At 37.3% G+C, this 57,671-nt stretch carries 57 protein-coding genes, 1 tRNA gene and 1 pseudogene (2 of these 59 running past the window's edge); 34 read left to right on the forward strand and 25 right to left on the reverse strand.

Annotated elements, in window-relative coordinates; all coding sequences use genetic code 11:
• Positions 1–176: the end of a copper homeostasis protein CutC gene (locus tag SOM16_RS08030; protein ID WP_320463478.1), read on the forward strand. 565 nt of this gene lie to the left of the window's left edge; the window shows 176 of its 741 coding nt (coding positions 566–741); the start codon falls outside the window, past its left edge; it ends in the stop codon at positions 174–176.
• Between the two features lie 462 nt (positions 177–638).
• Here SOM16_RS08030 and SOM16_RS08035 read toward each other — a convergent pair whose 3' ends face one another.
• From SOM16_RS08035 to SOM16_RS08045, 3 genes are all read right to left on the reverse strand, one after another.
• Entirely contained in the window at positions 639–1,046 is a 408-nt protein-coding gene (locus SOM16_RS08035; protein WP_320463479.1) for a DUF983 domain-containing protein, read from the reverse strand.
• Between the two features lie 98 nt (positions 1,047–1,144).
• Positions 1,145–1,729 carry a Crp/Fnr family transcriptional regulator gene (locus tag SOM16_RS08040; protein WP_320463480.1) on the reverse strand — a complete coding sequence of 195 codons (585 nt, stop codon included), beginning with the start codon at positions 1,727–1,729 and terminating at the stop codon, positions 1,145–1,147.
• 26 nt (positions 1,730–1,755) lie between these two features.
• Entirely contained in the window at positions 1,756–2,742 is a 987-nt protein-coding gene (locus SOM16_RS08045; RefSeq protein ID WP_320463481.1) for a D-alanine--D-alanine ligase, read from the reverse strand.
• Between the two features lie 213 nt (positions 2,743–2,955).
• Here SOM16_RS08045 and SOM16_RS08050 point away from each other — a divergent pair, with 213 nt between their 5' ends.
• From SOM16_RS08050 to SOM16_RS08070, 5 genes are all read left to right on the forward strand, one after another.
• Entirely contained in the window at positions 2,956–3,726 is a 771-nt protein-coding gene (locus SOM16_RS08050) for a PASTA domain-containing protein (RefSeq protein ID WP_320463482.1), read from the forward strand.
• A gap of 15 nt (positions 3,727–3,741) precedes the next feature.
• Complete coding sequence (gene mltG, locus SOM16_RS08055; protein ID WP_320463483.1) at positions 3,742–4,797, forward strand: endolytic transglycosylase MltG; 1,056 nt, start codon at positions 3,742–3,744, stop codon at positions 4,795–4,797.
• Positions 4,797–5,210, forward strand: a complete 414-nt coding sequence (locus tag SOM16_RS08060; RefSeq protein WP_320463484.1) for a thioesterase family protein — start codon at positions 4,797–4,799, stop codon at positions 5,208–5,210. The genes mltG and SOM16_RS08060 overlap by 1 nt, the downstream gene beginning before the upstream one ends.
• A gap of 3 nt (positions 5,211–5,213) precedes the next feature.
• Complete coding sequence (locus tag SOM16_RS08065) at positions 5,214–6,203, forward strand: YihY/virulence factor BrkB family protein (protein ID WP_320463485.1); 990 nt, start codon at positions 5,214–5,216, stop codon at positions 6,201–6,203.
• Between the two features lie 94 nt (positions 6,204–6,297).
• Positions 6,298–6,384: transfer RNA gene (locus tag SOM16_RS08070), tRNA-Ser, on the forward strand.
• A gap of 722 nt (positions 6,385–7,106) precedes the next feature.
• On the opposite strand, the pseudogene SOM16_RS23225 reads toward SOM16_RS08070, so the two are convergent.
• Positions 7,107–7,490: pseudogene (locus SOM16_RS23225) on the reverse strand (recombinase family protein); the annotation flags it as partial.
• 852 nt (positions 7,491–8,342) lie between these two features.
• On the opposite strand from SOM16_RS23225, the gene SOM16_RS08075 reads away from it, so the two are divergent.
• The 5 genes from SOM16_RS08075 to SOM16_RS08095 all read left to right on the forward strand — a co-directional run bounded on the left by SOM16_RS08075 (position 8,343) and on the right by SOM16_RS08095 (position 12,221).
• Positions 8,343–8,870, forward strand: a complete 528-nt coding sequence (locus tag SOM16_RS08075) for a hypothetical protein (protein ID WP_320463486.1) — start codon at positions 8,343–8,345, stop codon at positions 8,868–8,870.
• Between the two features lie 378 nt (positions 8,871–9,248).
• Positions 9,249–9,563: a hypothetical protein gene (locus SOM16_RS08080; RefSeq protein ID WP_320463487.1), complete on the forward strand. Its 315-nt coding sequence runs from the start codon at positions 9,249–9,251 to the stop codon at positions 9,561–9,563.
• Positions 9,553–10,506, forward strand: coding sequence for an MvdC/MvdD family ATP grasp protein (locus SOM16_RS08085; RefSeq protein ID WP_320463488.1), 954 nt, complete (start codon positions 9,553–9,555; stop codon positions 10,504–10,506). Before SOM16_RS08080 ends, SOM16_RS08085 begins: the two co-directional genes overlap by 11 nt.
• Complete coding sequence (locus SOM16_RS08090) at positions 10,481–11,233, forward strand: hypothetical protein (RefSeq protein ID WP_320463489.1); 753 nt, start codon at positions 10,481–10,483, stop codon at positions 11,231–11,233. The genes SOM16_RS08085 and SOM16_RS08090 overlap by 26 nt, the downstream gene beginning before the upstream one ends.
• Positions 11,234–11,249: 16 nt before the next feature.
• Positions 11,250–12,221 carry a DUF4365 domain-containing protein gene (locus SOM16_RS08095; RefSeq protein ID WP_320463490.1) on the forward strand — a complete coding sequence of 324 codons (972 nt, stop codon included), beginning with the start codon at positions 11,250–11,252 and terminating at the stop codon, positions 12,219–12,221.
• Between the two features lie 1,147 nt (positions 12,222–13,368).
• Here SOM16_RS08095 and SOM16_RS08100 read toward each other — a convergent pair.
• The gene (locus SOM16_RS08100; RefSeq protein WP_320463491.1) at positions 13,369–15,546 is read right to left on the reverse strand and encodes a hypothetical protein; all 2,178 of its coding nucleotides are present in this window, start codon (positions 15,544–15,546) and stop codon (positions 13,369–13,371) included.
• Between the two features lie 464 nt (positions 15,547–16,010).
• Here SOM16_RS08100 and SOM16_RS08105 point away from each other — a divergent pair, with 464 nt between their 5' ends.
• A complete protein-coding gene (locus SOM16_RS08105) occupies positions 16,011–16,193 on the forward strand; it encodes a hypothetical protein (RefSeq protein WP_320463492.1) in 183 nt (60 codons plus the stop codon).
• Positions 16,194–16,632: 439 nt separating this feature from the next.
• Here SOM16_RS08105 and SOM16_RS08110 read toward each other — a convergent pair whose 3' ends face one another.
• Positions 16,633–17,703: a hypothetical protein gene (locus tag SOM16_RS08110; RefSeq protein ID WP_320463493.1), complete on the reverse strand. Its 1,071-nt coding sequence runs from the start codon at positions 17,701–17,703 to the stop codon at positions 16,633–16,635.
• Positions 17,704–18,056: 353 nt separating this feature from the next.
• Entirely contained in the window at positions 18,057–18,968 is a 912-nt protein-coding gene (locus SOM16_RS08115; protein WP_320463494.1) for an alpha/beta hydrolase family protein, read from the reverse strand.
• Positions 18,969–19,191: 223 nt separating this feature from the next.
• On the opposite strand from SOM16_RS08115, the gene SOM16_RS08120 reads away from it, so the two are divergent.
• The 3 genes from SOM16_RS08120 to SOM16_RS08130 all read left to right on the forward strand — a co-directional run bounded on the left by SOM16_RS08120 (position 19,192) and on the right by SOM16_RS08130 (position 22,351).
• Positions 19,192–19,545 carry a response regulator transcription factor gene (locus SOM16_RS08120; RefSeq protein ID WP_320463495.1) on the forward strand — a complete coding sequence of 118 codons (354 nt, stop codon included), beginning with the start codon at positions 19,192–19,194 and terminating at the stop codon, positions 19,543–19,545.
• A gap of 82 nt (positions 19,546–19,627) precedes the next feature.
• Positions 19,628–21,787: an FUSC family protein gene (locus SOM16_RS08125; protein WP_320463496.1), complete on the forward strand. Its 2,160-nt coding sequence runs from the start codon at positions 19,628–19,630 to the stop codon at positions 21,785–21,787.
• A 153-nt stretch (positions 21,788–21,940) separates the two neighbouring features.
• Positions 21,941–22,351 (forward strand): organic hydroperoxide resistance protein, encoded by a 411-nt coding sequence (locus SOM16_RS08130; RefSeq protein ID WP_320463497.1) that lies wholly within the window; start codon positions 21,941–21,943, stop codon positions 22,349–22,351.
• Between the two features lie 90 nt (positions 22,352–22,441).
• Here SOM16_RS08130 and bioB read toward each other — a convergent pair whose 3' ends face one another.
• From bioB to SOM16_RS08150, 4 genes are all read right to left on the reverse strand, one after another.
• Complete coding sequence (gene bioB, locus SOM16_RS08135; protein WP_320463498.1) at positions 22,442–23,443, reverse strand: biotin synthase BioB; 1,002 nt, start codon at positions 23,441–23,443, stop codon at positions 22,442–22,444.
• Positions 23,444–23,466: 23 nt separating this feature from the next.
• Positions 23,467–24,816 (reverse strand): magnesium transporter, encoded by a 1,350-nt coding sequence (gene mgtE / locus SOM16_RS08140; RefSeq protein ID WP_320463499.1) that lies wholly within the window; start codon positions 24,814–24,816, stop codon positions 23,467–23,469.
• A gap of 69 nt (positions 24,817–24,885) precedes the next feature.
• Entirely contained in the window at positions 24,886–26,007 is a 1,122-nt protein-coding gene (gene corA / locus SOM16_RS08145; protein ID WP_320463500.1) for a magnesium/cobalt transporter CorA, read from the reverse strand.
• Complete coding sequence (locus tag SOM16_RS08150) at positions 26,007–26,618, reverse strand: WbqC family protein (protein WP_320463501.1); 612 nt, start codon at positions 26,616–26,618, stop codon at positions 26,007–26,009. The genes corA and SOM16_RS08150 overlap by 1 nt, the downstream gene beginning before the upstream one ends.
• Positions 26,619–26,657: 39 nt before the next feature.
• Here SOM16_RS08150 and SOM16_RS08155 point away from each other — a divergent pair, with 39 nt between their 5' ends.
• Together SOM16_RS08155 and SOM16_RS08160 are read left to right on the forward strand one after the other, a co-directional pair.
• The gene (locus SOM16_RS08155; protein ID WP_320463502.1) at positions 26,658–27,539 is read left to right on the forward strand and encodes a lysophospholipid acyltransferase family protein; all 882 of its coding nucleotides are present in this window, start codon (positions 26,658–26,660) and stop codon (positions 27,537–27,539) included.
• On the forward strand, positions 27,536–28,555 hold the full coding sequence (locus tag SOM16_RS08160) for a glycosyltransferase family 2 protein (RefSeq protein ID WP_320463503.1): 1,020 nt from the start codon (positions 27,536–27,538) through the stop codon (positions 28,553–28,555). The genes SOM16_RS08155 and SOM16_RS08160 overlap by 4 nt, the downstream gene beginning before the upstream one ends.
• On the opposite strand, the gene SOM16_RS08165 is transcribed toward SOM16_RS08160, so the two are convergent.
• On the reverse strand, positions 28,541–29,230 hold the full coding sequence (locus tag SOM16_RS08165; RefSeq protein WP_320463504.1) for a TlpA disulfide reductase family protein: 690 nt from the start codon (positions 29,228–29,230) through the stop codon (positions 28,541–28,543). The genes SOM16_RS08160 and SOM16_RS08165 overlap by 15 nt on opposite strands.
• Positions 29,231–29,267: 37 nt before the next feature.
• Positions 29,268–29,690, reverse strand: coding sequence for a type II 3-dehydroquinate dehydratase (aroQ, locus tag SOM16_RS08170; RefSeq protein ID WP_320463505.1), 423 nt, complete (start codon positions 29,688–29,690; stop codon positions 29,268–29,270).
• Positions 29,691–29,878: 188 nt separating this feature from the next.
• On the opposite strand from aroQ, the gene xerD reads away from it, so the two are divergent.
• Positions 29,879–30,775: a site-specific tyrosine recombinase XerD gene (gene xerD / locus SOM16_RS08175; RefSeq protein ID WP_320463506.1), complete on the forward strand. Its 897-nt coding sequence runs from the start codon at positions 29,879–29,881 to the stop codon at positions 30,773–30,775.
• On the opposite strand, the gene prmC is transcribed toward xerD, so the two are convergent.
• Positions 30,750–31,613: a peptide chain release factor N(5)-glutamine methyltransferase gene (prmC, locus tag SOM16_RS08180; protein WP_320463507.1), complete on the reverse strand. Its 864-nt coding sequence runs from the start codon at positions 31,611–31,613 to the stop codon at positions 30,750–30,752. The genes xerD and prmC overlap by 26 nt on opposite strands.
• A gap of 80 nt (positions 31,614–31,693) precedes the next feature.
• Between prmC and ribD the strand changes: the two genes are divergently transcribed.
• The 4 genes from ribD to SOM16_RS08200 are packed head-to-tail and all read left to right on the forward strand — an operon-like array spanning position 31,694 to position 35,098.
• Entirely contained in the window at positions 31,694–32,749 is a 1,056-nt protein-coding gene (gene ribD / locus SOM16_RS08185; protein ID WP_320463508.1) for a bifunctional diaminohydroxyphosphoribosylaminopyrimidine deaminase/5-amino-6-(5-phosphoribosylamino)uracil reductase RibD, read from the forward strand.
• Entirely contained in the window at positions 32,746–33,612 is an 867-nt protein-coding gene (locus tag SOM16_RS08190; RefSeq protein ID WP_320463509.1) for a DMT family transporter, read from the forward strand. The genes ribD and SOM16_RS08190 overlap by 4 nt, the downstream gene beginning before the upstream one ends.
• Positions 33,599–34,213 (forward strand): YigZ family protein, encoded by a 615-nt coding sequence (locus SOM16_RS08195; RefSeq protein WP_320463510.1) that lies wholly within the window; start codon positions 33,599–33,601, stop codon positions 34,211–34,213. The genes SOM16_RS08190 and SOM16_RS08195 overlap by 14 nt, the downstream gene beginning before the upstream one ends.
• Before the next feature lie 24 nt (positions 34,214–34,237).
• On the forward strand, positions 34,238–35,098 hold the full coding sequence (locus tag SOM16_RS08200; RefSeq protein WP_320463511.1) for a nucleoside phosphorylase: 861 nt from the start codon (positions 34,238–34,240) through the stop codon (positions 35,096–35,098).
• Between the two features lie 45 nt (positions 35,099–35,143).
• Here SOM16_RS08200 and SOM16_RS08205 read toward each other — a convergent pair whose 3' ends face one another.
• On the reverse strand, positions 35,144–35,539 hold the full coding sequence (locus SOM16_RS08205) for a DUF1398 domain-containing protein (RefSeq protein ID WP_320463512.1): 396 nt from the start codon (positions 35,537–35,539) through the stop codon (positions 35,144–35,146).
• A 3-nt stretch (positions 35,540–35,542) separates the two neighbouring features.
• Positions 35,543–36,586 carry an aldose epimerase family protein gene (locus SOM16_RS08210; RefSeq protein ID WP_320463513.1) on the reverse strand — a complete coding sequence of 348 codons (1,044 nt, stop codon included), beginning with the start codon at positions 36,584–36,586 and terminating at the stop codon, positions 35,543–35,545.
• A gap of 74 nt (positions 36,587–36,660) precedes the next feature.
• Here SOM16_RS08210 and SOM16_RS08215 point away from each other — a divergent pair, with 74 nt between their 5' ends.
• The 3 genes from SOM16_RS08215 to SOM16_RS08225 all read left to right on the forward strand — a co-directional run bounded on the left by SOM16_RS08215 (position 36,661) and on the right by SOM16_RS08225 (position 40,072).
• Positions 36,661–37,812 (forward strand): galactokinase, encoded by a 1,152-nt coding sequence (locus tag SOM16_RS08215; protein WP_320463514.1) that lies wholly within the window; start codon positions 36,661–36,663, stop codon positions 37,810–37,812.
• A 64-nt stretch (positions 37,813–37,876) separates the two neighbouring features.
• Positions 37,877–38,407 (forward strand): RNA methyltransferase, encoded by a 531-nt coding sequence (locus SOM16_RS08220; protein ID WP_320463515.1) that lies wholly within the window; start codon positions 37,877–37,879, stop codon positions 38,405–38,407.
• Between the two features lie 411 nt (positions 38,408–38,818).
• Positions 38,819–40,072: an OmpA family protein gene (locus SOM16_RS08225; protein ID WP_320463516.1), complete on the forward strand. Its 1,254-nt coding sequence runs from the start codon at positions 38,819–38,821 to the stop codon at positions 40,070–40,072.
• Positions 40,073–40,753: 681 nt separating this feature from the next.
• On the opposite strand, the gene SOM16_RS08230 is transcribed toward SOM16_RS08225, so the two are convergent.
• A complete protein-coding gene (locus SOM16_RS08230) occupies positions 40,754–42,049 on the reverse strand; it encodes a DEAD/DEAH box helicase (protein ID WP_320463517.1) in 1,296 nt (431 codons plus the stop codon).
• A 348-nt stretch (positions 42,050–42,397) separates the two neighbouring features.
• On the opposite strand from SOM16_RS08230, the gene SOM16_RS08235 reads away from it, so the two are divergent.
• The 4 genes from SOM16_RS08235 (at position 42,398) to SOM16_RS08250 (ending at position 44,634) form a co-directional block, all read left to right on the forward strand.
• Entirely contained in the window at positions 42,398–42,568 is a 171-nt protein-coding gene (locus tag SOM16_RS08235) for a hypothetical protein (RefSeq protein ID WP_320463518.1), read from the forward strand.
• A 480-nt stretch (positions 42,569–43,048) separates the two neighbouring features.
• The gene (locus tag SOM16_RS08240) at positions 43,049–44,074 is read left to right on the forward strand and encodes an LD-carboxypeptidase (protein ID WP_320463519.1); all 1,026 of its coding nucleotides are present in this window, start codon (positions 43,049–43,051) and stop codon (positions 44,072–44,074) included.
• 87 nt (positions 44,075–44,161) lie between these two features.
• Positions 44,162–44,371: a DUF2683 family protein gene (locus SOM16_RS08245; protein ID WP_320463520.1), complete on the forward strand. Its 210-nt coding sequence runs from the start codon at positions 44,162–44,164 to the stop codon at positions 44,369–44,371.
• Positions 44,353–44,634: a Txe/YoeB family addiction module toxin gene (locus SOM16_RS08250; protein ID WP_320463521.1), complete on the forward strand. Its 282-nt coding sequence runs from the start codon at positions 44,353–44,355 to the stop codon at positions 44,632–44,634. The genes SOM16_RS08245 and SOM16_RS08250 overlap by 19 nt, the downstream gene beginning before the upstream one ends.
• A gap of 2 nt (positions 44,635–44,636) precedes the next feature.
• On the opposite strand, the gene SOM16_RS08255 is transcribed toward SOM16_RS08250, so the two are convergent.
• Both SOM16_RS08255 and SOM16_RS08260 read right to left on the reverse strand, forming a co-directional pair.
• Positions 44,637–45,953, reverse strand: coding sequence for a nicotinamide mononucleotide adenylyltransferase (locus SOM16_RS08255; RefSeq protein WP_320463522.1), 1,317 nt, complete (start codon positions 45,951–45,953; stop codon positions 44,637–44,639).
• 174 nt (positions 45,954–46,127) lie between these two features.
• Positions 46,128–46,562 carry an Hsp20/alpha crystallin family protein gene (locus tag SOM16_RS08260; RefSeq protein ID WP_320463523.1) on the reverse strand — a complete coding sequence of 145 codons (435 nt, stop codon included), beginning with the start codon at positions 46,560–46,562 and terminating at the stop codon, positions 46,128–46,130.
• A gap of 67 nt (positions 46,563–46,629) precedes the next feature.
• Here SOM16_RS08260 and SOM16_RS08265 point away from each other — a divergent pair, with 67 nt between their 5' ends.
• Positions 46,630–47,124, forward strand: a complete 495-nt coding sequence (locus tag SOM16_RS08265; RefSeq protein WP_320463524.1) for a thioesterase family protein — start codon at positions 46,630–46,632, stop codon at positions 47,122–47,124.
• 147 nt (positions 47,125–47,271) lie between these two features.
• On the opposite strand, the gene SOM16_RS08270 is transcribed toward SOM16_RS08265, so the two are convergent.
• Positions 47,272–48,687: an FAD-binding oxidoreductase gene (locus SOM16_RS08270; protein ID WP_320463525.1), complete on the reverse strand. Its 1,416-nt coding sequence runs from the start codon at positions 48,685–48,687 to the stop codon at positions 47,272–47,274.
• A gap of 1 nt (position 48,688) precedes the next feature.
• Positions 48,689–49,063: a dihydroneopterin aldolase gene (locus SOM16_RS08275; protein ID WP_320463526.1), complete on the reverse strand. Its 375-nt coding sequence runs from the start codon at positions 49,061–49,063 to the stop codon at positions 48,689–48,691.
• Between the two features lie 112 nt (positions 49,064–49,175).
• Here SOM16_RS08275 and SOM16_RS08280 point away from each other — a divergent pair, with 112 nt between their 5' ends.
• The 4 genes from SOM16_RS08280 to SOM16_RS08295 all read left to right on the forward strand — a co-directional run bounded on the left by SOM16_RS08280 (position 49,176) and on the right by SOM16_RS08295 (position 51,452).
• Positions 49,176–50,366, forward strand: a complete 1,191-nt coding sequence (locus SOM16_RS08280) for an acyl-CoA dehydrogenase family protein (RefSeq protein WP_320463527.1) — start codon at positions 49,176–49,178, stop codon at positions 50,364–50,366.
• Positions 50,367–50,392: 26 nt separating this feature from the next.
• Entirely contained in the window at positions 50,393–50,773 is a 381-nt protein-coding gene (locus tag SOM16_RS08285; protein ID WP_320463528.1) for an SRPBCC domain-containing protein, read from the forward strand.
• A gap of 48 nt (positions 50,774–50,821) precedes the next feature.
• Positions 50,822–51,037 carry a hypothetical protein gene (locus tag SOM16_RS08290; RefSeq protein WP_320463529.1) on the forward strand — a complete coding sequence of 72 codons (216 nt, stop codon included), beginning with the start codon at positions 50,822–50,824 and terminating at the stop codon, positions 51,035–51,037.
• 223 nt (positions 51,038–51,260) lie between these two features.
• On the forward strand, positions 51,261–51,452 hold the full coding sequence (locus tag SOM16_RS08295; RefSeq protein WP_320463530.1) for a pinensin family lanthipeptide: 192 nt from the start codon (positions 51,261–51,263) through the stop codon (positions 51,450–51,452).
• 41 nt (positions 51,453–51,493) lie between these two features.
• On the opposite strand, the gene SOM16_RS08300 is transcribed toward SOM16_RS08295, so the two are convergent.
• The 4 genes in view from SOM16_RS08300 to SOM16_RS08315 are tightly spaced (at most 24 nt apart) and all read right to left on the reverse strand, a layout consistent with a single transcriptional unit that may run on beyond the window.
• Complete coding sequence (locus SOM16_RS08300; protein WP_320463531.1) at positions 51,494–53,386, reverse strand: lanthionine synthetase LanC family protein; 1,893 nt, start codon at positions 53,384–53,386, stop codon at positions 51,494–51,496.
• A 4-nt stretch (positions 53,387–53,390) separates the two neighbouring features.
• Positions 53,391–54,272 carry a thiopeptide-type bacteriocin biosynthesis protein gene (locus tag SOM16_RS08305; RefSeq protein ID WP_320463532.1) on the reverse strand — a complete coding sequence of 294 codons (882 nt, stop codon included), beginning with the start codon at positions 54,270–54,272 and terminating at the stop codon, positions 53,391–53,393.
• Entirely contained in the window at positions 54,265–56,931 is a 2,667-nt protein-coding gene (locus tag SOM16_RS08310) for a lantibiotic dehydratase (protein WP_320463533.1), read from the reverse strand. The genes SOM16_RS08305 and SOM16_RS08310 overlap by 8 nt, the downstream gene beginning before the upstream one ends.
• Before the next feature lie 24 nt (positions 56,932–56,955).
• Positions 56,956–57,671, reverse strand: the end of a protein-coding gene (locus tag SOM16_RS08315; protein WP_320463534.1) for a peptidase domain-containing ABC transporter. The gene runs 1,486 nt beyond the window's last position; only the last 716 of its 2,202 coding nucleotides appear in the window; the start codon falls outside the window, past its right edge — the gene reads right to left on this strand; its stop codon occupies positions 56,956–56,958.

The raw sequence follows: 57,671 nt of genomic DNA on the forward strand, positions 1-57,671 counted from the left end.
TCTATGCGCAAACAGGTGCTACCGAATTTCATGCTTCAGCAAAGGTATTTGTTCAAAGTAAAATGATTTATAAAAATACCACCGCAAAAATGGGAAGTATTGAAGATGAATATCAATACGAATTAACAGCTGAAGACAAGGTCAAAGAACTTGTTTATGCTCTCGAAAAACTTTAATGCCGAAGATTCTCCAACCTTATAAATTCCTAATCTTTATAGCAATAGCACTATTGTTAATTTCTTTCTTAATTCCTGACGAAACCATAAACTTTACGTTCAATTTTAATACCGTCATCATATCTGTGAGCAAGTACTTGCAATATTCATCGGTTTTTATCTTATTCTTTGCAGCCTGCTATAAATTTCTTGAAAAAATATACTATTTCAAAACCCTAATATGGCTGCATATTGCGCTTTCAATCATACTCCTAACTATAACCTATTGGTTTTCTCATCAGTTCAACAACAATTTAGCATTGGTTGAAATATCAAACGAAGGTACAATTAAGCACTTTGAAAGCTACAACAGAACCAGTCATCTCCTGATTTTAGCTTTCATCATCATCCAAAGCTTACCAGTTATTAATTTGCTGGTGGGCTTGTTGAAGCAGCGCAAGATAGTAGTATAATACAAATCTATTACCCTTTTACAATAGCATCTCCACTTCCCGACACGTAGTGTAATCCGGGAGTAAGATAATGTAATAAGATTACCCTGGAATACCGGTAATTTATTGGAGAACACAGCAGCACCCCAAAAAGAATAATGCCCACGTAATACCATAGATTTTCATAAACCAATGGTAGGCCTAATACATAAGAAGCTACGCCAATAGTAATTATTTCTGCAACATTCATGGCGTAACTTACGAACATGGCAACATAGAAGAATCCAGGTTCCCGCTCAAATTTCAAATTACAATGCGGACAATAAACATTTGTTTTTTGTAATTTGTAAGAATATGCACTTCCGGTAAATATTTCCCCCTTACGGCATCGGGGACATTTGCATTGGATAAAAGCTTGAAAACTTGATAAATCTGCCATATTTGTAATGTTTAATAAAGCAAAGCTATCACTAAAACCACCAAGCATTTATGATCTGCATCATGTTCCAATTGTATTATCCTAACTGATGAGCATTATTACATTGAACGTACAATTTTCCCTTTAATCATTTTGATGAGTCCTTTAGCATTAAGCAGCTTCACTCCTCTTATTACCGTCTCCACTCTTAAACCCGTCATGTCAGCGAGATCCTGTCGTGTGAATTTTAATGAATCTCCTACCTCAATATCGTTTAATAAATAATTAATCAAAGTAAGCAGTCGGTGATCGGCTTTTTCGTTAGCCAACTCCTCAAGCATCATGGATTTATAGAACAACCGATTGCTAAGGGTTTTAATAAGCGCCATACTAAAATCAGGTTCCTCTTCTATTAAAGCGAAGAAACCAGCGCTACTCACCTGGATAATTTCAGAATCCTTATTTACAATTGTATACGCCAGGTAAGGCCGGCCAATCAATAATGCAGGCTCACCAAAGTACTGCCCGGCTTTAAACACCCCCTGAATAAATTCCTTTCCGCCATCGCTAATGGTAACCATGCGTACTTCGCCAGTTTTAATAAAATACACATTTTTGGGCTGCATGCCCGGCTCATATATAATAGCGTCTTTCTTAAATTTCTTTATCGTGAACCCTTTTTCAATAAGCCTTGTAATTTCCATCAGGTTAATAATTTCGTTTCAAAGACCTAAGCAATAGTTTCTTTTAACAAGCTAGTATAAAACGATTTCAGGGAAATGCCCATTGCAGCAACTTGTTGAGGAATAAAACTCGTAGCGGTTTGTCCGGGGATAGTATTTATTTCTATGAAATAAAAGTTACCAGTTTCATGTTCCAGAAAATAATCAATACGCACAATTCCTCTGCAATTCAACTTTTTATAAATATCCTTAACAATCCGATGCACCCTTTCATACTCCTCTTCACTCATATTTCCAGGTGTAATTTCTTCTGTGGCACCAGGTGTATATTTTGCTTCGAAATCAAAAAATTCATTGGCAGGAATCACTTCGGTGGTTGGAAGAACAGTTACCTCGCCGTTTGCTTTAAACACTCCGATAGAAAATTCCCTTCCGCTTACAAATTCCTCAATCAAAACCTGACTATCTTCTTTAAAAGCTTTGTCAAGCGCAATTTCGAGGTCAGCAGCTTGTTTCACTTTGCTCATACCGATACTGCTACCGCCGCTATTAGGCTTGATAAAATACGGTAATTTCAATTCTTCCTTAATCTGATCAATCTGATGGTTTCCACCTTTAAATATCTGAATTGATTTGGCGGTGAATAACTGATCAATTCCATTTACAATTGCTTTTGTATAGCCTTTATTCATGGTGATGGAGGAAGTCAGCGCATCGCAGGCGGTATAAGGAATCTGTAACATATCAAAATATCCCTGTAACTTTCCGTCCTCGCCCGGCGAACCATGGATGGCAATAAACACGCCATCAAATTTAATCTTTTTTCCTTCCAGCGTTAAAGAAAAATCATTTCTATCAATTTCGATTTTCACAGAATCTGCAGGTTCATAAAACCAGCTATGATCATTGAGCATAATTTTATAAACATCGTATAAATCGGCATCAATATTTTGCGCAATAGTAGCGGCACTTTTTACCGAAACAACCCATTCACCTGTGGTGCCGCCTGTTAGCAGGGCAATCGTTTTCTTCATGTGGAAAATCCTTAATTATAAATTGAAATTGATTGTAAATATATCCTCAAAAATATAAATATCTTTGTGCAAAGTTTAATTATTGAAGAATAGAATTGTTAATGAGCAAAGTATTTAATGGTGTGATTATTGTTAACGAAATGCCGTAAATAATTCATTAATACATTAATGATTACATTTGAGTTGTACGCATAACCCCAGAATTTAACATTCATGTCTAAATTTATAGATTATTTAAAAACGAAATCCTTTAGGAACAACATTTTAGCCGCAGTTTTAACTGTTGTAGGTCTTCTTCTGATTGCTTTTTTTAGCCTGCGGTATTACACTAAACATGGGCAGGGATTAAATGTACCATTGGTAAAAGGCCTGGCTTTTGAGCAGGCGGTGCAGAAACTGGAAGATGCAGGCTTGAAATACGAGGTCGATTCTGTCTTTATTATGGATCAGCCAGCTGGAATTGTGATCGACCAGGATCCTGATCCAAACACTTTTGTAAAAGATAACCGCACAATCTACCTGACTATTAATGCAGGTAAAATTCCAAATACAAAATTCCCTGATATTGCTTTTAAAACGCTACGTGAGGCGCAAGCCATTATTGAAAGCTCGAGGTTAAAACTTGGTGATACTACCTACAAACCCGACGTAAGTAGAGATGTAGTGTTAGAAGCTTCTTTTGGTGGACAGCCGATTCAACCAGGAGATGTTATCCCTGTAGGATCAAGAATCAATTTTGTGTTGGGAGATGGCCGCGGGAACCAGGAAGTTGACGTTCCTCAACTAGTCGGCTTAACCGTAGATGAGGCTAAATTCAGCCTTAAAGGTTCCAATCTGAGCTTGGGAAATATCATCTATGATGGTGCCATTACTGACAGTGCAAATGCCGTAATTACGCAACAAGATCCTATGCCTGTAGATTCACTGACGAAAGTAGCCATCGGAACAAAAATTAATATTACGTTATCTAATAAACAACAATAATACGCCCATTTTAAAATGAATGAGATAGAAAAAAAGAAGTTAAGTACCGGAAAGAAAATAGCAATTACCATTTTTGTTATAATTGTATTAATCGGTGCGTATTTTGCGCTTAATTTTTATAAAGTGTATTTCTCTCCAAATGTTACAGAGAATCAGAAATATATTTATGTTAAAACTGGAATCACCTACGATAATTTTCTCGAAGACCTAAAGAAAAGAGATATCCTGAAAAGTGTACCCTCCTTTGCTACCGCGGCGGGAAAAATGAATCTTCCTACAAATTTAAAGCCTGGTCGTTACCGCCTGAAAAAAGGAATGACCAACCGGACTTTAATCAATTTAATCAAGTCTGGAAATCAAGAACCTGTTAAACTTAAGTTTCAAAATATCCGTAAAAAGGAGAATTTTGCCGCTTATCTGGCGAGTAATTTAGAGGCCGATTCGCTCAGCTTTATCAGCGTATTGGATTCTACTGATTTAATTACTAAGTATGGTTTTAACCGGGATAATATCTATGCCATGTTCATACCGAACACTTATGAAATGTACTGGAATGTATCTCCTGTAGACTTTTTTGAAAGAATGCATAAGGAGTATGAAAAATTCTGGAATGCCGAGCGCAAGCAGAAAGCAGCAAGTCTAAACCTTACACCTGCCCAGGTTTATACTCTTGCTTCAATCGTAGATGCCGAAGCACTATATGATAAAGAAATGCCTATAATCGCTGGCTTATATTTAAATCGCTTAAATAAAGGTATTCTGCTCCAGGCTGATCCGACGGTGATATTTGCCAATAATGATTTTACCGTAAAAAGAGTTACTGGCAAGTTATTACAGGTTCAGTCGTTATACAACACCTACAAATATGCGGGTTTACCTCCTGGGCCCATCATGATGCCGAGTATTAACGCCATTGATGCGATATTAAACAAAGAGGATAACAACTACATTTATATGTGCGCCAAAGAAGATTTTTCTGGCTATCATAACTTTGCAGAAACAAAAGCACAGCATGAAATTAATGCTAAAAAATATCGCGAGGCGCTAAACAAGAAAAATATATTTAGATAATGTTTATACACGAAACGAAAGTGAAAGTTCGCTATGCGGAAACAGATCAGATGGGAATTGTTCATCATGCCAATTATGCGCTGTATTACGAAATTGCACGGACAGAATGCTTCGAGGCTTCATCGGGTATAACTTATGAATCGATGGAAGCTGACGGTGTGATGTTACCTTTACTGGAATTACAGTCTAAATACTTAAAGCCAGCTTTCTATAATCAGGTTTTAACGGTGAAATGTTCGGTTAAAGAGTTACCGACCGTTCGTTTAAATGTAGATTACGAAATTTATAACGATCAAGAACAGCTGATTAATATTGGCAGAACAACATTGGTATTTGTAGATAAATCGACCAGAAAACCTTGTCAGCCGCCAGAAATTTTTATGGAAGGCATTAGAAAATATTTTAAAGCATAATTAATGGAATGGTTACATAGGCAATTACTTCATCTTAGACTCTACTCAAGCTTTATTGAGTGGACCAAGAGTTGTGTCTTGCCTGGTTTCAGTCCGCTACCTTTATACACGGTTGCAACATTTTTCTTTCGGGAGATTGGTAAAGACACGCTGGTTAATAAATCTTCCTCTCTGGCTTATAGCTTTATGCTAGCCATTTTTCCAGGTATTATCTTTTTATTTACGCTGATTCCCTTCATTCCAATCCATGGTTTCCAGGATCAATTGCTAAGTCTAATTGAACTGGTTTTGCCGCACAATGCTTACGATGCTTTTGAATCTACACTGAACGACATTGTAAAAAATCAAAATACAGGCTTATTATCTTTTGGTTTTTTATCAGCAATATTTTTTGCCACCAACGGGGTGAAGAATTTAATGAAGGCCTTTAATAAATCTTCATTGATTATCGAAACCAGGGGATGGATCAAACAGCGCTTGATTGCGCTGGCTCTAACTGTCTTTATCTGCTTATCTATTATTGCCTGCATTACGGCCATGGCTTTGGGAGAGGTGTTATTGAAATACATTAAAGAAGAACTTCACTTAAAGGCTAGTTTAGCCGTTTATGCGATTCAATTTACCAGATGGGCGTTATTGGCTGCCTTGTATTTCTTTACCATCTCCATTTTATACCGATATGGCCCGTCTCACGCCAAGAAATGGAAACTATTTAGCGCAGGTTCATGGTTGGCCACTATTCTGGCTTTTTTGACCATTTGGGGTTTCTCTTTTTATATCAACCATTTTGCTTCTTACAACAAAGTTTATGGTTCCATCGGAACTTTAATTGTCGTTATGATCTGGCTGTATTTAAATTCATTCATTTTATTGATCGGTTTTGAACTAAATGCCAGTGTTGATGTGAGTAAAAGAAGTGTGAAAATCATTCGCCCCAACTATAATCTCTTTAAAAAAAGTGATCCAATAGACGAAAACATTCATAGAAAATAATTTTTTCTTCCTCTGTGTTAAGCAATTATCAACTTAATATAAAAAAAACGTCAACGTAGTTTGCAGATTTAGCCGGAGTTTGTACTTTTGCACCGGAGAGTTGGCAGAGTGGTCGATTGCGGCAGTCTTGAAAACTGTTGACTTGTTAAAGGGTCCGCGGGTTCGAATCCCCCACTCTCCGCATAAGGAGAATGATTTCTCAAACTCATAGGGTTGCTCGATTTCGAGCAACCCTATTTGCTTTAATGACAGTGTGTTACATTTTAAATCTTGATTAATCGAAGGTGTTCTAAACATCCCATTTTTATATGTGATACCTTCTTTGAACATCTCTCTAATCATTGCATGTTTCTGCCCAAGCGGTGCATCGATATATACCTGATGCAGGTTCAACATATACGGCAGAACCAATAAATCCTGTTGGATATTGTCTGCCAGGTTATCTAAATTTTCAATTTCATCGTTCAACTTACCCTGTTCCCCTTTGAATTTTTGCATGTTCCTCTTGTAAGTATCATCATTGATCACATCAGAAAAAAGCTTCTGATCAACATTTGCTATCATCACTTCTATCCCCTGCAATTGCTGCCTTAGCTCTTTTAGTCTATTTTCATTCGATTTAAGAATCTCTTTTACTTTTCCCGAGACCAACTGGACAACTTCATTTACAAATTCACTGGTAAAGCTTAAATGGCGCAACAACTCCTCAAATTTTTCGTGTAACTCTATCCCAGATATGTTTATATTTGAATGATCCAAACAACGGTAATACATATACTTTTTGAGTTTACCTGTACTCCATCCAGCAGTTAAATTTCTGCCACAACACGGACTTTTAATGATACCTTTTAAAGGAAACTCTTCTTTCGGCTTGGATTTCATTTCTCTTTTATTGCCTTTTAACTTATCCTGAACCCGATAGTAAAGGGATTCAGGTATGATTGCCTCGTGTTGACCCTTCACCAGTTTTTCGGCAAGTTTGCCATATGCACAAACCCTTACCAATCCGCAATACAAAGGATTGGTAAGCGCCCGAAATATTGCACTGGCCGAGTTATGCGGAAAACCAAGCTTTTTCACCTCCTTATGAATGATAAAATGAGGAACACCGTTCAGGTAATCCCTGTAGATTTTTTCAATGATAAAAACTTGCGATTCGTTTACCTGCAAAATCATTTTTCCATCGGTGTGCTTACCGTTGATATAGCCATACGGAGCTTTGTTGAGATATCTGCCTGATTCCTGTGCGTGTCTTGCGCTAACTTTTGCCCGTTTCCGTATAGTCATCAATTCCTGGTTAGCGATCAGGTACTTGAAAGCACGGAGCAAAAATACAGAGGGATCGCTTGTGTCAATGTCCAATGGCTCACTCACCGCTATTACCTTCAGATCGTGCTTTTTCTCTAAAAATTCGATCTTTTGAAGTGCTTCCGCCAAGTTACACCTTTTTATAAAGATCGATTGTTGAAATTACATACAATATTAATTCAAGTTTGTTTTTGAAGCCAGTGCAGGATGCCCTTCTTATTCATATAGTCAGCTAACTGTCCTAACCATGTATATGTAAATTCTTTTTTATTAATTAGTTCTTCCGGTGAGATTGAACAAACATCCTTCAATGTCTTGAAGCCCATCGATTCAGATAACATGCCAAAATTCAGTTCCGAATCCAAGCTCCTGAAAACTAGACAAAAATTCTCTTATCAACATTCATAATGTAATCCATTAATTATATCCTTAAAGATAAAAAAAAATGTAAAGCGCAATCAATTAGTACGATAGCTCATATAACATTTTAAGTGAGTATAGATTAATCAGGGAACATATTCGTACAATTCTCTCATCTACAATAAATTCAAATCCTTCGTTTTTTGAGACCATCTAAATAATTCCAACTTTTCAATTAAATTATCGAAGTATTCAATGTCTATTTATTGTTTAAAAGGTTTTGGGTTGGATAAACCATAAGGAGCTGCTTCATTAAATTCATCATGTTGTGTGTATTGCAAATGTTGAACGATAACCTTCAAAGATATTCTTATTTTTAGATGTGCTATAGTGGTGTCATAAATGGTTAATAAGCGCGAAATGATTCTTTTTTTTATGCTGAGGTATAGATCTTTATTTAAAAATCAAACTATGAACCAACTCTTTCAATTTATCCAAAAATTCGATGCTCCTTTAGAGGCGTACATTTCAATCGATGAGGATGGAAAATCTTTTCTTACGCTTAGATACCACGACAAAAAACCAGAAATCAATGTTCTTTTTGATAATACTATAAGTGAATTTGCGCCTAAGCTTCAGCATGTTTTAAACGGGCAAGTTTGTCACCTCGAAATTGAACCTTGCCCTGACAACGAGAATTTCGAAATTACCATAATGATTTCGGGTAGCGAAGAAGATCGTTTCACCATTTATGAAGTTCAGTTAAGTTCTCTCGCCTTGATGGAATTATCCAAATACGATAAGGCAACAATAGCTTTAAATTTTCGAACTGAGAACAGCTATAAAATCGAAGGCATTGAATTCAACTTCAATTTTACCGATTCACAGGAAAGCATCGGAGGATTTGAGAACATTGATCCAAGTGCAGCTTTGGCGCTTGCTTCACAGTTAAACCCAGGCATTTTAGACAAGGGAAAACGGTTGGATATCAAAAAATAGAGCAAGTTAAATGTGTTCACAAAAGACAGCCAGTAAGGAAGTCGGTTTTTTTAGTTTAGTCGAGTTGCTTTTTCATATCTTAAAGATTTAGGCTTGTTACTTAGGTGCCCTAGTTAGCCATCAAAGTTTCTTTTATTTTGAATAAAGCCTTTTTATCAATAAATGTTCGAATCAGGGAATATGAAATATACTAACATACATATATAGTCCGCATGGGCGCTTAGCAGGAATGTCTTGCGGTTAAGGCGAAGGAGGTGATGTGGAACAGATTAATTTTGATTAAGATTTATTTGTCACTTACATTGCTGATACTTCTTAAGAATAGCTTTCACATTTGCATTCCGATTAGTATATTTAGCTCATAATCTAAATTTTCTCATGAAACCGTTAATATTCGATTTTATTACCCAGCGCACTGAACATGGAGAAGCTACTCCGTATGTTTACGATACTAACCAGTCTTTAAATGTCATAGATCATAATGGAACTAAAATCCCATTTATTGATATGGAAACTTCAAATGTGATGTCTGTGACTCATACAAAAGTAAGTGGCGAGCGCGATGATCAACAAGTAAATCCCATCGAGCTGTCAACGCAGACAAGAGTTGCAGGTGAGCTTACTGATCAACATGATCTTCTGTTAATTTTAAAGACTAAAACATTCACAGTGGCCGAAAAAGATGACAAATAAAGTCTTACTGCTTACCAATAAAGACGACATTACCACTGATTTTATTGTTAAAAAACTAAGAGAAAAACGCATTGACTTCTACCGGATTAACACCGAAGAAATTGGTGTATCGCTTCAGATCGTTTTAAATATTGGTTTAGGTAACTATTCGTTATTTGAGGTGAATTCAGGTTTGGAGATTAATCTACTGAGCTTTGATGCGGTCTATTTCAGGCGTCCTGAAGTCATGGTAAATACCGAGAAACTAACTCCAGGCGAAGCTAATTTCGTCCGTGGTGAATTCGCATATTTGCTGGAAGGACTTTACAAGATTCTCGCTGAGAAAAGATGGCTTAATACGGTAGATGCGATCCGAATCGCGGAAAATAAGGTTCACCAGCTATTGACCGCTAAAAAGATTGGTTTTAGCATACCAGAAAGTTTGATCACAAATCGACCTGATGCAGCTAGATGTTTTTCTGATGAAAAGGGCGAACTTATTATTAAGCCATTGAAGTCTGGTTTGGTAGAGGCTGGTGTAGAGGAAGGTGTGATTTTTACCAGTAAGATTCGGATTGATGATAGCAACGCACATCGCATCAATGCGTTACCTGTTTTTTTACAATCTCATATCAAAAAAAAGGCAGACGTCCGAGTGACTGTTGTGGGAAAGAGAGTCTTTGCGGCATTAATTCATTCTCAAGTATCTGAAGAGGCAATAGTTGACTGGCGACGATCAGAAAAACCCTTAGCGTATGAGCAGATAGAATTACCAGAGGAAATTTCGAATAAGTGCATTCAGATTGCTGTAGAATTAGGTTTGAATTTCGGTGCAATTGACCTTATCCAGTGTTTGGATGATTCTTTTCTTTTTCTCGAAATTAACCCAAATGGCCAATGGGCCTGGATTGAAAAACAATTAAATTATCCAATATCCGATGAAATTGTATCCTGTCTGGCTTAGCAGCTCTTTACATCATGTCAGGGAATTTTTCTGGCCATTAATTGATATACCGGTTGAAGAAGATGAGCCAAATACCAATGAAGAAGCCGAGCCGGAGTTTTTGATTACTGACATAAATTTAAAGCAGGCTTTTGCAGTCAATCAGAAAATATCAGAAAGCGAGGATTCCCGACGTGCCAGTATCGAATCAAAAGCAACCTCATTGATCAGTGCAATTGGTATATCTTCTTCGGTTGTGGTTGCTGCAAGCACATTGACGATGAACTCAAATGAAAATTTATTAGCAATAAGGGTCGTTATTTGCATTTCGTTCGTTTTGATTATCTATACCATCAGAACGGTTTGGTTTGCGATTAGTGCCCTCGAGCGCAGAGGTTATCACGTCACTACGTATTCCGATATAAATTTAGGCGGTGATGAGAATGAATATCAGCGGGCATTGATTAAGAAGATGGCAGAACATACCATTAAAAACCAGGACATAATAAACCTTAAAGTCAATAGTCTGGTACTTGCTCAGGAATATTATAAAAGGGCGATCATTGTGATATTTCTATATGCTTTATTTGTCCTGATATATTGTTTGTTTATCAAGGCAGAGAAACAGGAAGAAGCCAATAATCCTAAATACCATTACGCTGGCTGTAGATTCTCGACTGATACGAAACTTATCCCGGAATCAACCGAGTCAAATTTCACTGACCTATCAATTAAAAATAAGCTTTAACTGATCAAATAAAAAAGTGAGCAATACAAAATCTGAAACAGAATCAACCGGGGTTCGTTTGGTTGAACAATATGTTAGAGAGCATTGGAAATGTAGATTTCAGGAGTTTAGTGCCGCAAATGATGATGGTCTTGATGGAATGATTTTTCTTGCTAAAAATGGCGAAGTGACAGGTGAAGTAATTTATGTTCAGATTAAAACAGGTCATTCTTACCTCCGTGAAGTGGCTAAACGTCCGAGCAAAATCCACATCAGCCTGTCAAAAAAGTACATAGATGACCGAAAAAAACGTTGGGAGAAATATCCTGGTGCGGTGATTTTGATCTGGGTTGATAGTTCCACCAATAAAAATATGCCTAAAGCCTGGTGGACAGACTTGAATTCGGAGAGTTCTTATGCACCTGAAGCAGGTTCCTACGTGCTGATTGACAAGAAAAATCGTTTTGGATCGCACACTAAAGGGGAACTGAAAAAACTCTGCTTGCATCAAATGGATCGACAAACCGAACCGATCAAAACAGCTCCATCAGATTTCCAATACCTAAACAGTAAATTATCAGCAAAGATTTGTGCCCAGCAAAAATTCCGTACTCTGGCGGCTGCCGGAGTACAGGAGAGAACGCACGGTGGGCTTGGTGAGATCATTATCAGCAGGGTCTTCTGGAATCACATTAACAGGTACCGCCGCAATAAGATACGAATCAACCAATCCTATCAATTACTTGGCTGCATTTTACCTATAATAAGTAACACTAGTCATTATCAAAATGTTGGCTCGAGGGAATCATTCACTATTGGTAATGAGCAAACAACTATGAATTATGCAGCCGTGCGAGCGAAAGTCACATTCGACCATCGTTATCAGGCAATGGCTACCATGATCTTCAAACGAAAAAAAATCATTGATACCGCTAATGGCAATGTCATTATGTCAAAGGTCTGGTTATATACGATATATGAAAACAGACGTGGTATTTCGATGAAATAAAAAATGGCTGCAAAAACTTAACAAACATTACGCTACTTCCTTTGCAGGACGCGAGTTGGGTCTACCTGGGTCGTTGCAGCCTTGATCATTACAAATATAGCAGATAAACTGATAAAGCAAATCTTTTACAGATCAAATGATTTAGCCAGGTTTGTTATCAGGCAAACCTTTTATGCTGCTGTCCTGCTTTCTCCTTTTTATCATTTAAAAACCTTTTCGCTCCTAGGGCGTCAGTTGATTTTATACATCTCAGTTTTGGTTCAGGCAAAGATTCTTTGTTGGTGCCTTTGACCCGCGGGAGGCGTGTAGCAAAAAGTATTTTTGTAGACAGAACATCTTTCAAAACTTAAGTTTTGGGCCTTGGAGCTGACCATGGTCAACCTGAAGAACTTTGTGAAAAAAACCACAAACATAAGCAGGTACGCTGTGGATTCAGTCGACCGAGCAGGAGAAAAAGGAACATGGGGCCGAGCAGGCGGAAATTATTGCAAGGATTTGTGCGAATATGCTTTGTGGTATGGTCAGGGTATAGTTCTAAGTAATTGTCTGAGACTTTTGGAAATCCTACATGACCGACAGTCTTTAAGTGTTAAAAGTTTGGATACTTTGGTCTAGAGGTCGGTGCAGATGGATTGTTCGTTACCGGCATTCGAAATTGCCATCCTTTTTTCCGGTAAGTTTGTGGGCTGGTGGCAGATAGTCCAAGGGTGAAGGTCCCTCGCAGAAGCTGTTTCAAGTGGAGTTGCGGAATTACCACTTAATAAGAAATATAATTTTTGATTTTAAGGCCATTAGAACATCTCCAATTCGGTTTCTCTAGGCGAAACAACCTATTGAGTACGTTCCTGTTTTTCTGGAATTTAAAATCGTTTAAAATGAGCCGAGTGGCCACTTTCAAGCGAAATCGAGTGAACAATATAGGCCGAAAAATATGGCCAAGATGGATGAAAACCAGTGGTCACTTTTAGCGCCCCCCCCACATAAACAATGAATTTTGCAAATTTCTTTATGTTTATACCTCGCTGAGGTCAGAATGAGGCACCCTTCTTAAAGAATTTCGTCACGCTATATTCGACAAATATGTGCAAATAAAATGGGAGATTGTATTTGATTTTGGAAATGCATGCTGCCTCATTGCACTGTTTAATTAAATCAATGAGAAGACATCCACGTACAATTTATTTAGATGCTCAATAGAAAGGTCCATCAATGGCTCATACATAAAAGAATTTACATGGATATTTTCCGCGGTCATTAGATTAACAGAATCCATAATAATTAAGTCAGCAGACGCATTTGGGTTTTCTATCCGAAATTGCTTAAGGATTTTACCAGTCATTTTTTTATGAATGTTATTGAGGAATTGTGCATTTGCTATTTTACTAAGCATATATTCCTCGGCCTTTATCCTAATCGCAAGAGAAAGCACTAACTTTAGTTTGAGATCAGTGAAATTAAAATTCTCCAAATCACCGATTATTGCGGCAGCTTTTTCATAGATCAAATCAAGCACCTTTTTATCCCGATCGGTGCATGGAGGAATGAGCCCAAAAATAGAACTGAACAAGTCGTGAATTTCGCCTTTTGTCAAATCAGCAGTTGAGGCTACTGCAGGATTTGTTCTGGCTGGTTTCATGTGCAATAATGAGGTCAGAGTCAAATAAGATAGGTGATCATCTCCTGCTGTAAATTCAACTAAATTTCTCACAAAAGGAATACACGCAATAAATGACAAATCGCATTCAGAATATTTTAGGCGCAATTGCGGAAAAACATCACGTTTTTCGCCAACTGTAAGCTTCGTCTCTCCTGCCCCTTTCAGCGCCATCCAGTTCCCCTGATAATTAATTTTGTCACCAAGCCTGCTTTTAAAAGTACGGTAAAAGTCAAAGTTATGGGTTAATACAATCATGAAAAAATTGTCTTCTTCAGAAATATCCTTGAGATACTGAATGATCGCATATTTGTTTCTGTAATCGAAGGAATCTGCAATATCATCCACAATAACCAATTGTTTGTTTCCGGTTTTCCTTTTAACCTCAAATTGAAAAATAATATCCAAAATGTAAAAGACACGCTGTTCGCCAGTACTCAGGCTTACCTGAAGTTCTGGCCCCCCCATATCTACATGATCAAAAGCGTCAGAGTATCGAAAAACCAAAGAAGCTGGCTTGTCATAGAGGATGACTTCATGTTGATTGCCAATCATGATTTCGAATGGAACGGAAAACCGTTCCTTAAAAACCCGAATCACATTTTTCCATTCTTCATGTTCTGAACTTGCTTCATCGATGATTTTTTTCCTCTCAACCTCGGTGTCTGTGTTGATTTTTAAAAGGTGATCGAAGTCTACCTTGTGAAGCACAAAGTAATTCAGGATCAGCTTTTTCCTGAAACCATCCAAATCAGCCAGTTCGGCCAAAATCTCTTGGTTGTCTTCCACATAGGCACGAAATTTTCGAAGTTCCAAATTGCCATTTAGTGCCTTGTCTATTTCATCGAACTTTCCTTTAAGTTCAGGATCTTTAAGAACTTTTTCACGCTCAGACTCAATGAGCGCTTCAAGATCAGCGATGTTGTCAATCTCCTGGTCTTTAATTTTAATCTTATGTTTCGCAGCAAAAAACTTATTCTCTTTCAGGGATTTACTAACTATATCTGCATTGTAATGATTGAACGTACCCTTCATAAACAGGCTGTCGTTTTTATTGACAAGAGAATCATATATGCTTATATATTCCACAATCTTGGTGTTAAAGCTTTTGCTACTAAGAAACTTTAAAACCTTTTCATTGAAAACTTCATTATATATAATGTTTTCATGGTGGGGTTTATCCTGTTCCCTCACGTCATTCTTTAGTTCTTCCAGTACTACGAAAAAGTCTTTTCGAAATAGCATATTAATCTCAGTTTCGATGAGATTATCCTTAATACCAAAATTGGGCTGAATAAGCTTGATGAACGCTGCCTTTGCATCTGTAGTTTTTTCCACCAATTCGTTATACTTCTCGCGGAGAGCTTTGTTGACAAGAATGGTGGTTGCTTCTTTAAAACTTGCTTCCTTCATTCTTTGAATAACAAAAATGTCTTCAGGATTCAACTCTGCACCATCCACTGTAATTTCTCTTTTATTCGGCCGATTTTTAAAAATTCTATCTTGACTCTGTTTTGCCAAGACGATATCCTCAAAAGTTTGAGTTAAAGATGACTTCATCACACCGTTTGGTGCGTAGATCAACTGCGCCTTGGATTCTGAAAATTTAAATTCATGAACCAGTTTGTTGATACCGTAACAATTTTCGAGGTCGATTTTGAGCGTTTCCATAAGATTTTAGTTAAAAGTTAAAGCTAACAACATTTCTATACCTTTTCTGGTTATTTTCAATTGAATAGCTGATTTTTTTTGTGTCAAGATAAATGCTTATTGTTTTCTACTAAAAAAATATCGAAAGCCTTAATGAAGACACCTTTATTTTTGCTGTTGAAAGACAAGCGCAACTGTTTTTAGTATGGGAAAGTACCGTAGATGGCCGGGCCAGGTACTATTGGTGAATGATTTTATTACCAAGTCGAAATTCTTACTGGATAATGAGACCTATCTTCTTTCCATAAAGGACTCAAATTCTCTCTCAAAAATGGTTTTGTACTACACCAGTCTGCACTTACTGGTGACCAGGTAATTAAATTACATTATCCCGTATTGAATTATTTTGACCGCTTACAGGTCAATATTTACAATGGGAAGCAAACAATCATCTTGTTTCAGTCTGCAGACGACGGTCAGGGGACATGTGGGCCAAATTCAATTCGTTAATTACGAAGTGCACCCATTTACTTGATTTACCAAATGACTACAAAGGAAGGCTCGATATCAAAGACTACAACATTCCAGAACAATCCAAAGCAAGAAAATGGATTTTCGATCAATTAGAAGTGGTACTTGATTTCGCAGAAACTACCAATGGCAAATAAGTAATTATCCTTCAAATTATTTTCCAATAAATGCGGAGAAAGAAATTTTCAACTCCGCATTTATTTAAAACCAGCTTAGCTGATCTAATTACAAATGGAATAATAAATAACCATTCTACCAGTTGTTCGGCATCTGGCGTGATAGGAAACTCTAACCTTTTGGTACCGATAAACCAAATCATGCAGTATTTTACAGAGGGTAGCGATCTCCAATCCAGTGAGTGCGCTAAGTTGCCTTCGAGACAATGCTTTACCTTCAAAAGTCAAAACATTCATCACTTCTTGGTTACCAGAGAATCTAAAATTTGAGTTGTAAAAAAAAGCACCTCGGCTTTCTGAATACGCATTTGATATTTTCATACCGCTAACCTAGCTCACTAAACGCTGTCAAAAAAATAAACCGGAAAGCTTGGAAAGAAATCGGAATGTTTGGAACGTTTTAGCTGATGATCAGCTTATAATCTTCCAAACGTTTGAACGTCTTCTTATCACGAACCGTTCTGGCACCAAGTGAAAAATTCAAAAATGTATTGGATAGTATCGCCGAAATATCTGAATAGCTATAGTCACGCCTTTTTAAATAACCCAAATCTTTCGCCGCCTCGAAAATGGTTACCGCCTCGTATAAAGCGCCTTTCCTAGTACCAACAAAGACTAAACGATCCTCACCAGGAACTGCCCTCACCCTATTGTTTGCTACAAGCTTCTCCACAACGCGCAGGTAATTGGAAGAATCTAGGAATTCGCTGCTAAAATTTATCATTGTCCCTTTAGTTTGCGTTTCCGTATGATGATTCAGCACCTCATTTTCGGGAGAGGTACTGGCGAATTGTGTAGTTATTATGTCGTCTGCAAACAATTTAAGTATTTTGAACCGCTCAGACAATCCATCTCGAACAATTGAATCTACATTCATATGGAGAATCATAACTCGAGCAGTCTCCGCTCCAAGTGATAGAAAATAGTTTTTCAAATCAACACGCATCTGCTCAATACCAACCTGTTTAAACAATTGAATTAGACGCTTTACAGCTACTATGGCATATCCCTCATAATCGCTAACCTTATCATTTAATATGGGATACTTAACCACCAAATCCATTTGTTCTAGAATAAGATCTAGTGCCACAGCCGTTTGCGTCTCCGCTAACACCTGTCCATAATATTTCTCTGGTACCTCATTATTCAGCACCATATGGTTGAATTCACCAATCAGCCTGGAAGCCACCTTATCAATTTCCGTATCTGCGATAAGATTTGCCATTACTGGCTGGTTTCCACTGCTATTAATCACTGGCCTTTTGTTTTCAGTACAATTTCTAGCCCAATCTGCCACCGTTATTGTCTCATGAAAATGCAAATAAGACTTGGGCTTTGTGGGTAACAGAGCAAACTCATGGAGTAGTTTTTCGCTATAATCCGAATTCTCACGGATAACATCCGCAAAAGCAAACCTTGCTCTTTCCAGATCAAACTTAAAATCATCTCGTATGCGCTGATTAACTTCCATCGAATTAAAATTCTGAATAGCGAATATACTTGATTATCCTATGAGTTTGCAACGAATGCACCGCGATTACAGTTGCTTGCAACGATTCCAAATTAAACACTATTATAGAAATTCTACAATTTTCCACTAGACAGTATTACAACTTAGCTTTCGTAAAACCTAGGTTTAAATGAATTTGGAAACCTTTTATCTACTTACATTCATTTTGCGAATCGAGATTATCATCCATTAGCTTCTTATTCTTATAGATTTCCCTGATTATTCTAAAAAGTTCCTGTAGATGTTGTAACGGGTAATCCGATTCCCCGCCAAAATATAAAACCTGCAATTTCTTAGTTGCAGGTTTTTTTATTTTAAGGCTTATCCAAATTACCTTTCCTATAACCATTTTTCTTATAACGATGACTAATGTTTTTGATCCATTGGATAGCGGCATTAAATGGTTCCTGAGATTTTGAGAAAGCAGTATTGTGGCCGAGTGTGGGAAACAACTGATACTTGTAAAACTTACCTTGCGCCTTTAGCATGTCTAGTCGTTCTATTGATAAGCCTACCGGAACCTGGATATCCCTACCGCCATAAAGCCATAATCCTGGAATTTTTAGTCTGATGAGGGCGTTAAGCGGATCGGTAGCTGGAAACTGGTACCGGTCAGGGTCATTTTTGATGTGTTCGCGAACATCAGCATCAGTGTGAGCTTCCCAAAAATTAGTTTTTCCATTCGTGTAAAACTGAAACCGCAACTGTTCAAGTGTGGTAACAGCCGGGCCACTAAATAAAACGATAAAACATACCTCACTATTTTTTTCAGCAGCAATAGGGATTACCCAGCCTGCCTGACTAAATCCGACTAAACCTAACGGTATATTTTTATCTGAAAGATGTGAAAATAGAGATTGGGCGGCAGCACTTGCATCTAAAGCCAATAAGTTTAGGTTGGCTGAATCAATATTGTTGGTTCCCACTTCCGGACCAGCATAAACCCCACCCGATTCCCCAACCCCACGTTTATCATAAGTTAATACGGCAATGCCATTGTTAGCCAAATTTGAAGCCAGGTTAATCATTCTTTTCTCCTGCCCTGAACCATGTACAAGAATTACTGCGGCATGAGGATTTTTGGGCTTAAAAATAGCACCAGCAAGGCTAACGCCTACACGAACATTTTCAATGGTGTAAACAGATTCGTAAATCGGATTAGAAGGGGTTTGAGCATACAACTCAACACCCAGGCTACATAGTACGATAAGTAAACTAAGTCTCATATTTTTAATTTTAAAGATTTTAATAATTTATTGTCATTAGGATTTACAATGTAAAGCAATACACCCTAAGGGCAATCCTGGTTAGGATAAATGTGATAGAAAGGTTATTATATGTGACGGAAGGTCTTATTTTATTGTTAATTTGTACTGCTCCGTTTTACTTTTAACGGATTATTAAAACTTTCTATAGTCCAGATAGATTTTAATTACGTAGATAAAAGATATGAGTAAGAGAATATTTCTGTTAGAAGATGATGAAGGAATAAGGGACGTAATTGAACTTATTCTAGGGTTAGAGGATTATGATGTGGTCAGCTTTGAAACGGTTACTACATTTATGGAGGCAAATATTAATGATGTTCCTGATCTTTTTATTTTGGATGTAATGTTGCCAGATGGAAATGGGATGGATGTTTGTGCAGAGCTAAAGTCGATCAATAATAACATTCCCGTATTAATGATGAGCGCACATGCCAGTGCGGCAGATATTTCTATAAACTGTGCTGCTAACGATTTTATGGCTAAGCCCTTCGATCTGAATAAGCTGCTGGAGAAAGTTAATAATCTTATCGCTTAAGAAATTATCGTAGGTATTTAGTTTTAAAAAAAGTTGAATTTTTATCCCAACAAAAAGTTGCCGATAATGTTATTTTTGTAACATGCAGATCAGGCAACCCATTAGAGACATACAAGATTTTTTATTAAGTACGTATTTCGCCGATGGCTTACGCATTACGCTTGGTGTGCTACTTCCCTCTTTAATTCTGGCGCAGTTTGGGATGCTCAAATTTGGGATGACCTTATCATTAGGTGCGCTTTGCGTGAGCATTGTAGATAGCCCAGGCCCCATGGTGCATCGACGGAACGCCATGTTAGTTACCACAGTGTTAATTTTTGTTTTTTCCATCCTTACGGGATTAACCAATAAAAGCCCCTATTTCGTAGCCTTCCTGCTTGGAGCATCCAGCTTTGTATTCTCCATGTTTTATATTTATGGCATTAGGGCGGCATCTGTAGGCACTGCGGTATTGTTGATTATCGTTTTAAGTATAGATGATATTCGCCCTTGGCAGGAAGTCATTAAACATGCATTTCTTGTTTTAGCAGGAAGTCTTTGGTACACCGGATTGAGTTATTTCTTCTATCGGCTGCGCCCCTTTCGGCTGGTACAACAATCGTTGAGTGATTCTATTTTTGAAGTTGCAGAATTTCTCAGAGAAAAAGCGAAATTTTATCATCATAATAATAATTACGATAAAACATACGCAGAACTGCTTCAGCTACAGGTTTCAGTACACGAAAAGCAGGATGCCGTTAGGGAATTATTATTCAGAACCAGGGAAATTGTTAGGGATTCAAGCCCGGAGGGTCGGTTTTTGCTCCTGGTATTTGTAGACATGGTCGACCTATTTGAGCAGGTAATGTCTACCTATTATAACTACCAGCAATTGCACGAACAATTTGACAAGGCAGGGATATTAAAAGATTATGAGATGGCGATTAAGCGAATTTCATATGCCTTGGATGACATTGCATTTGCGTTAAAAAGTGGTGGTAAACCAGTTATTTCCAAAAGATTATTGATTGAAATTGAACGCTTAAAAATTAAAATCAATCACCTCGAAAAAAATAATATCAATCAGGAATATAATACCATCGGGATTATCGCACTCAAAAACATTGAGGTTAACATAGAAAATATTTTAGCCAGAGTTAAAACGATATTCAGCTATTTTAAGGTACGAACCAGCAAAGACATTCGCCAGGCAGAAGTAGATACAGAAAAGTTTATCAAGCGGCAAAAATTCGATTTTCAGCTTTTTACTGATAACTTAACCTATAGTTCTTCTACTTTCAGGCATTCTCTACGTGTTACAGTGGTAATGTTATTGGGTTTCGTTGTGGCAGAGATTTTAAATTTTTCTCACAGCTATTGGATTTTGCTAACCATTCTGGTGATTTCCAAACCAGGTTTTAGTCTCACTAAAGAACGAAATTATCAACGTTTAATCGGAACAACAGTTGGCGCTTTCGTTGGTATGGGGGTGCTGACTTATGTACATGACCGACATACACTCTTTGTTATTTTATTGATTTGTATGATTGGCAGTTATAGCTTTCAGCGTAAAAACTATGTGGTGAGCGTGCTCTTCATGACGCCTTATATCCTCATCCTTTTCGATTTTCTGGGAATGGGATCTATCGCTCTGGCCAGGGAAAGAATTTACGACACGTTTATTGGTTCCGGGATTGCATTACTCGCCAGCTACTCCCTCTTCCCTACCTGGGAACATGAGAAATTGAAAGAGGCCATGTTAAATATTATTAAAGCAAATAAGGCATACTATGCTCAGGTAGCGACGTTATATTTTGAAAAAAATTATAACAGAACAGAATATAAATTAGCCAGAAAAGAAGTATACGTTAGCACGGCAAATTTGGCTTCCCTTTTTCAGAGAATGTTTTCCGAACCGAAGAGTAAACAGTTATTTATTAAGGAGGTGCATCAGTTTACCACGCTCAACCATTTGTTATCTTCTTATGTTGCTACACTTTCTTTGTATAATAAGGAACACGAGTTTACTTTTGAGAGCTTTGAGGCCTTAAAACCGATGTCGAACAATACCGATTACCTATTTGATAGGACGATTGAAAATTTGGAGCAAAATAAAGAAACCTTAGATAATGTACCACTCATCCGTGTTGCAGATACAGGCTTTCAAATTCACAAAGGACAAGACCTGGTGCCAGAGCAATTTGATTTGATTCAGAAAGTGGCTTATGACATTTATAAACTAACGGGGAAGATTAAAATTTAACTGTTTCGTTAAACTACTTTCTCACGTTAAATCTACTACTAATATAGTTATTAGTGGTTATGAATATCCTCTTCCCGAGTAGCAGCCAGTTATTCAATATCAAACAATGGCTGCCTTGGTTTGTTAAGCTTACTTACTAAAGAATTATTAAGCATGGAAAAGTTATATACGGCTGAAGTTACAGCTACAGGAGGCAGAGATGGTCACGTTAAATCTAGTGATGGAATTTTAGATTTCGAATTGAGAAAACCTAAAGAAATGGGTGGTCAGGGTGGAGCAACAAATCCGGAAGAATTATTTGCGGCAGCCTGGGGACCATGTTATCTTGGCGCATTGGGTTCAGTTGCAGAACGCGCAGGCGTTGATGTGAGTGAGGCTAATGTTAAGGTTTTAGTATCCTTTAACAAGGATGATAATGCATTTACGTTATCAGCAGATTTGGACGTGCATATCCCGGGGATTTCTTTAGAAGAATCACAGTCTATCGCAGATAAAGCACACAGAGCTTGTCCATACTCCAAAGCCGTAAAGGGCAATATTGAAGTAAGGGTTACAGCTGTTTAGTTAATATATAAATTATTCGGATTCCCGTCATTCTTACGAAGACGGGAATTTTTTATTCCTAACTAAATGAGATCCGGAATGGTACCTCAGTTATAAAGTCACCTGCTCAGTTTTCGTGTTTATCGGCCTGCCGTTTTTGAAAGCTTCGCGGGTTTTTAATCCCAAAAGTTCAAACATTGCCATATCATCTACAAATGCTGGATTAGGCGTTGTTAGCAATTTATCACCCGCGAAGATGGAACTCGCGCCAGCCATAAAGCAGAAAGCCTGTTCTAATGTACTCATCTCATTTCTTCCAGCCGAAAGACGTACAACAGCATTCGGCATAACAATACGGGCGGTGGCAATCATCCTGACCATGTCCCAAATGGGTACACGCGGCTGATTTTCAAGCGGTGTGCCTTTTACTGGTACCAATGCGTTAACCGGTACTGATTCAGGATGTTGCTCCATATTGGCCAATGTCTGTAGCATAGAAACGCGATCATCAACAGTTTCACCTAATCCGATAATCCCGCCGCTGCAAACGGTAAGTTTAGCTTTTCGAACGTTTTGGATAGTGTTTAAACGATCATCATAAGTTCTTGTTGAGATAATTCTTTTATAATCCGCTTCAGAGGTATCAATATTATGATTATAGGCATATAAACCAGCATCAGCTAAACGCTGTGCCTGATTTTCAGTTAACATCCCAAGCGTGCAGCAAACCTCCATATCCATATCATTCACTGCCTTCACCATGTCAATTACCCGGTCAAAATCGCGGTTATCACGAACTTCCCGCCAGGCTGCACCCATGCATAAACGTGAAGCGCCACCAGCTTTAGCTTTAACCGCTGCATTAACAACTTCGCTAATTTGCATAAGCGGCTGCACTGTTAAGTCAGTATCATACCTCGCTGCCTGTGGGCAATAAGAACAATCTTCCGCACAGCCTCCGGTTTTAATGGAAATAAGGGAACTTACCTGAACTTCAGTATAACCTTCATTTTCCCGGTGGATGGTAGCTGCTTCATAAACCAGATCCAGAAATGGCCGGTTATAAATTTCGAGGATTTCTTCTTTACTCCAGTTGTGTCTTGTCGTTTTCATGGGATCAGAATTTTATTAATAATTTATAGCAAAAGTTTACTGGCCAAACCTAATATCAGCATGAAACCAAAAACATCAGTAAATGTAGTAATGATAATAGATGAAGCAATGGCAGGATCAATTCCTACCCTTTTCAATATCAATGGAATTCCTGCACCTGTAATACCTGCAATGAGTAAGTTACCCGTCATGGCCAGAAAGATTACCAGCCCCAACATTGGGTTTCCATCAAAGAAGAAGGCAAAAAGGAAGACAATTAAGCCATTCACGGCTCCATTAATTAATCCGACAGTAAATTCTTTCAAGACCGTTCTATAGGCTTGTTTATCCGTTAAGTCGTAGAGTGAAATACGCCTGACTGTTACTGCAAGTGCCTGCGTAGCTGCGTTGCCGCCCATTCCGGCTATAATGGTCATATACGCAGCTAAAGATGGAATTAACTTTATTGTAGGGTCAAAATAACGAACAACAGAAGAAGCCAAAAAAGCTGTCCCAAGATTAATCACCAGCCATGGAAGACGGGACTTCACCGCCTCTACCCAGTTACCGCTCAACTCCTCATCTTCAGATACACCGGAGATTTTCAAAATATCCTCTGTACTCTCCTCCTCCATCACATCAATTACATCATCAAAAGTAACGCGGCCTAGTAGCTTTTGGTGATCATCAATAACAGGAATACTGGTCAGGTTGTATTGAGAGATCAGGTTAGCCACTTCCTCCTGGTCGGTATTCGGATGCACATAAACCGCATCAATTTTGACCAGTTCGGTAATTTTTGCATCATGCCTGGCTTTGATGATATCTTTTAAAGATACAATTCCCCTAAAAATATCCTCGTCATCAACTACATAGATGGTGTAAAATTCTTCCATCTGCTCACTCTGGCGGATAATCTCATCAATCGCATCTTTTTTAGTTAAGTTAATGTTCACACAGATGATTTCTGTGTTCATCAAACCACCAGCAGTCTTTTCGTCGTAAGTTAAGAGGTTCCTGATTTCAGATGCATGCTCATCCTGCAGGTCTTCAAGAATTTCATTCTGCTCATGATCTTCAAGCTGGGAGATGATATCCGTTGCATCATCATAATCCAGTTCCTCAACAATTTCTGTACGTTTATCTGGATGAAGCTGAAAAAGTAAGTCCTCAGGGTGAGACTCTTCATCCATTTCAGAGATGATCTCTGAAGCGATTTCAGCAGGCAACAAATTAATGATGTGTTGCTGCTCCGATTTATCCAGGCGTTCGAAAAGAATCGCTATTTCAGATGCGTGATAATCATCTAAAACCTCTTTCAGGATTTCATCCCCGGCTAAAATTGCATTTTTAACCTTTAATACGTCGCTTTTATCTAGTTCGAATGATTGCATCTTGTTAGCCTAACCTAAAACCTGCTAAAGCTACCAAAATTAAATACTTATGAAAAAGAATAATAACGATTATTTAAACCAACCTTTTCTCCAAAAATAAATGATCTGAATGATCGCAATTACGCCCATTACAATCCAGGTCCACAGATAACCATGTGGACTATAAAGTTCTGGCATATTACCAGGCAATACCTTACCCGTAACCGGATCTTCACGGCTGAAGTTCATACCGTAAATACCAGCAATAAAAGTTAAAGGAATGAAAATGGAAGAAATAATCGTTAATACCTTCATAATTTCATTCATCCGGTTGCTGGTGATGGATAAATTCATATCGATATTCGCCGATGCAATCTCTTTAAGTGATTCTATAAAATCGATGATTTGAATACAATGATCATAGGCATCCTTCATATAGGTTTTGGTTAGGTCGGAGATCAATGCACTATCCGAACGGATAATGTCGTTGAGCTTATCCCGTTCAGGCCAGGCCACCTTTCTGATCGTAATCAGAGATCGCTTTATGGCTTGCGTATCATACATAATTCGCCTATCGGGATGGTCATAAAGCCGATCCTCAATAGCGTCTAACTCCTCGCCCCAAAAGTTCAGCAAGGCAAAATAATTATCAACGATTACGTCCATAATGGCATACATTAAATAACTACTGCCGCCAATCCGGATATTGCCTTTCCCAATCTCCAGACGCTTCCTAACGGGTTCAAAACAGTCGGCATAAGATTCCTGAAATGTAATTAGCGTACGCTCCGATAAAATAAATGAGATTTGATCATTACACAAAACATCTTCTTCGCCTAAATACAAATGCCTGCTTACCGAAAATAGATAGTCATCATTATCATACTCATCTAATTTTGGTCTTTGATAAGAACTGGTGATGTCTTCCAACACCAATCTGCTGATATCTAATTTTGAAAACAATGTTTCGAAAATATTTGGATCTGCCAGACCTTTAATATCAAACCAGTAATAGAAATCCTTATTCTGAATAAGCTTATCAATGTTATTGATGTGCTCAAGATCTTCTTTTTTATAACTGGATTCATTATAAGTGTGAAGCGTGATGTTAGGTTTCAATGCATTTTCGTCAATGGCATATTTACCCGGACTGGTGCCTGGCTCCGGTACGTTGTAGTGCTTATGACGATTACGTGGTTTGTTTTTTCCCATTATAGATAGAGTTTGGCCTGCGGACCCTGATTAAACAGCAAATCCACAATGCTTAAATTAGGCAAAAACTGATGCCTGTCTTCAAAAACCTGATAATAAGGCTTATTGTTTGCCATCTCATCAGCTTTTTTCGGATTCATCATTCCCCTGTGATCAAGTGCCGCTGGAATATCATCTTCGTAACTTTCCGTAACCTTCAATTCATATGGTAATTTCAGCTTTTTAGTTAACCAGGCCAGTAATTCTAAATTATAATCAAAAAGAAAATCAAATTTTTCATTGTAGAAACGAGCCAGTTCATCTTCATAAAATTCAAAATAGGCCGAACTGCGGTAACAGGTTTCGAGGCTTAACCAATGCAGGCGTTGCCATTTAAAGTCGTAACTGATGCGCACATCCTTCATCTTAGTATGATTCTTAGCACCTTTAATAATAGGTACGGTTAAATCTAATTTTCCATTCGGTGAATAGATACTTGCCCGGTTGCGATAAGTTTGTTTCGCTAAGTGCTCATTTTTTTCAATTAAAAAATCTTGTCCTACTTCCTGTAATAAGCTGAAGTAGCCCACCGGCGGAAGATAAAATAATGGAAGTATTGCTGTATTTTGCATTTGAAAATTTATGTTTGTAGCTGAAACGTTTTAAAAATAATGATTAAAAGAGGATTTGCGCATTTGGGCGTATTTTTTTTATTCCTGATATCGCTGCTACCTCTACCCTTGCTGTTTTTTTTTGCAAGATTACTATATTATCTGCTTTATTACATAATTGGATATCGAAAAAAAGTTGTCCGTCAGAATTTAATCCTATCATTTCCGGAAAAAGCTTCCTCAGAAATTATTCAAATTGAAAAGAATTTTTTTCACTTTCTATCTGACTTAATTTTTGAAATCATTAAAATGAGTACCATTTCTAAAAAAGAAACCCTCAGGCGGGTAAAATTTTCAGGATTGGAACAACTCGAAACTCATTTTGCTGCCGGTGGAAGTATTTTAGCTTGTACAGGCCATTATGGAAACTGGGAATTGGGCACACTGGCATTGGGCTTAAGCATTTCTGCTAAAACCATGGTCATTTATAAGCCACTCACCAATAAAATATTTGAATCATGGTTTGATAAGATGCGGACTAAGTATGGGAATATTTTTATAGCGATGCGCCAAACACTAAGGGGCATAGCTGCATATAAAAATGAACCTACCTTATTGTGTTTTGCGAGTGATCAGGCCCCTAGTCGCGAAGATACCAGGTACTTCCTTGATTTTCTTCAGCAGCCAACAGCAGCCTTGTTAGGCGTTGAAAAGATTGCAAAATCTACCAACCGACCTATTTATTATTTCAAGGTAACCGTGGTCAAACGAGGTTATTACCATGTGGAGGTATTACCGATGTGCTTAAATCCTTCAGAAATGAAGGAATACGAAATCACCAATCTTCACTTCAAATTTTTAGAGAACATTATTAAAGAACAGCCCGAATATTGGCTTTGGAGCCATAAACGCTGGAAATTTAAACCCGAATTACCCCAATGAACCCTTCTGTAGCCGTTGTTATTTTAAACTGGAATGGAAAAGCATTTCTGAATCAATTTTTACCAGGAGTTTTACGGTCTGAATATGATAACCTGCAGGTAATTGTGGGTGATAATGCTTCAACCGATGATTCTGTTTCATTTTTAGCACAAAATTTCCCGACTGTCGAGATTATCAAAAACGATCAGAACTATGGCTTCGCTGGCGGTTACAATAAAGTACTCGAACGTGTAAAGGCAGATTACTACATTTTACTCAACTCGGATGTTGAAGTTACCCCTAACTGGATTAAGCCAGTAATTGCCTTGATGGAGAGTGATGCAAAAATTGCAGCGGCACAACCAAAAATTAAATGGCAATTAAATAAAAATCAATTCGAATATGCCGGCGCAGCAGGTGGCTACCTGGATATTTATGCTTATCCATTTTGTCGCGGACGCTTGTTTAATGTTTACGAAGAAGATCATGGGCAGTATGACGAAAAATCTGAAGTTTTCTGGGCCAGCGGTGCCGCCTTTTTTATCAAAAGTAAATATTGGAAAGAGACTGGCGGCTTAGATGCAGACCTTTTTGCCCATATGGAAGAAATTGATCTTTGCTGGCGATTAAAAAACCTTAATTATAAAGTGATGTACTGCCCTGACGCGGAAGTCTACCATGTTGGTGGTGGTACTTTACAAACGGAAAATCCATTTAAAACCTATCTTAATTTCAGAAATAATTTAATAATCATGCAGAAAAACCTGCCAGCTGCTGATGCAGTTTTCAGGATTTCTATTCGAATGTGTATCGATTTTATCGCCTGGTGGCACTTCTTATTGAGCGGAAAACCAAAATTCACATTAGCCGTAAGTAAAGGTCACTGGCACTTTATAAAATCCATCGCCAAAACAAACAGCAAAAGAATGGCAAACCAAACACCATATATACAACATACAGGGGTTTATAACAACAGTGTAGTCTGGGCTTTCTTCATTAAGAAAATTAAATATTTTAAAGACTTAGTTAGCAGCTAAAGATTCATCGATAGACTTTTTAATCCAATGAATGGTATTTGTGGCCAGGCCAACAGCGCTAAACTTTACCTTACCATTTTTATCAATGATAGCGTGTGTTGGATATAATGTTACTGAATATTTACTGGCAAGGTTGTGCCCATTAGGAACCACTTGGTAATCATAAGGAGTGGTTTTTAGAAATTTTTGCAAACCATATTTTTCGTCGGTTGCAATTGCAAGAAATACGACGTCAGGATTGTCTTTATACTTCGCCACGAGCTCGTTTAGTTGTGGAATCTCCTGCCTGCAAGGTGGACAATTAATAAACCAAAAATTCAAAACAATCACCTTACCTGTTGCTTCTCGTAAATCAATTTTATTGCCATTAATGTCAGTAGCTTTGAAACCTTTAAAGTCGTCGCCTTCTTTAAATGAATCGCTTAAGCGCGGCTTAGGCATTTTTTCGAAATAGCTAAACTTTTGCGCTTCAGATAGTTCAAAAATCAAATATTCCGTTGCACCACTTTCCGTTTTTGTACCTCTTGTTTTTAAACCATATTTACCAGTGGACATTAACTTTTGCCAAACCAGATAAGGATAAACATTTCCATCTTCTGCCCTAACCACTGATGTTTCGTTGAGCACATTCTGTTTTGCATTGTTCGTTTGCGCATTAACTAAAAGTGAGCCCATTATTAAACACGAGAAAAGCGTTGTTTTTAGCATACCATTATTTTTTGATCAATAAACTCTCCAGAGCCAAACGATAGCCATTCATGCCAAATCCTGTTAATACACCTTGACAATTTTTTCCGGTAAGCGAAACGTGGCGATACTCTTCACGTGCATAAATATTGGAAATATGTACTTCTACAACAGGTGTTTTAATTGCCGCAATCGCATCTGCAAGTGCAACTGAAGTGTGCGTATAACCGCCTGCATTTAAAATAATACCATCATAAGTGAATCCGATCTCATGAAGTTTGTTAATCAGTTCTCCCTCTACATTGCTTTGATAATACTCAATAGTGACGTCGGTGTATAAAGCTTTCAACTCTTTTACATAGTCTTCAATACTGGTATTGCCATAAATTGAGGGTTCTCTAACGCCCAGTAAATTTAAATTCGGGCCATTTATAATTTGTACTTTCATGCTGGTATCAATTGATTAGTAATCTGCTAAGCCAATAACTTGTTTTATGAAATTATGGCCTGATTGTATTGCAATTATACGGAATGCTAATAAAAATATATCAATTTCGAATAAATGAATTCTATGTCTTATGATTTCGTTATATCTTTGAAGCTGAATGATAATTGTTTCGAAATAATCTATATGCTGTGTGGCAATCCCATATTAAAGGCTTCAGATCTTACTTAAAGCTAGAACGATCGTTCTCTGGCAACTCCGTAGAGGCTTACCTCAGCGATATTGAAAAACTGGTTCAATATTTCCAGTCCATTGATTCCACACCTAATCTAAATGAAATTACTACGGCAGATTTAAAGGCCTTTATCTCCTGGTTAAATGAACTAGGCATGCTTGCCAGTACACAAGCCAGGGTAATTTCCGGATTGAAGGCTTTCTTTACTTATCTCCTATTGGAAGATATCGTGGTAAACAATCCTATGGCTTTAATTGATGCACCTAAGTTGAGCAGAAAATTGCCAGATACGTTGAACATCTACGAGATCAACCAATTGATCGATGCGATTGACGCTTCCAAACCTGAAGGAATGCGCAATAAGGCTATTTTGGAAGTTCTTTATGGTTGTGGATTAAGGGTAACGGAGTTAACAGAACTAAGAATTTCAAGTCTTTTCCCGCAAATTGAATTTATAAAAGTAATTGGAAAAGGAAATAAGGAGCGTTTGGTACCCATTGGAGGCGTTGCATTAAAGCTTTTAGATCTTTATATGACGCAAGTGAGGGTGCACATGAATATCAAAAAAGGGAATGAAGATTTCATCTTCTTAAACCGCTTCGGGGCAAAACTTTCCAGAATTTCTATCTTTAATCTGATCAAAAGCCTTGCAATTGCCACAGGGATAAAAAAAACCATCAGTCCGCATACGTTGCGCCATTCTTTTGCTACGCATTTAATTGAAGGAGGTGCAGACTTAAGGGCAGTGCAGGAAATGCTCGGACATGCAAGTATTACCACTACAGAAATATATACGCATATCGATCGTGATTATTTGCGTGACGTGATTACGCAATTTCATCCGAGATCATAGCCATAATCATTCTATCTTTACCCTGCATATCTTTGCGTAATGATATGTTTTTAAATCCTTTATTACCTAACATCTCTATCATTTCTTCACCTAGATATTCATTAATTTCAAAATACAAACGCCCGTTAAAATTTAAATTTGTTAACGCAAAATCAACAATCGCCTGATAAAAAACTAATGCATCATCATCCTTCACAAATAAGGCAAGATGAGGTTCGTGAGCTAAAACATTATCATGCATTTGCTGCTTCTCCAGTTCACGGATATACGGTGGGTTACTCACAATCACATCGAACTTAACATCAGTTTGATAATTCAGGATATTAGCCTTAATAAACACGACATCCACACCGATTGATTCTGCATTCCTTTCCGCAACGATGAGCGCATCGGGTGAGATATCTAAACCCACCACATCAAAATCTGGAAGGTAATTTTTTAAAGATATTGGAATGCACCCAGAACCTGTTCCAATATCCAGAACTTTCAGGTTTTGCGTTCTGATAGGTGTGTGATCATGAATAATCCAATCTACCAATTCTTCTGTCTCCGGACGTGGAATCAGTACATTTTCATTTACTTCGAACACTGAACCATAAAAATGAGCAACGCCTAAAATATGCTGGATAGGTTTGCCAATTTTTAAGTCGTTAAGAATGCTTAATAATTTTTGCAAATCTACAAAGGAAACTGACGTGTCTTTAGCCATCTTCAGTTTTACCGGAGATAAACCTAAAACATGTTCTGCAGACAATCCGAATAATGCGGCGGCTTCTTCTTCACCATACAGCGATTCTAATTCTATTTTATATTGTTCTGCTAAGGCTTCGATTTTCATTGGTGTAAAATTACTTAATTGCAACCATATCATTGCAGTATACCTAAATCGATCGTGCTTTTTTTACTACTTTTGCGCTAATGAGCGACGAGTTTTACCTTAAAAGATGTTTGGAGCTGGCTTCACTGGCAATAGGCAATGTAAACCCAAATCCGATGGTGGGCTGCGTTATTGTTTTAGATGGAAAAATCATTGGCGAGGGGTATCATCAACAGTTTGGTAAAGCCCATGCAGAACCAAATGCGGTTAAAAGTGTATTTGACAGGTATGGTGCAGATGCTGAAAATCTACTACTACTAGCCACTGCCTATGTAAATCTGGAACCGTGTGCGCACTTTGGGAAAACGCCGCCATGCGCAGATCTGTTTGTAAAACACCAACTAAAAAAAGTCGTTATTGGTAATCGTGATCCTTTTGATGGCGTAGATGGCAAAGGCATCGAAAAGCTTACAAATGCAGGAATAGAAGTAATTAGCGGTGTTTTGGATGCCGAATGTCGTCATTTTAATCGCCGTTTTTTTACCAGGATTGAACAAAAAAGACCTTACATCATTTTAAAATGGGCAGAGACTGCCAACGGCTATTTTGCCACAAAGGATGGACATCAAAAATGGATAAGTGGCGCTTTAGCAAAGCGATTGGCTCACCAGTGGCGTACTGAAGAAGACTCTATTTTAATTGGTAAGCAAACCGCCCTGATGGATAACCCACAGTTAACCAGCAGAGAATTTCCAGGTAAAAACCCAGTCCGATTGGTCATTGATAAAAACCTGCAAATCCCTAACACCAATAACGTTTATAATTCAGCGGCAAAAACCATCATATTTAATGAGGTGAAAACAGACGTTGTAGATAATATTCATTACATACAGATGGAAGATATGCACTTTTATTTGGCTCAAAAAATTGCATTTCAACTTTATCTGATGGATATTCAGTCTGTTATAATTGAAGGTGGTGCACATATTTTACGTCAATTTTTGGAAGCAGACCTTTGGGATGAAGCCAGAATTTTTACTGGTCCAAATAGCTGGGACGACGGCATTGCTTCTCCTACAATTAATGGAAACCTGACCGAACAGATTCAAATTGGTAAAGATCAACTTTCCATTTATATAAACAATTCAAATAAATGATATACATCGTTTTAAGTGTTTTCTGCAGCGTAGTTGTAGCCGTGTTACTCAAACTGGCAAAGCGTTATGAAATTAGTATTATCCAGGCCGTTACCGTAAATTATTTCACAGCTTTAACCTTGTGTTTTCTGTTTTTTAAACCTGAGGTAAATTTGCTCTCTTCATCTGCACCCTGGCCAATTTACATTGCACTTGCTATTTTACTCCCTTCTATATTCTTGGTACTGGCCGCATCTGTAAAGAACCTGGGCATTGTAAAAACAGACATTGCACAGCGGCTATCTTTATTTATTCCGATTTTAGCTGCTTATTTTATTTTTAGGGAAGGTTTTAATCAATATAAATTAATCGGTCTGGGAATTGGTTTTTTGGCTATTTTACTCACTTTTATCCGTAAGTCTGATCAGGAAAATAGATCAAATAACTGGATCTATCCAATCTTTGTATTTATCGGTTTTGGTGTAATTGATGTGCTTTTTAAACAAATTGCATTGTATAAAAGCTTGCCCTATACCACCTCCCTATTCACGGTGTTCGCTATGGCTTTCGTTGTATCGATGGCTATCGTAATCTATTTGGTGATCACTAAAAAAACAAAACTGCAACTGGTTAATTTAGCTTGCGGGTTAATTTTGGGTTTTTTCAATTTTGGAAATATTTTATTTTACATGAAAGCCCACAAAGCTTTGTCTGAAAATCCTTCCACTGTTTTCGCAGCAATGAACTTAGGTGTAATTGTAGTTGGAAGTTTAGTTGGAATTGTGGTATTTAAAGAAAAGCTGAGTAAATTAAACTACATCGGAATTATTTTAGCACTTGTGGCAGTCATCTTCATTACCTTATCTCAACATGCTGTTCGATGATTCTTATAAAACCATAGAGGATACCGCTCAAGGTATTTTCCGTGATAAAGGAAGCAAGTTTCTCGGTTATATCTACCCAATTCGTTCAGAAGCCGAAGTTAAACCTATTCTTTTAAAACTAAGGGCTGAACATGGTAAAGCTAATCATTTCTGTTATGCTTATCGCTTAACACCCGACCGTTCTGTTTTCCGTGTTAATGATGATGGCGAACCTTCTGGCACTGCAGGCAGGCCAATTTTAAATTGTTTACTATCAGAAGATATCACCAATGTGTTAATCGTAGTTGTACGATATTTTGGCGGAACGCTATTAGGTGTTCCTGGTTTAATTAATGCTTATAAAAACGCTAGTGTAGAAGCGATTAAAGAATGTAAGATTATCACAAAGACCGTAAATGACGTTTACGAATTAAGCTTCGATTACCTGCAGATGAATGAGGTGATGAAGCTGATTAAAGATGAAAACCTGCAAATTTTAGCACAGCAGTTCGATACCGATTGTACCATAAAATTCGAAGTGAGAAAGTCTTATTTGAACCAGGTTTTAGGTAGATTTGACAAGATTACAGGTATAAAACTTAAATACCTGGAAACGGTATAGCAAGGGAAATTAAATCAAAGAATTATGAAAATAGCGGAAAGTGACTTAATTGTTAATCCTGATGGGAGCATTTACCATTTAAATTTGTTGCCTGGTGATGTTGCAGACCACGTCATTACCGTTGGAGACCCGGATCGGGTTGGTGATGTAAGTAAGTATTTCGATCGCATAGAATACAAAAAGGGAAAACGTGAATTCATTACGCACACGGGCTATATCGGCAAAAAGCGCATAACGGTGATTTCTACCGGCATCGGAACAGATAACATTGATATCGTATTTAATGAATTAGATGCCCTGGTGAACATCGATTTTGATACCCGCGAAATAAAAAACAAATTAACTTCGTTGAATATCATTCGTGTTGGTACATCAGGAGCAGTACAGCCAGATATCCCGATGGGGACAATTTTAGCATCATCTCATGGCCTGGGAATGGATGCTTTGATGAATTATTACGTGAATGATCCACTTGAAGAAGAAAAACCACTGAGGGCTGCTGTTCATGCTCATTTTGGCCATCTTAAAAACATCAACCCATATTTAACAGCAGCTGATCAAACCCTACTAAATACGATTGGTAAAGATTTACCTAAAGGAATTACGATCACTGCCCCAGGATTTTATGCACCCCAAGGTAGAATGGTAAGGGCAAAAAACTTGATTCCAAATTTCATCGAATTAATTAATAGTTTCAGCAGCAATCAGTATAGAATTACCAACCTGGAGATGGAAACGGCCGGGATATATGCACTGGCCAATGTTTTAGGACATAAAGCACTATCTATCAATGCAATTCTAGCCAGTAGAGTTAAGTTTGAGTTTAGTAAAGAACCACAGAAAATCGTAGATCAAGCTATTAGATTGGTTTTGGAAAGAATATAGAGTTAACCTCATCAATTTAAACTGATGAGGTTAAATATTAGATAATCATACAGCTGAGATCGTTTCCTTAACTAACTCATTCCCTGCAGTATCATAATAAATACAAGTCATATTTTTTAAATCAGTTATCCATTTTTCTACACCGGCATCTGCAGCATGTTCGCAGAAGGAAATGAAACCTGTTTCTCCTGCTTGGTGGCTTTTTAAGGCATGCTTTAATTTCTCTACCGATGAATCCGTGTTTATCACTAATTCTGGATATTCTTCAGGGTGTATTTGCAGCACTTCATCTTCGCTGGCAAAATAAGCAGATAAGCCGTTCGAAACATAAACATCATTTCTCACTACGCCCAGTTCCTTTAATTCTTTAATAAATTGAGGAAAATCTGAACCCGTTTTAATCTTTGATTCTGCAGTCTGAATATCTTCTTTGGTAAACATAATTTATTTGTTTAAGGAAACTTTGTAAATGGTAGTTTGCGTATACAAATCATCTGGTTGCAGTATGGTGGTTGGAAATTCCGGAATATTTACTGCATTCGGGTGGTGTTGTGTTTCCACACAAAAGGCATCAAAACCTACATAATCTCTTCCTCCCTTGCCATTCTTCACCTCTAAATATTTAGCAGTATAGAAATGCGCTATCGGTTCTGTTGTGTATACACTTAAAGTTAAACCACTACCCGCTTCAATTGTTTTGCTTGCTAAAGATAGATCGCCATAAATCTTATCCAATACGAAAGATTGATCATAGCCATCTTCATTCCAGTCCTTTCCTATCTCTTTAGGGGCTGTAAAATCCAGCGCTGTGCCTGAAACCGGCAACAGTTTACCAGTTACCGAATAGCCTTCATCTTGTTCCAGGTAGTTTGAAGCAAAGATTTGTTGTTGATGCTTACTGACATTTCCGCCAGTTGGCGACAAATTAAAATAGCCATGATGTGTTAAATTCACTGGTGTTGCAGCATCAGTTTCGGCTTCGTAACTCAATATGAGTTCGTTGTTTTCAGTTAGTTCGAAAGTTAAACCTACAATTAAATTGCCAGGAAAATTTTCTTCTCCATCCAGGCTTTCATATTCCAGTGTAACTGTACTTCCATCTTCATTAAAATCAATAACATCCCAAACCTTTCGATCAAAACCAACCAAACCACCGTGCAGCGTACTATCATCCGTATTCAAAGCCAGTTGATAACTCTCTCCTCCTACCTCAAATTTCCCATTCTTAATCCGGTTTGCGTAACGACCAATTATCGCTCCCAAATAAGGATAGTTTACGAGGTATTCAGGGTCAATGTATTGTTCAAATTCATCAAATCCAAGTACAATATCCTGCTTTTCTCCATGGATATTTTCGACGATAAATTTGTTGATGATTGCACCATAATTAAATATCTTAACGTAAGTACCTTTGCTATTGGTAAGTTCGATTGCGAATACTTCTTCGCCATTAATAAATTTACCTGTTGATATTTGCTGAACGCTCATAAATTGTAACTTAGTGCTTTGTTTCCGAAACAAACATACTATTATTAATGCTTTTAATAAATATTTTTAGCCAAATGGAGATTAATCTAGAACAAAAATTCAGGGAACATTATGGTACAAATCCACATGCAGCTTATTTTACACCTGGGCGTGTAAATCTTATTGGCGAACATATTGATTATAATGGAGGCCTAGTTATGCCTTGTGCAATCACCCTGGGAACATGGCTCGCCATTTCTCCAAATGCGGATGGCCAATACCGAATGAAGAGTTTAAATTTTGAAGAGCAAATTACGATAGCAAGTAACAGGAAGCAAGATAAAATTGGAAGTCATTGGGCAAACTATCCCATAGGTATCATCAATGAGTTTCTACAGGATAATAAGCAAATTCCTGGTTTGGATTTCCTTTTCTACGGGAACATTCCCATTGGTTCAGGCTTATCATCTTCTGCATCAATTGAGATTGCTACAGCATTTGCGCTGAATGATTTTTTGAACTTAGGCTATGATAAATTGGACCTGGTTAAAATGGCCAAGCGGGTTGAGAATGATTTCATTGGCTTAAATTCTGGTATTATGGATCAGTTCGCAGTGGCTTTTGGAGAGAAAGAAAAGGCCATTGTATTGGATTGCGAAACTTTGAAATATAAAATGGTTGAAGTTAACTTAGGGAACTATGTTTTAGCCATCATCAATACCAATAAACCCAGAGAATTAGCAGAATCAAAATATAATGAACGAGTAGCGGAATGCCAGACTGCCTTAAAGTTGCTGAATGAGGAAATCACCCTTCACAACCTTTGTGAATTGACAGCAGATAAATTCGCGTTGCACAGCCACCTTATTTCAGATCAGCGGATTCTTAATCGGGCTACACACGTTGTTAAAGAAAACGACCGTGTCCATTTAGCGGCTAAAGCACTTAATCATGGTGATCTGGAGGAATTCGGCCGACTCATGTATGCATCGCACCAATCATTAAAAACACTTTATAAAGTGAGTGGAAAAGAATTAGATGCAGTTGTTGATTTTTGCTCAATTTATGATCATGTTATCGGTGCCCGAATGACAGGCGCTGGTTTCGGTGGGTGTGCCATCGCACTATTGGAAAAAGGTTTCGAAGAAGACTTTGCCAAAAACCTGACAGATTATTATGTAGATAATATTGGTTACGCCGCTGCTATATATATTAGTGAAATCGGCAATGGCCCTATAAAACTTTAAATTACACCTAACTATTAATATGAGTGATGCAAAACTTTATCGTGATGCATTGGCAGTTTGAAAAATGAGAAAATTAAAATTAGACGAATTAAATCGTCCGGATGTGGAAGAATTTAAAGCACGGGAAAAATTACCAGTTATAGCAGTTTTAGATAATGTCCGCAGTATGCATAATGTGGGTTCAATATTCAGAACCGCGGATGGTTTTGCTTTAGAAAAGGTTATTCTCTGTGGAATTACCGCACAGCCGCCACACCGTGAAATTGAGAAAACCGCTTTAGGTGCAACACAATCAGTTGAGTGGATACATTTTGCTGATACGGCTTCGGCAGTGGATGACTTAAGGAAAAATGGTTACGAGATTGTAGCTATTGAACAAGCAGAAAACAGCACGATGTTAAATACCTTTGTGCCTGATCAAAATAAGAAATATGCGCTAATTTTCGGTAATGAAGTAGATGGTGTAAGTGATGATGTGATGTCTAAAATTGACGAGTGTATTGAAATTCCACAATTCGGAACTAAACATTCCTTTAATATTGTCATTTCAGCAGGGATTGTCTTCTGGGATTTCTTCGCAAAATTGAGATTGTAAAGGCATTTATTTCTCATTCTCGGTTATCGGATGAATATCAGCGAGCTGCAATTATTCAGCCGGTGACTACTTCAATTCTTTTCGACAAAATGATTCTATTGGGTTATCAAAATAATTAAAAATGCAATGAATTAGATGGAAATCTGGCTGTGTTTTAAATTTCTTCTTGATTACGAAATACAATATGTATAGAAAAATATACATATTTTAACATTACTTTAACATTAATGTAACTTTTTTATATACGTTTCTGATCAATCTAATCTTCTGATTTCTTGACGTTTGACTAATTATCTTCACTTTGGCAAGGTTTTTTCTAAGGAGAGGCAAAACAGTAAGGTAAAAATGCTGTTTAACCACTAATATACAAAAGATAAAAAGAACATGAATACGAGGATTACAAAATCAGCAATGTTGGTTGCATTATTGGGATTATCATCACAATTATTTGCACAAGAATCAACGCCAACTACATCTGGTAGATTTGGCAAACAACCATTAAGAACCTGGAGCGTTGGTGCTCAAGGTGGTATTTTTAGCCAAAACACTTTCTTAGGTGGCGGTAGCGTTACTGCTAGAGAATTTAAAAGCATCGGTTACGGAGCATTTGTTAAAAAACAAATTTTGCCTGCTTTAGGTTTACAAGCAGACTTTTTACGTGGAGAAATGAAAACTATTGTTGCTCCAAACGTAGAACAAAAAAACAGCATCAACTGGGCAGGATCATTAACAGCAGTTTTGAATATTGCTAACTTCAGCTTAAATACAGAAAATGCAGTATTAATCCCTTACGTTAAAGCGGGTGCTGGTTATATGGCTTCTGATTCACAAGTTGGAACTACACAAGTTTTTGCAGACAGAGAAGGATGGTATATCCCAACTGGAGTTGGATTTAAATTTGGTGTATCAAAAGGAATCAACATTGATTTAGGTTACGACATTAACTTTATTAAATCTTCACCAACTGTAAAAAGCGCTTACCTAGAGAACAGATATTCTTATTCTCACGTAGGTCTTGAATTTGCTTTAGGTAACAAAGAAAATTCTCAATTACAAAACTATAGCGCAGTTGCAGATCTTCGCAAACAAAGTGCTGAAGAAAGTGCTGAGTTAAGAAGAGCATTATCTACTGCTGAGCAAAATGCACAACGTGATAGAGATCAATATGCTAAAGATTTAGCTGATGATGATAATGATGGTGTTGCAAACAAATTTGATAAATGCCCAGGAACTGGATCAGGTACAGTTGTAGATGGTTCAGGTTGCCCAATCAAAGTTCAACGTGAAGTGATTAGAGAAACTAAAGTAATCACTGAAGAAGATCGTAAAGTAGTTAAAGATGCAATCTCTAACTTAGAATTTGATTTAGGTAAATCAACTATCCGTTCTAAATCTTATGCTTCTTTAAACCGTGTTGCTGGTTTATTAGTAGATAAAAACTTTAGCTTAAAATTAGCTGGTCATACAGATAACACTGGTGGTAGAGAATTAAACTTACGTTTATCTAAAGAAAGAGCTGAATCAGTAAAAGCTTATTTAGTTTCTCAAGGTGCTAATGCATCAAGAATCGAAGCTACTGGTTACGGACCTGATCAACCAATTTCAACTAACAAAACTGCAGCTGGTCGTCAAGAAAACCGTCGTGTAGAATTTACATTGTACTAGTCAATAATTAAAGACTAAATAAGAAAAGCTTCTCAGATTAATTTCTGAGAAGCTTTTTGTTTTGTAGCTATAGCCATCAAGATTTATTTTCTGTATGGTAATTAGAAAATGCTTTATTGAAAGCAAAACAATCAAGCGTTTAAGTATATAAAAATGGGTTCTCAGATTATTTCTGAGAACCCATTTTGGTTAGTACTGCCATATATTTTAAACTAATGGCAAAATCAACTTATCAAGTTGAGTTGGCTGTGTGTTGGAAACTTCGTCAGTTTAAAGTGTAGGTTCTCCTACGCTAAACGTCTACCGCACGCACATACTCCGTTGCCTCATCTGTAACGGTTTGGTCAATCCTATTTAATTGCGCCACCTGCTTTTAACGGAAGTGAGGTTGCCACAGCCAATGAAGAATTGGCTTCGCAATGTCGACTGTGTTAGCATAGCTCCCTAATTATATGCATTTTATGCGCCAAGCAATGATGGCAAATGAACTTATAAAATTGAGTTAGCTGTAGGTGGAAAACTTCGTCAGTTTAAAGTTTAGGTTCTCTAATCTTAAACGTCTACTGCAAGCAAATGCTTTGTTCCATCACCTGGTAATTCCGTCTTTCTTTTTCCGCTACCAACGAAGATGAGGTTGCCACAAAATGAAATACAACGTTCCTCATTATGGCAACCTAATAGTTAAGACAATCCCTTTTTATTTTTATAAGTCATTTTGGCTTTCGTACCAGCACTATAATTGTAATTTTTTAAGTTACTGGCTTTTTTCTCATGAAATGCTGCACCTCTTTCAGATTGATCTTCTTCTTCAGCTTTCTTTTTCTTTGGTTTAGCAGTCGGATCCACAATCTTTAAATCTTCAGGCAATTCCATGACTTCCATCCGTTGACCGATTGCCTGTTCTATTTTTTTAACTTCAATCAATTCGATATCTGTAGAGAAAGTAATGGCAACAACTTCTTCATCTCCCTGTTTAACAATACGCTGAATTAGTGTTTCTTTTTGTTCAGGTAATTCTAAATGAATAATGAATGGAATTCCATAGATGTCTAAGTCGCCAAGATTCTCATTTGCAACAATTAAAACGCGTGACTTTGGATTTGATTTGAAATCTTCAATATCATCGTAACCCTTATCATCGAAAAATAAGGATCTATAGATACTGTATTCTTCATCGTTAGTATGATTGAAATTTTTATAAACAGTTTGAGCAGTTAAACGCGTATTAACGAAAACGACAGCCTTATCAAAAAATTCTTTATCGTTCATCAATAAAGTCAGCAAGTTCAGTTTCGTTCTGAAATTTGGAACCTGGTACAACATCTGCTGATAAACTTCGGCTTGCTGCGCTCCGATCTCATCAACCTCAATAGTAGTCGTTGATTCTTTCATGAAAGGTGAAATCATAAGATTCAACTTTTCATGCATAACCTCGGTAAAAACAACATGTTGAGCTTTATATGCGCTATTTGCCAATTCAACTACTGGCAATTGTAAGCCCTTTTTAACAATTAATTCAGCATTATCAACGATAAATAACTGAATTTTGTTAGTATTAAGAGCAAGTTTTAAGTACAAAGCCCTCGCCCTGTCTGGTACTGCCACGATAATATCACATCCATCTGTAATCTCATTCATTTGCGTATCAACCGCACCACGACTATCGATTCCTAAAATTCTGAATGTTTTGTTTCTGTTTAATAACTTAAATTGCTCCAGAACATGATCAACATGCTCTGCATCAGGAACTAATATTAATGCTCTTGGTGCTTCCTCAAAAGCATATTTTAATTTCATCAGTGTCGCTAAAACATAAGTTGTTGTTTTGCCGACGCCCTCTGGTCCTACTGCTATCACATCCTGGCCACCTAGAATACGCGACATTGTTTTAGCCTGGATCTCTTTTGGAGTTAAAAATCCTGCATCAGTCATTGCTGCAACAAGTGGTTTGCTAAGTTTCAATTTATCTAAAGACACTACTTATTTTTTTAATGTTTGAAAGCACAAATATCCTTAAAATAATTAGCTTTTAAGATATAGAATTTAAGGCAATCGAATCGGGCGATCTTTATTCTTCAATCCAGCAGCAGAACAGTGCACTAATTCTGAAAAATATTTCGATAATTTATTAATAATGATGTCCCAATACAGAATATCTTATCTAAAAATAAGTCGATAATAATTTTATTTAACTAATAATCAAATATTTACAAAATAACCGTAATTAATAACTACTATATCTATAGATATTATATAGTAATTTATATATTTGCTTAACATTACTCATTAACTAAACAATATGTTCAACAACTAAATGCCATAATCATGTCGATCTATTTTCAATACCCCAGCATAGATGAATTCCAAAACCTCATTTATCCGATAAATGTTCAGCGTTTAGAAGATCGGAAAGACGTTAAGGATATTATTGAAGATAAGATTAATCAGCAACATATAGAAGACCTGAAAGATTATTTAGCATTAAAACCAATTTAAACTGTTAGCAGGTTGACCGATTGGAAGGTTAAGTTTTAAAAAAGCGTATAAAGTGGTTCGAATCCACTACCTGGCTACTAAGTGTTCTCATATGCACTTTTCCTGATTTTGCTCAATCAGGTGAGATTTGGTTATCTTATATTTGTTTTGTTGTTAGCAAAGGCTATCCGCGATGGATAGCCTTAACTTTTTAAGATAAGTTGGCCTTTTGATTTATTCTAACGCTTTCTCCTATCCTGCTGAAACATTTTTTTCCATAATATTAGTAATTTTGAGATTGATTCTTTCCTGCAAAAATTTTAAAAAATATCAAACTTTTTATATCCATCACGGTTATCTATATAATTCACATTATACTAATCTGTTACAGATTAATTTGTTTGGTTTAAAAAAGGGATTTATGGATATAAATCCCTTTTCTTTTATGCTCAATTTTAAAGTGATATCTTCGTTAAAGCAATATTAAATCTTCACACCTTAATGAATAGAAAACATTTCCTTTCTTCATTTATTGCAGCAGCAGCAGCAGTTTTACCAACTTTTAAAGGTATTGCTAGTCCCGTTGATGATCAGCATTCATCTTTCGAAACTCCACCATATTTAAAACAGGGCGATACCGTTGGAATTACAAGTCCGGCAGGATACATTACCTTAGACCAAATACAACCATCCGTTCTACAGATGCAAAGCTGGGGCTTCTACGTCAAAATTGGATCTACCATTGGAAAACGTGATTTTACCTACGGGGGAACAGATGAAGAACGACTTAAGGACTTTCAACAGATGCTGGATGATCCAAATCTGAAAGCCATTATGTGTGCCCGAGGCGGCTATGGTTTGGTCAGGATTATTGACCAGTTGGATTTTTCACAATTTATACGCCATCCGAAATGGATTATTGGCTTTAGTGATATTACTGTATTACACTGTCATTTAGCCAAAAACCTTAGGATCTCTTCTATTCATTCGAAAATGTGCAATAGTTTTCCGGATGATTGGACAAAGGCCGAACCTATTCAAATAGAAACCATTCTATCGATAAAAAGTGCATTGATTGGAGAACAAATGGGCTATACTGCAGCTTATAATATGAACAATAGGTTGGGAAAAGTAGAGGGGATTTTAGTTGGTGGAAATTTAAGCATTTTAGAAACCCTTGCAGGAAGTAATTCGGACTTGGACACGAAAGATAAAATTCTTTTCATCGAAGATACTGGCGAATACCTATATAGCATTGATCGAATGCTTTGGAATCTAAAGCGTTGCGGTAAGCTGAAAAATCTAAAAGGATTAATTATTGGCGGTTTTAAAGTTAAGCCTGATGATCCGGGAGAGGAATTTGGAAAAACTGTTTACGAAATTGTATTGGAAAAAGTTAAAGAATACCATTATCCTATTGCTTTTGATTTTCCTGTCGGGCACCAGCGAAATAACTTTGCACTAAAATGTGGTGCAAACCATGTTTTGGAGATTAATGAGAATGGTTCAGTATTGAGAACGATTTAATTTATTCCAGTATTTTCATCCGGCAACGAGTGGTCATGAAGCAAATCTATGATTGAAATTTTGTTAAATAATTTGTATTTTTGAGTTATGACTATAATCGCACATCCTAAAACCAAAAAGCAGGAAGCAGCCATCGAGGCGGTTTTAAAAGCTTTGAATATTTCTTTTCAAAAGGACGATGAAAGTCCTTATAACCCGGAGTTTGTGGCAGAGATAAAAGCACGTATGAAAAGTGCTGAAAAGGGAAATGTTACGAGGATTAAAGATCCCAAAAATATATGGGAAAGTATTTTATAGAAGTCGAAAGACAAGCGAAGAAAGATTTAGAAATTCAATATAAATCCGGAGACAAGGCATCTATTAAAAGAATAGATCAAATATTTGTCGAATTATCAGAACATCCTGAAGCTGGTATTGGGAAACCAGAAAAATTAAAATATAATTTAACTGGTTTCTGGTCGAGACAAATCAATAGAAAAGACCGGCTGATCTATAAAATAGAAGAGCATATCGTAACTGTTACCATTATCTCTGCTATAGGTCATTATGGCGATAAGTAATATTATACCGTCTTCACTTCATTCTCTGCATAATCCTCAATATCAGTGATATAATGATTAATCAATAAGAAATCAAACAGTGGTTTTGCTTCTGGCGTTACAGGCATGTTTGCTGTGGTAATTACCTCGTTAGTTTTTTTATCCAGAAATGGGTAAGCAAATAGGCGAACATTAGTATTAAACATATCATTCACATAACTTAACAGCTGGCCGGAATAATTTTCACCTTTAAAGTTTGTAGAATTAAACACGAATTTCAGGTTATTGATGTTTGTGGCCAGGCCTACGCTTTTTGGCTTGCAACGGGCCAGATATTTCGCCAAACGGTTATGGCGGGTAAAATTCGATACAATTACGATGTTACCGGTATCACACATTTCCTGCGTTCTTTTAGCCACAGCTTCCAGGTCTATATCATCGGGAGTTTCCTGTTCTCCGGTTAATACATTAGTTAATAAAACCTCAATCATCACTGCGATATTCCCCTCCTGCACATCATTTGTACGTTTGAACTGATCAGTTGCCTTATTAAACAAACTAAAGTTGGGTAATGATTTCTGACCATATTTGGTCCGTAAAATCATAATATCTTTTTTATACAGCAGGTCTTTAGCCTGACGGGGATGTGCGTCTGAATCAAAGATAGCAGCCGCAGAGAAATCTTTCATAATCATATAAAGATTAAGCAAGATGTTATCAACTTCCGGAAAGGCCGGACCTTTAACGGAAATTAAATCAATTTCAACAGAGCCAATAGTAAGGTTATCTGCTAATGATTCTACCATCAACTTAGGGTCCTTATAGTGATAAAATGCGGCATAAAGCAGGTTTACACCTATAATTCCCAATACCCGTTGCTGCATATTTACATCGGTATCCAACAAACGGACATGGAAGAAAATTTCATTTGGCAAACCGCCCGGCTCATTCTGGAAACGAATACCAACCCAACCATGAGGTTCATTGGTACGTTTGTAATTTAGCGTGGTAACGGTATCTGCGAAAGCAAAAAAAGTACGACTTTCATACTTTTCGCCAGATAGACGCTCATTTAATAAGCCAAATTCATGGTCGAGCATTTGCAAAAGCCTGTTCTGACTTACATACCTCCCATTAGTTTCTGCACCATAAATGGCATCACTAAAGGTCATATCATAGGCAGACATGGTTTTGGCGACTGTTCCTGATGCTGCACCAGCATTAAAAAAGTTTCTTGAAACTTCCTGCCCCGCTCCAATCTCGGCAAAAGTACCGTAAATTCTGGGGTCAAGGTTTATTTTTAATGCTTTACGTTTAGTATCCAGAATTTCTCTCTCCATTCCGCAAAAATAATAAAAAACATTAGTTCAGCGGCATCATCAGGGCTTTTGTTTAAACTCTATGCACCAGCTGAGTAGTTTAATTAAAAAGGTATAAACAAAATAAGGTTAGCATTATCCAATACTAACCTTATAAAACCTAAACTATTATGAAACCCTCTTTCGAGAATGTTTTTACGATACTACAATTTCTTTGTGTTGTAGTTTAGCATCGTCTTTTTTGCTGATATTGATCGTTAAAATACCATCTTTATATTCGGCAGTAATATTTTCTCCATCCGCTGTTTCTGGCAAATTAAATGATCTCGCAAATGAGCTGTAATCAAATTCTTTACGGGTAAAATCCTTCGCTACCTGAGTTTCGTCTTTTTTAACTTCTGCCCAAACAGAAAGCGTATCTTTTTTTAATTTAATTTGAAAATCTTCTTTTCTTAATCCCGGAGCAGCCAATTCAATAATATAAGCTGTTTCATTTTCGTAAATGTTCACATTCGGTGATTTATCTACGGCTTTGTTTTTTGTTACGGCATCGCTAAACAATGAATCAAAAACATTGTTAAAGTAAGGAGCGGTGTTGCGGGTCCTGTTGTTGAAATTTACAAGTGTCATATCTATAATTTTTATTTTTTAAACTGATAATTCCTAATAATCAACTTATATACCAAACCAAATATTTATGATTTTCAAGACATTATGGCAAAATAAATCGAAATCAAAAGACAAACTGGCAGAAATAAAAAGTTTCTCCGACAAATTCAACTATAAAACCAACATTCATTTGCGTTTTATAGATTTTGATATGATGGGTCACGTAAACAATTCAGTTTACTTTACCTATCTGGAAATTGCCAGAACCAAATACTGGGAAGAAATTATAAAATGGGATTGGAAAAAGACGGGAATTGTGATTGCGCATGCTGAAGTAGATTACATTCAGCCTATTGTTGCAAATGATAAGATCGTGATTCATGTAAAGACATCAAGAATCGGCGAAACCAGTTTTGATCTAGATTATCAAATTGTAAAAATAAAAGGCAATGAAGAGATAATTTGCAGCAAAGGAAAAACCGTTTGCATAGCTGTTGACTATATCACTAAACGGCCAACGGCAATTCCATCCGCTGAAAGACAAAAAATGATTGCATTTGAGCAGCTGCCCCCAGCTCCCTGAATAGGGCTTTTGACATTCTACTTTCCTGGCGAATGGTCTAAAAGCCAGTAAAAACCTATTTAAGAAATTGCTTCGTTTTTCTATTCTATTTATATCCTAAGCTATGCTAATTTTCCCGACTTAAGCCAACTATAGATTGCTCCTACTTTAAAGCGTTGGAGGACTTGGCATAATCTTCCCTGGATTTAAAATTCCGTTTGGATCAAAAACCTGTTTTATTCCACGCATTAAACTCAGGTGGACCTCTGAATATTTTATGGGCATATACTGCTTCTGAACCAGACCGATCCCATGTTCACCTGATAAAGTACCGCCGAGTGCAGTAGTTAATTCAAATATTTCTGTGATACCAAACTGCAAGTTATTCTTCCAGTCTTCATCGCTCATTCCAGCCTTAATGATATTTACATGCAGGTTTCCATCACCAGCATGCCCATAGCAAACACTTTCAAAGCCGTATTTTGATCCAATTTCCTTTATTCCACTGATCAATTTTGGTAAAGCAGCTCTTGGAACAACAGTATCTTCTTCTTTGTAAACAGAATTTGCCTTTACAGATTCTGCCATTGTTCTGCGCATCCGCCAGAGTTCTTCCTTTTGTTGAGCGGTATCGGCAAAAAGTACATCTGAGCAGTTGTGCTGCTCCAAAACGATATTAGTTTTTTCACAATTTTTGAAAATATCATCCAGATCATCCCCATCAAACTCTATCATTAACAAGGCGGCAACATTGTCTTTCAAGTCGAATTTAATGTCATCAAATTTAATTACCCACTCCACTCCTTTGCGCTCCATAAATTCTAAGGCTGATGGCGTAATACCTGCCCTGAAAATCGCTGAAACAGCAGCACATGCATCTTCGTTGGTGGCAAAAGAACCCATCATTAAAACAGATTGTGTAGGCTTAGGTAAGAGTTTGGTCACGATTTTGGTCACTACACCTAAAGTACCTTCCGAGCCAATCATCAGCTGTGTTAAATTATAACCTGCAGCGTATTTCAAGGTATTGGCCCCCGTCCAGATGATATCGCCATTAGGCAAAACGACCTCCAGATTTAAAATGTATTCGCGGATGGTACCATATTTAACTACCCTTGGTCCACCGGAACCATGGGCAACATTGCCACCAATAAAACATGAGCCTTTGCTGCTTGGGTCTACCGGGTAAAGCAGGCTTTTCTCCGCAACTGCGTTAATAAATTCTTCGGTAATAACCCCAGGTTCAACCGTAGCCTGCAAATTTTCCGTATCAATATCTATAATTGATTTGAACTTCTCCATCGATAAGGAAACACCACCATAGATAGGTAAAGCAGCCCCACTCAATCCTGTTCCACCGCCTCTGGGTGTAACTGGAATATGATGATGATTACAAATTTTCAATAAAGCGGAAATTTCATCTGCAGTATTTGGTTTTACTACCACTTCAGGCTGATAGCGAAGGTCTTCAGTTTCATCGTGACTGTAATTGTCGAGGCTTTCCGTGTCTGTGAATACTTTTTCCGGGCCAATAGCCAACTTAATTTCTTCTAAAATCTCTGAATTTATTTTGGTAAAGTTCATTTTATTTGGCTGTTGTTGAAGTATAGGTAAGTTTAACAAATGAATGGCCGATTTGCCCGGGCATAGGTGGATTGAGTTTTTTCATACTTACTTCAATAAAATCTACGAATGGGTAAACCTCTATTACTTTTGAGATTATGTTTTTCAATACTGTTTCCAAAAGTTTTTGTGTATTTTTCATTTCTTCCCTGATGATCGAATTGAGATCTTCATAGTTAACCGTTTGAGTAAGCTCATCATCAAAACCCCTGGGTATAAATTCGCTAACCAAATCAATCAAAAAATGATTACCTATCAATTGTTCTTCAGGATAATAACCGTGAAGCGCAAAGCATTTTACATCTTTTAAAGCAACGGTTTGTTTAAAATGGCTCATCTATGTTTTGTATGCTGTAAAATTAAATTTTTATTTAGGAATATAATGCCCATTGCGGTAAATTGTTACCTTTGAAATGAACGCTATTTCTTAACCAGATTGGAAAACGACGATGAGCAGATCAACCAAAAAAGACCTTTATGAGGCTCCTGATTATTATTTACTAGATGAATTATTAACGGATGAGCATAAATTAATCCGGGCAACTGCCAGAGAATGGGTTAAAAAAGAAGTAAGTCCGATTATTGAAGACTATGCCCAGAAATCAGAATTTCCAAAACATTTAATTAAAGGTTTAGCAGAAATTGGTGCCTTCGGACCAACAATTCCGGTTGAATATGGTGGTGCTGGTTTAGATTATACAGCGTACGGTATTCTTATGCAAGAAATTGAGCGTGGCGATTCCGGTATTCGTTCTACAGCATCTGTTCAGGGATCATTGGTGATGTATCCTATTTATGCCTACGGTAGCGAAGAGCAACGAAAAAAATATTTACCAAAATTAGCCAGTGGCGAAATGATGGGTTGCTTTGGATTAACGGAGCCGGATCATGGTTCAAATCCTGGTGGAATGGTTACCACTATAAAAGATGCAGGATCTCACTATATCCTTAATGGTGCAAAAATGTGGATCAGTAATGCGCCATTTGCAGATATTGCAGTTGTTTGGGCAAAAGATGAAGCTGGCAAAATCAGAGGCATGGTGGTAGAGCGCGGTATGGACGGCTTTTCTACACCGGAAACACACAATAAATGGAGCTTAAGGGCATCGGCAACCGGCGAATTGGTTTTCGATAACGTACAAATTCCAAAAGAAAATGTCTTTCCTGAAATTAGTGGTTTGAAAGGACCGTTAGGCTGCTTAAATCAAGCGCGCTACGGCATTGCATGGGGTGCTTTAGGTGCTGCAATGGATTGCTACGATACGGCTTTGCGTTATTCAAAAGAGCGCGTTCAATTTGGAAAACCAATTGGTGGATTTCAATTGCAACAGAAAAAACTAGCAGAGATGGTTACTGAAATCACAAAAGGTCAACTCTTGGTCTGGCGTTTGGGGATGCTGAAAAGTGAAAGCCGTGCTACCGCCGAACAAATTTCGATGGCTAAAAGAAATAGTGTAGAAATTGCATTAGATATCGCCCGGAATGCACGACAAATGCTTGGTGGAATGGGAATAACCGGTGAATATTCAATTATGCGCCACATGATGAACCTCGAATCTGTAGTTACATACGAAGGTACTCATGATATCCATTTGCTAATTACCGGAATGGACATTACCGGATTAAATGCTTTTAAATAAAAATAATATTATAATAAGGAGAGTTGATGAAAGATTTTAAAAAATACACTTACATACCTGCCACCCCTGAAGAGGTTTATTTAGCACTTACAAAAGACATTAGCATTAAACTCTGGACTGGAGCTGAAGTTGAATTTGAAGAAAAGGCAGATACCGAATTTTCTTTTTGGGACGGCGATATTGTAGGCAAAAACCTGGAATTTGAAACCAATAAAAAAATTGTTCAGCAATGGTATTTCGGAGAAGATGGTGAGCCCTCTATCGTCACTATAAAACTTCATCCTGATAAAAGTGGAACTTCATTGGAATTTAGACAAACGAATATTCCTGATGAAGATTATAAAGACTTTACAGAAGGAATAGATGAATATTTCATCGGTGGACTCGTTGATTTCTTTGACGAATAAAACATATACTTTGCCTTGCTGTTTAGATTTTAAATAAAATATAAAATCATGAACAGAACTGTAGGACTCGTTTTAATTATCGCTGGCATCGCAATGCTTATCTGGACTGGCTTCTCCTATACTAAAAAAGAAAAAATAGTGGATGCTGGTCCAATTCAAATTTCTGCAGACCGACAAAAATCTGTTGCCTGGCCGCCTTATGTTGGTGGCATCATCCTTGTTGCTGGTGCATTTATCTTCATCGCTTCCGGAAAGCGCAAATAGATTACAGATTTATATTCTATCACTCATTTTTCATTCCCCGCTTAGCTCAAATAACTTTTATCTGGTATTAATTTGTGATAAAAAATTTATTTGCAACAATGTTGCGAAATAAGTGATTTATATTTGCAACATTGTTGCAATTGATTATCTTAGTGGTGTTGCAACCGGGGATAAGCCGAAACCTCGTAACCACCAGTAGGCGTCATATTTAATCACTTATTTTATGAAAAATCAACCAGAAAAAATCACATTAACTTTAGAAGACCTTCAGTTAGAAAGTTTTGTAACGAGTATCGACAGTGAAGTTGCGATGCGTTTATCAGGTGGTTTAGGTAATGTATCTGAACCTACGCACACCGAACAAACAGATGACCATCATACCCCACCGGTAAGATGTACCACGGTAATCTGCTAGTTATTTAGTTTAAAACAAGGCGCCAATTGGCGCCTTGTTTTTTATTTACAACTTACAAAGCCACTTTTTAGCAGCAATCGAATTTGCTGTAATATCTTTTGGGTAATCAGTTCTTTGCTGGCATTCGAATCAAAATAGGCTTTAGCTATTTTCGCTACCAGTACCAATATTTTTGAATCTTTGGTACCTAATAGTTTAATAATGACCGCGGGAAATACGCCAATTTGCTTTTCTTCTACACCCTGTTCATTACAGATTAGTAACAATCCGCCACCATTTACATTATCGCCATAATATTTCACGTGATCATTCAGCTTTAAGGTAAGGGCTATCAAATCACCATCGGATTTTAAATTCGCTTCTTCTGCTATATTATTAAGGTAGATATTCCTTTGTTGATAACTGAAATAACCTTTATGGAACTTCCACAATTTCAATATTTCCGATTCCAACTCAAACGATCGCCTGATCTCTTCCCTATTTTCTGCTATCTGGTTTATTTGGCTTGATAACGCTCGACTAAACTTATCGATATTTTCGACCTTATAGATAGTGGAAAGGTTGATATTAGCCCCTTCAATCTTTTGAATTGTTCGCCTGTAATACGATGAAAAAATCTGTTTTTTAATTTGATGCGCAGAAAATCTCCCATTCAGATTGGTTATCTTTTTAGGAATAGGTAGTTTTGGCTGTGCTACCGAGGCGAATTGATCTCCTGATAACAGTTGTAAAAGCATATACCCTGCTCCCGCTTTTCCAGAAAATAGTCCGTAATCATGTGGTCCACAGGAAAGGTATTCACTGTAACTGTTTGTTTTCTGATATTGCTTTATCGCTCCATCAACCACCATGCTAATCTGGTCGGCTATTCCTTCTTTATCTTTGTACCTGGCTAAAAAAGGAATCATGCCCAGGTAACCACTTACCAAGGTAAAATCTGGTCGCCCAGGTTTTAATAGATCTGACAAACATTTCTCCAATACATCGTTGCATTGTTTTGAATAAATTTCATTCTGGGTGAGTTCGAATGCCATACTTCTTGACAAACCTACCCCTGCAGCTCCGTGCGCCCATGCATTTACGCCTGCCATATCCGAAATAAAGGTTTCCAGTTGCCAAAGATGGGCCTGTGGTTTTGCCATATGATAATTGCCAATACGCAAATCCAGCCAGTTCTTAGCCGGAGTATAATAATATTGCATTTCATAAGCCAAGGCTTCTTCAGACAGATACAATAAGCCAGGCGCATCAAAATAAACACTTAACTGCATTAAAACATATGCAATGCCAGATGCACCATGAGAGAAACCAGTCATGCCATCATATGCCTTTTTTGATGCATTATAATCCCATTTCAATCCAATCTGTGATACACGGACTTCATTAACCACCCGATCTAAAAGCACGGAGATTAATTTTTTAACCTGCTTGTGCTGACTATGGTGATAAAGTAAGGTGAAAGCAAGTAAATTGCCGGTGTAGCCACTCAGCAAATCTGCCTTTGAAAGCGTTTCACTAAGCTGCATTTGGTTGTCTAATGTTAATTGCAGGGCACTATCTAAATATTTTTGATTTCCTGTAACTTCAAAAACCTTCAGATTAGTATAAATTACCCCACCTATTCCGGTATATAAAGCGAAGAATTTAGGCTTCAGAACAGCTGCAGATCTTAAGATTCTGTTCATCATCTTATCTATTAAATGAAGGTGAGCTTCATTTTTATCGAAACGATAAAATTCTAAAAAAAACAAAGCGATGCCACAATTGCCGTTAAAAATATCGTACCGCTCTTCAAATGCATAATCTTCTGCATTCACATAATATGGTGTAGACCACCAGGCCTCATCTGCAGTTTCTTTTTTATTAGAAAGCAAATCATCCTTAACTTCATTAAGGTGCTGAGTAAAAACTTCAATCTGGGCATTTGTAAACATAAATTTAAATGTGATGTTTAGTTCGATGAATAAAACAGATACAGGTTTTCACGACATACATCAAATAAGCTTCTTCCTGGTTTACGATGCCGAGGCGATTATTAGTCATATGCATCAGGCTTGATATAATTTCCTGGATTTTAAAATTGTCGAATCCTGCATTTACATACCGATCCATTATTTCTAGATTACTTGTTTTATATATTGCTAAATCATCAGCTATTGCATCTTCATTCAATTCTTTCCAAAAAGACCTGGCCGCCAGACAGATTATTTCTTTTCCGGATGAAAGTGTCTGTTCGAACTGATTGAGCCAGTATTGCTTTTCTTTATCAATGGAAAACCCTGGTCGATATAGTCTTGGTAACCATCCATTTATAAAAAAATCACATGTTTTAATCAGTTTTTCCAGCTTCCATTTGGTACAAAACAGGAGAAGTAAATTCAATCTTATGGCTTGTATGGTAATCTGACTGGCAGTATTTCTAATCAAAAACCATTTTAAGATATAGGTTGACGAAGCGGCAAAATGCTGTTCGGCCCAAAAGATACTTTCCTGGTTACCATAGCGATTTATTTCTGGCTGATACGCCACAATTAAAACCTTTTCAACTTTAAATTGCGTGTATTGAAACTTAAAAAAATCGCGATTTAATGCTTCCACAATTTGCTCATGATACATCGAATTGGCTTTAAACCTTAACCGAGTATGACTTCCTGCCTCCCAATACCGAATAAAAAACCAGGGTGATACAGGAGATAAAAAGCTTTTCCATAGATTTACAAAAGGTGCTATCGATCTTTTCAATAGTTCATCAGCATCGCCGCTATAAAAAATATGCATGCCGAGCCATGTATAAACAGGTTGTTCAATTTTGCTACCCATTATACCACTGGATTAAATATTCCTTTACTCCACCTTTTGCTGGCACCGGAAGTACTTCTTCGATGGTAATATAGTTTCCTGCTCTTGCCAACAAGCGTTTAAACATGATCACAAACACAGGTTTATCAAAAGCAATGTACTGTGGTTTATAATCATCTTGCAGACTTTCTTTTTGTGCTGCCACACCATCAGCAACCTTATTATGATAGCCACGTTTTCTCAAAAACAAAAAAATCTGTCTTGGTATTTTCTGCAATTCAAGCCAGCTGTTTAAGCGAATAAAATACTCGAAATCCGTTTCTGCCGATTGTTGCACGGGTATCATGACCGTTTTTATCCGCCAGGTTTTTCTCCTGATGACTACGGTTTCTTCGTAGATAATTTCGGGTAACTGGTAAATATCAGGTTCTTCATCTTCAAATTTACTTTGACTATGCTGGTCTATCAGCTGGATAAAAGGCTGTAGAGAAATTCGGGCGTCCGGATTGAAGTGCGCCAGTAGTTGATATAAATTCGAGCGGTTATAAAAAGATTCCAAACTTAGGTCGTAGCTGTAAACTCTTTGGTCGTTACGCATAAGTTCAAGAGCATTAGAATCTGCATTCAGGCAAACTGATAAATCGCTTACCTTAATTTGCTGATCAATAGGGTAAATATTGTTTCCTGATGGAAGCGCCAACTCCTGCTTAAGCAAAGCAGGATGAATATTAGCGTTAAAGATTGAGGCATCATTCAGCTCTGCTTTGATGACATCAGGTGATATAGTCTCATTATGCCTTACAAATTCTGTTTGTATTTTTGAATCAAATAAGGATAAGAATCGTCCGCTCACCTTTCCCATCCCTGGTAAAAGTGAATTAATTACACCATAAAGCTGATCTTCGTGCTGATAAAACTGTACAAAAGCACCTATTGAAGACAGTGCGCCAAGATCTGATGGAACCGGCAAATCTGAAAAAAAATCTGCTGTTAAATTAAACGTTCCATTTGAAGTATCCTGCTCTTGCAATTTTAATAATACTGCAGCTTTCCATAACGCTGTGTCGGTTACTGCTTGTTCATTATCCTTTGCGTTTACCTTCTCTGGCTTTTTAACATAGAAATAAAAATCTCTGTAAAAATCAGTCACCTTAACCTTTTCCTGCTTGGGATAGTGCGAAAGGTAAAAATCGCGCATCTTCACTCGTTCATTCCGCATCACATCTAAAGGCAACAGGTTTTCAGCTAGCCGGTTTGTTTTAGATACGAAATTGGCAACTCCGGCCTCAGGAAGCACCTCTATAGTTGTTGTAAAACAATCTTCATAGAAAATGTTGCGTGCTGAAAAGTAATATGGAACAAAGCCATTAGTCAGGAAAGATTGATGATCTCTTTTTTCATCCATATCGATGATTTTCTTTTCCTCAGCACTGCTGTAATAGGGTAGTTTAGCTTCTTTCTGTAATTGAAGGAAAACACCATTTACTGCGTTTTCTGCTTGTTGCAAGATTTGATAACGTTGAGCAGGTTTAGCCCCGGCATAATTATCCCTATGGAGTTGTAATATTCGGAAAAGGTTGATTAGCGGGGAAATCACCACGCTTTTTGGTAATACCGATTCAAAGAAAGTCAGTAGTTTTACATCCCAGTTTTCATCCATTCCTGAAAAGCCAAACCCAAACTCCAGTAAACCAGTGTTTATCAATGTAATGAGGTAAGCTTTGAGGTTTTCCCGGGATATGTGCTCAAGATGATCCAATAAATAGGTAATCAGTATCTCCAAAGTAACAGGCTGATTTGCGCTTTGCAGATAATTAATGATCAATATTGGGATACCATTGGCTATTAGCTGCTGAAAGGATTCAATATTATTAAAATTAGTTAGAAACTGGATTTTACCTTCCTTGATTGCTGTTGTGATATTAATTTTAAGTATTAAATATTCATTGAGTATGGGATGCTGTTTCCATATAGCACACAGGTATTCGAAAAGAATATTGTTTAACTTTAACCTGCTTTGTATTTCATTAATTTTGAATGGCTGATCTCCCTGGTTAGGAGCAGTAATCATAATTCCAGTATAGGTAAAGCTACTAAATGGCGACGTTTTATAAGCCATCCTGCTGAGGTAGCGCAACAGACTGAATTCCATTCGCAGCTCTTTTTGCTTAAAACATTCGGGATCTTTTTTAATAAAATCCGTCAACTGCGTATACAACACCGGGCTCGACAACATTAAACCATTTTGCAATTCGGGTTTTAATGCCATCTGCTGAATTATTTGCCTATATGTTCCAATTTCGCGTGCAAATAGTGGCTCATTTACCTTAAAAAATTTATCCAGCAATGCCTCGTTTAGAGTGTAAGCTTGCAAACTTTCAGAAAATCCTGTTGGCGTTAAGTTTTCAAGTAATGCTAGCTGTTCTACATTTATTCTTTTATTATTAAAAATTTTACGTTTAATATTAATGAGTTGTTGTCTGAGCTGATCGTCGGTTTGTTGACTAATGATGGGAAACAAAGCATCGCATAAAGTATTTTTTAGTTCATCCCTTTCCTGTAAATAGTATCGATGACGCTCAATTAATTTTTTACCCGGTTGAAAGGTAAACTGATCAAATACCTCGCAATTAAGACCTGCGTATCGAACTAATGAATAAGGAAATATTTTGATAGACATAGCGTATTTATAGGTTATGAAACATTATTGGCCCAGTTCGAGTTGGTTCCTGATCAGATGATAATAGTGCCCTTTAATTTGGAGCAGTTCCTGATGGGTACCCACTTCTTTGATCTCCCCTTGCTGAAGCACTACAATCTGGTCTGCATTTTTTACTGTACTAAGCCTATGGGCAACAATCAGCACCGTTTTACCCTGAAAAAAAGTATTAAGGTTATTTACAATGGAAAGTTCGTTCTGTGCATCCAGCGAATTAGTCGCTTCATCCAGAAAAACATAATCAGGATTGCGGTAGATCATTCTGGCGATTAATAGCCGCTGTTTTTGGCCTTCACTTAAACCGTAACCATCTCTTCCTACTACTGTTTCATAGCCAAATGGCATCTTTAGAAAAAAAGCATGCATGTTGGCCATTTTAGCTGCATCATGTAGGCGATTTAAATCTTTAACTTCAGCTCCTGCAAAAATATTATTGGCAATAGTATCCATAAAAACGTATCCGTCCTGCATAACCACTCCACAATGTTTCCGCCATGATCTGGCATTAATGGCTTCAATTTTCTGATCACCAATCTCGATATTTCCCTCAATAGCAGCATAAAATTTAAGCAGCAGCTTGATGAGTGTTGTTTTTCCGCTACCACTGGTACCTACAATAGCAGTTACCTTTCCTGCCGGGATCTTTAGGCTAACATCTTTTAGTACGAGGGGACTATGTTTACTTCCATACCGGAAAGAAA

It is taken from the genome of Pedobacter sp. CFBP9032 (assembly GCF_034045265.1).
Lineage (GTDB): Bacteria > Bacteroidota > Bacteroidia > Sphingobacteriales > Sphingobacteriaceae > Pedobacter.

Excerpts from the sequence above, each read along its gene's own strand:
- SOM16_RS08035 (WP_320463479.1), bottom strand. The coding sequence starts at position 1,046 with ATGGCAGATTTATCAAGTTTTCAAGCTTTTATCCAATGCAAATGTCCC.
- SOM16_RS08040 (WP_320463480.1), bottom strand. The coding sequence starts at position 1,729 with ATGGAAATTACAAGGCTTATTGAAAAAGGGTTCACGATAAAGAAATTT.
- SOM16_RS08045 (WP_320463481.1), bottom strand. The coding sequence starts at position 2,742 with ATGAAGAAAACGATTGCCCTGCTAACAGGCGGCACCACAGGTGAATGG.
- SOM16_RS08050 (WP_320463482.1), top strand. The coding sequence starts at position 2,956 with ATGTCTAAATTTATAGATTATTTAAAAACGAAATCCTTTAGGAACAAC.
- mltG (WP_320463483.1), top strand. The coding sequence starts at position 3,742 with ATGAATGAGATAGAAAAAAAGAAGTTAAGTACCGGAAAGAAAATAGCA.
- SOM16_RS08060 (WP_320463484.1), top strand. The coding sequence starts at position 4,797 with ATGTTTATACACGAAACGAAAGTGAAAGTTCGCTATGCGGAAACAGAT.
- SOM16_RS08065 (WP_320463485.1), top strand. The coding sequence starts at position 5,214 with ATGGAATGGTTACATAGGCAATTACTTCATCTTAGACTCTACTCAAGC.
- SOM16_RS08075 (WP_320463486.1), top strand. The coding sequence starts at position 8,343 with ATGAACCAACTCTTTCAATTTATCCAAAAATTCGATGCTCCTTTAGAG.
- SOM16_RS08080 (WP_320463487.1), top strand. The coding sequence starts at position 9,249 with ATGAAACCGTTAATATTCGATTTTATTACCCAGCGCACTGAACATGGA.
- SOM16_RS08085 (WP_320463488.1), top strand. The coding sequence starts at position 9,553 with ATGACAAATAAAGTCTTACTGCTTACCAATAAAGACGACATTACCACT.
- SOM16_RS08090 (WP_320463489.1), top strand. The coding sequence starts at position 10,481 with ATGAAATTGTATCCTGTCTGGCTTAGCAGCTCTTTACATCATGTCAGG.
- SOM16_RS08100 (WP_320463491.1), bottom strand. The coding sequence starts at position 15,546 with ATGGAAACGCTCAAAATCGACCTCGAAAATTGTTACGGTATCAACAAA.
- SOM16_RS08105 (WP_320463492.1), top strand. The coding sequence starts at position 16,011 with ATGTGGGCCAAATTCAATTCGTTAATTACGAAGTGCACCCATTTACTT.
- SOM16_RS08110 (WP_320463493.1), bottom strand. The coding sequence starts at position 17,703 with ATGGAAGTTAATCAGCGCATACGAGATGATTTTAAGTTTGATCTGGAA.
- SOM16_RS08115 (WP_320463494.1), bottom strand. The coding sequence starts at position 18,968 with ATGAGACTTAGTTTACTTATCGTACTATGTAGCCTGGGTGTTGAGTTG.
- SOM16_RS08120 (WP_320463495.1), top strand. The coding sequence starts at position 19,192 with ATGAGTAAGAGAATATTTCTGTTAGAAGATGATGAAGGAATAAGGGAC.
- SOM16_RS08125 (WP_320463496.1), top strand. The coding sequence starts at position 19,628 with ATGCAGATCAGGCAACCCATTAGAGACATACAAGATTTTTTATTAAGT.
- SOM16_RS08130 (WP_320463497.1), top strand. The coding sequence starts at position 21,941 with ATGGAAAAGTTATATACGGCTGAAGTTACAGCTACAGGAGGCAGAGAT.
- bioB (WP_320463498.1), bottom strand. The coding sequence starts at position 23,443 with ATGAAAACGACAAGACACAACTGGAGTAAAGAAGAAATCCTCGAAATT.
- mgtE (WP_320463499.1), bottom strand. The coding sequence starts at position 24,816 with ATGCAATCATTCGAACTAGATAAAAGCGACGTATTAAAGGTTAAAAAT.
- corA (WP_320463500.1), bottom strand. The coding sequence starts at position 26,007 with ATGGGAAAAAACAAACCACGTAATCGTCATAAGCACTACAACGTACCG.
- SOM16_RS08150 (WP_320463501.1), bottom strand. The coding sequence starts at position 26,618 with ATGCAAAATACAGCAATACTTCCATTATTTTATCTTCCGCCGGTGGGC.
- SOM16_RS08155 (WP_320463502.1), top strand. The coding sequence starts at position 26,658 with ATGATTAAAAGAGGATTTGCGCATTTGGGCGTATTTTTTTTATTCCTG.
- SOM16_RS08160 (WP_320463503.1), top strand. The coding sequence starts at position 27,536 with ATGAACCCTTCTGTAGCCGTTGTTATTTTAAACTGGAATGGAAAAGCA.
- SOM16_RS08165 (WP_320463504.1), bottom strand. The coding sequence starts at position 29,230 with ATGGGCTCACTTTTAGTTAATGCGCAAACGAACAATGCAAAACAGAAT.
- aroQ (WP_320463505.1), bottom strand. The coding sequence starts at position 29,690 with ATGAAAGTACAAATTATAAATGGCCCGAATTTAAATTTACTGGGCGTT.
- prmC (WP_320463507.1), bottom strand. The coding sequence starts at position 31,613 with ATGAAAATCGAAGCCTTAGCAGAACAATATAAAATAGAATTAGAATCG.
- ribD (WP_320463508.1), top strand. The coding sequence starts at position 31,694 with ATGAGCGACGAGTTTTACCTTAAAAGATGTTTGGAGCTGGCTTCACTG.
- SOM16_RS08190 (WP_320463509.1), top strand. The coding sequence starts at position 32,746 with ATGATATACATCGTTTTAAGTGTTTTCTGCAGCGTAGTTGTAGCCGTG.
- SOM16_RS08195 (WP_320463510.1), top strand. The coding sequence starts at position 33,599 with ATGCTGTTCGATGATTCTTATAAAACCATAGAGGATACCGCTCAAGGT.
- SOM16_RS08200 (WP_320463511.1), top strand. The coding sequence starts at position 34,238 with ATGAAAATAGCGGAAAGTGACTTAATTGTTAATCCTGATGGGAGCATT.
- SOM16_RS08205 (WP_320463512.1), bottom strand. The coding sequence starts at position 35,539 with ATGTTTACCAAAGAAGATATTCAGACTGCAGAATCAAAGATTAAAACG.
- SOM16_RS08210 (WP_320463513.1), bottom strand. The coding sequence starts at position 36,586 with ATGAGCGTTCAGCAAATATCAACAGGTAAATTTATTAATGGCGAAGAA.
- SOM16_RS08215 (WP_320463514.1), top strand. The coding sequence starts at position 36,661 with ATGGAGATTAATCTAGAACAAAAATTCAGGGAACATTATGGTACAAAT.
- SOM16_RS08220 (WP_320463515.1), top strand. The coding sequence starts at position 37,877 with ATGAGAAAATTAAAATTAGACGAATTAAATCGTCCGGATGTGGAAGAA.
- SOM16_RS08225 (WP_320463516.1), top strand. The coding sequence starts at position 38,819 with ATGTTGGTTGCATTATTGGGATTATCATCACAATTATTTGCACAAGAA.
- SOM16_RS08235 (WP_320463518.1), top strand. The coding sequence starts at position 42,398 with ATGTCGATCTATTTTCAATACCCCAGCATAGATGAATTCCAAAACCTC.
- SOM16_RS08240 (WP_320463519.1), top strand. The coding sequence starts at position 43,049 with ATGAATAGAAAACATTTCCTTTCTTCATTTATTGCAGCAGCAGCAGCA.
- SOM16_RS08245 (WP_320463520.1), top strand. The coding sequence starts at position 44,162 with ATGACTATAATCGCACATCCTAAAACCAAAAAGCAGGAAGCAGCCATC.
- SOM16_RS08250 (WP_320463521.1), top strand. The coding sequence starts at position 44,353 with ATGGGAAAGTATTTTATAGAAGTCGAAAGACAAGCGAAGAAAGATTTA.
- SOM16_RS08255 (WP_320463522.1), bottom strand. The coding sequence starts at position 45,953 with ATGGAGAGAGAAATTCTGGATACTAAACGTAAAGCATTAAAAATAAAC.
- SOM16_RS08260 (WP_320463523.1), bottom strand. The coding sequence starts at position 46,562 with ATGACACTTGTAAATTTCAACAACAGGACCCGCAACACCGCTCCTTAC.
- SOM16_RS08265 (WP_320463524.1), top strand. The coding sequence starts at position 46,630 with ATGATTTTCAAGACATTATGGCAAAATAAATCGAAATCAAAAGACAAA.
- SOM16_RS08270 (WP_320463525.1), bottom strand. The coding sequence starts at position 48,687 with ATGAACTTTACCAAAATAAATTCAGAGATTTTAGAAGAAATTAAGTTG.
- SOM16_RS08275 (WP_320463526.1), bottom strand. The coding sequence starts at position 49,063 with ATGAGCCATTTTAAACAAACCGTTGCTTTAAAAGATGTAAAATGCTTT.
- SOM16_RS08280 (WP_320463527.1), top strand. The coding sequence starts at position 49,176 with ATGAGCAGATCAACCAAAAAAGACCTTTATGAGGCTCCTGATTATTAT.
- SOM16_RS08285 (WP_320463528.1), top strand. The coding sequence starts at position 50,393 with ATGAAAGATTTTAAAAAATACACTTACATACCTGCCACCCCTGAAGAG.
- SOM16_RS08290 (WP_320463529.1), top strand. The coding sequence starts at position 50,822 with ATGAACAGAACTGTAGGACTCGTTTTAATTATCGCTGGCATCGCAATG.
- SOM16_RS08295 (WP_320463530.1), top strand. The coding sequence starts at position 51,261 with ATGAAAAATCAACCAGAAAAAATCACATTAACTTTAGAAGACCTTCAG.
- SOM16_RS08300 (WP_320463531.1), bottom strand. The coding sequence starts at position 53,386 with ATGTTTACAAATGCCCAGATTGAAGTTTTTACTCAGCACCTTAATGAA.
- SOM16_RS08305 (WP_320463532.1), bottom strand. The coding sequence starts at position 54,272 with ATGGGTAGCAAAATTGAACAACCTGTTTATACATGGCTCGGCATGCAT.
- SOM16_RS08310 (WP_320463533.1), bottom strand. The coding sequence starts at position 56,931 with ATGTCTATCAAAATATTTCCTTATTCATTAGTTCGATACGCAGGTCTT.